The 56,460-nt window shown below is 71.7% G+C and carries 55 protein-coding genes, 4 tRNA genes and 2 pseudogenes (2 of these 61 cut by a window edge); 32 read left to right on the forward strand and 29 right to left on the reverse strand.

Features of this window, described 5'->3' with window-relative positions; translation table 11 throughout:
* The 4 genes from RND61_RS06155 to RND61_RS06170 all read right to left on the reverse strand — a co-directional run.
* Window positions 1-216: the 5' end (the start) of a 2-oxoacid:ferredoxin oxidoreductase subunit beta gene (locus RND61_RS06155; protein ID WP_315876752.1), read on the reverse strand. The gene continues 837 nt to the left of window position 1, outside the view; the window shows 216 of its 1,053 coding nt (coding positions 1-216); the start codon lies at window positions 214-216; its stop codon lies beyond the left edge, outside the window.
* Window positions 206-2,197 (reverse strand): 2-oxoacid:acceptor oxidoreductase subunit alpha, encoded by a 1,992-nt coding sequence (locus RND61_RS06160; protein WP_391652944.1) that lies wholly within the window; start codon window positions 2,195-2,197, stop codon window positions 206-208. Before RND61_RS06160 ends, RND61_RS06155 begins: the two co-directional genes overlap by 11 nt.
* A gap of 298 nt (window positions 2,198-2,495) precedes the next feature.
* The gene (locus RND61_RS06165) at window positions 2,496-3,155 is read right to left on the reverse strand and encodes a response regulator transcription factor (protein WP_315876879.1); all 660 of its coding nucleotides are present in this window, start codon (window positions 3,153-3,155) and stop codon (window positions 2,496-2,498) included.
* Between the two features lie 118 nt (window positions 3,156-3,273).
* The gene (locus RND61_RS06170) at window positions 3,274-4,437 is read right to left on the reverse strand and encodes a sensor histidine kinase (RefSeq protein WP_315876753.1); all 1,164 of its coding nucleotides are present in this window, start codon (window positions 4,435-4,437) and stop codon (window positions 3,274-3,276) included.
* Window positions 4,438-4,626: 189 nt separating this feature from the next.
* Between RND61_RS06170 and RND61_RS06175 the strand changes: the two genes are divergently transcribed.
* The 12 genes from RND61_RS06175 to RND61_RS06230 all read left to right on the forward strand — a co-directional run bounded on the left by RND61_RS06175 (window position 4,627) and on the right by RND61_RS06230 (window position 16,123).
* A complete protein-coding gene (locus tag RND61_RS06175; RefSeq protein WP_315876754.1) occupies window positions 4,627-5,043 on the forward strand; it encodes an NADH-quinone oxidoreductase subunit A in 417 nt (138 codons plus the stop codon).
* On the forward strand, window positions 5,034-5,663 hold the full coding sequence (locus RND61_RS06180; protein ID WP_315876755.1) for an NADH-quinone oxidoreductase subunit B: 630 nt from the start codon (window positions 5,034-5,036) through the stop codon (window positions 5,661-5,663). The genes RND61_RS06175 and RND61_RS06180 overlap by 10 nt, the downstream gene beginning before the upstream one ends.
* The gene (locus RND61_RS06185; RefSeq protein ID WP_315876756.1) at window positions 5,660-7,063 is read left to right on the forward strand and encodes an NADH-quinone oxidoreductase subunit C; all 1,404 of its coding nucleotides are present in this window, start codon (window positions 5,660-5,662) and stop codon (window positions 7,061-7,063) included. The genes RND61_RS06180 and RND61_RS06185 overlap by 4 nt, the downstream gene beginning before the upstream one ends.
* Window positions 7,060-8,028: a complex I subunit 1/NuoH family protein gene (locus RND61_RS06190; protein ID WP_315876757.1), complete on the forward strand. Its 969-nt coding sequence runs from the start codon at window positions 7,060-7,062 to the stop codon at window positions 8,026-8,028. Before RND61_RS06185 ends, RND61_RS06190 begins: the two co-directional genes overlap by 4 nt.
* Window positions 8,028-8,666 carry a NuoI/complex I 23 kDa subunit family protein gene (locus RND61_RS06195; RefSeq protein ID WP_315876758.1) on the forward strand — a complete coding sequence of 213 codons (639 nt, stop codon included), beginning with the start codon at window positions 8,028-8,030 and terminating at the stop codon, window positions 8,664-8,666. Before RND61_RS06190 ends, RND61_RS06195 begins: the two co-directional genes overlap by 1 nt.
* Entirely contained in the window at window positions 8,663-9,226 is a 564-nt protein-coding gene (locus RND61_RS06200; RefSeq protein WP_315876760.1) for an NADH-quinone oxidoreductase subunit J family protein, read from the forward strand. Before RND61_RS06195 ends, RND61_RS06200 begins: the two co-directional genes overlap by 4 nt.
* Window positions 9,226-9,591, forward strand: coding sequence for an NADH-quinone oxidoreductase subunit NuoK (nuoK, locus tag RND61_RS06205; RefSeq protein ID WP_315876761.1), 366 nt, complete (start codon window positions 9,226-9,228; stop codon window positions 9,589-9,591). Before RND61_RS06200 ends, nuoK begins: the two co-directional genes overlap by 1 nt.
* On the forward strand, window positions 9,588-11,579 hold the full coding sequence (locus RND61_RS06210) for an NADH-quinone oxidoreductase subunit 5 family protein (protein WP_315876762.1): 1,992 nt from the start codon (window positions 9,588-9,590) through the stop codon (window positions 11,577-11,579). Before nuoK ends, RND61_RS06210 begins: the two co-directional genes overlap by 4 nt.
* Before the next feature lie 27 nt (window positions 11,580-11,606).
* Window positions 11,607-13,160 carry an NADH-quinone oxidoreductase subunit M gene (locus RND61_RS06215; protein WP_315876880.1) on the forward strand — a complete coding sequence of 518 codons (1,554 nt, stop codon included), beginning with the start codon at window positions 11,607-11,609 and terminating at the stop codon, window positions 13,158-13,160.
* Window positions 13,157-14,707 (forward strand): NADH-quinone oxidoreductase subunit N, encoded by a 1,551-nt coding sequence (locus tag RND61_RS06220; protein ID WP_391652949.1) that lies wholly within the window; start codon window positions 13,157-13,159, stop codon window positions 14,705-14,707. The genes RND61_RS06215 and RND61_RS06220 overlap by 4 nt, the downstream gene beginning before the upstream one ends.
* Window positions 14,708-14,867: 160 nt before the next feature.
* Window positions 14,868-15,731, forward strand: a complete 864-nt coding sequence (gene htpX, locus RND61_RS06225; RefSeq protein WP_315876763.1) for a zinc metalloprotease HtpX — start codon at window positions 14,868-14,870, stop codon at window positions 15,729-15,731.
* Window positions 15,728-16,123, forward strand: coding sequence for a YccF domain-containing protein (locus RND61_RS06230; RefSeq protein WP_315876764.1), 396 nt, complete (start codon window positions 15,728-15,730; stop codon window positions 16,121-16,123). Before htpX ends, RND61_RS06230 begins: the two co-directional genes overlap by 4 nt.
* Window positions 16,124-16,339: 216 nt before the next feature.
* On the opposite strand, the gene RND61_RS06235 is transcribed toward RND61_RS06230, so the two are convergent.
* From RND61_RS06235 to RND61_RS06260, 6 genes and pseudogenes are all read right to left on the reverse strand, one after another.
* The gene (locus tag RND61_RS06235) at window positions 16,340-17,599 is read right to left on the reverse strand and encodes an APC family permease (RefSeq protein WP_315876765.1); all 1,260 of its coding nucleotides are present in this window, start codon (window positions 17,597-17,599) and stop codon (window positions 16,340-16,342) included.
* Between the two features lie 95 nt (window positions 17,600-17,694).
* A complete protein-coding gene (locus RND61_RS06240) occupies window positions 17,695-18,360 on the reverse strand; it encodes an alpha-ketoglutarate-dependent dioxygenase AlkB family protein (RefSeq protein WP_315876766.1) in 666 nt (221 codons plus the stop codon).
* Complete coding sequence (locus RND61_RS06245) at window positions 18,357-18,860, reverse strand: methylated-DNA--[protein]-cysteine S-methyltransferase (protein WP_315876767.1); 504 nt, start codon at window positions 18,858-18,860, stop codon at window positions 18,357-18,359. Before RND61_RS06245 ends, RND61_RS06240 begins: the two co-directional genes overlap by 4 nt.
* A gap of 621 nt (window positions 18,861-19,481) precedes the next feature.
* Window positions 19,482-20,237 carry an HNH endonuclease signature motif containing protein gene (locus RND61_RS06250; protein WP_315876768.1) on the reverse strand — a complete coding sequence of 252 codons (756 nt, stop codon included), beginning with the start codon at window positions 20,235-20,237 and terminating at the stop codon, window positions 19,482-19,484.
* Window positions 20,238-20,375: 138 nt separating this feature from the next.
* Window positions 20,376-21,189: pseudogene (locus RND61_RS32620) on the reverse strand (IS5 family transposase).
* A 113-nt stretch (window positions 21,190-21,302) separates the two neighbouring features.
* The gene (locus RND61_RS06260) at window positions 21,303-21,791 is read right to left on the reverse strand and encodes a YajQ family cyclic di-GMP-binding protein (RefSeq protein ID WP_315876769.1); all 489 of its coding nucleotides are present in this window, start codon (window positions 21,789-21,791) and stop codon (window positions 21,303-21,305) included.
* 191 nt (window positions 21,792-21,982) lie between these two features.
* On the opposite strand from RND61_RS06260, the gene RND61_RS06265 reads away from it, so the two are divergent.
* Window positions 21,983-22,064, forward strand: a tRNA-Tyr gene (locus RND61_RS06265).
* Between the two features lie 181 nt (window positions 22,065-22,245).
* Here the strand turns inward: RND61_RS06265 and RND61_RS06270 are convergent.
* From RND61_RS06270 to RND61_RS06285, 4 genes are all read right to left on the reverse strand, one after another.
* Window positions 22,246-22,371, reverse strand: a complete 126-nt coding sequence (locus tag RND61_RS06270; RefSeq protein ID WP_315876770.1) for a hypothetical protein — start codon at window positions 22,369-22,371, stop codon at window positions 22,246-22,248.
* A gap of 768 nt (window positions 22,372-23,139) precedes the next feature.
* Window positions 23,140-24,090, reverse strand: coding sequence for a phosphotransferase (locus RND61_RS06275; protein WP_315876772.1), 951 nt, complete (start codon window positions 24,088-24,090; stop codon window positions 23,140-23,142).
* Window positions 24,091-24,462: 372 nt separating this feature from the next.
* Window positions 24,463-25,119 carry an SDR family oxidoreductase gene (locus tag RND61_RS06280; protein WP_315876774.1) on the reverse strand — a complete coding sequence of 219 codons (657 nt, stop codon included), beginning with the start codon at window positions 25,117-25,119 and terminating at the stop codon, window positions 24,463-24,465.
* Between the two features lie 162 nt (window positions 25,120-25,281).
* On the reverse strand, window positions 25,282-26,511 hold the full coding sequence (locus tag RND61_RS06285) for an amidohydrolase family protein (RefSeq protein WP_315876776.1): 1,230 nt from the start codon (window positions 26,509-26,511) through the stop codon (window positions 25,282-25,284).
* Between the two features lie 293 nt (window positions 26,512-26,804).
* On the opposite strand from RND61_RS06285, the gene RND61_RS06290 reads away from it, so the two are divergent.
* The 8 genes from RND61_RS06290 (at window position 26,805) to RND61_RS06325 (ending at window position 31,032) form a co-directional block, all read left to right on the forward strand.
* Window positions 26,805-26,877, forward strand: a tRNA-Thr gene (locus RND61_RS06290).
* Between the two features lie 48 nt (window positions 26,878-26,925).
* Window positions 26,926-26,998 (forward strand) — tRNA-Met (locus RND61_RS06295).
* Window positions 26,999-27,087: 89 nt separating this feature from the next.
* Window positions 27,088-27,252 carry a 50S ribosomal protein L33 gene (gene rpmG, locus RND61_RS06300; RefSeq protein WP_003948671.1) on the forward strand — a complete coding sequence of 55 codons (165 nt, stop codon included), beginning with the start codon at window positions 27,088-27,090 and terminating at the stop codon, window positions 27,250-27,252.
* A 100-nt stretch (window positions 27,253-27,352) separates the two neighbouring features.
* Window positions 27,353-27,805 carry a MaoC family dehydratase N-terminal domain-containing protein gene (locus RND61_RS06305; protein ID WP_315876782.1) on the forward strand — a complete coding sequence of 151 codons (453 nt, stop codon included), beginning with the start codon at window positions 27,353-27,355 and terminating at the stop codon, window positions 27,803-27,805.
* 8 nt (window positions 27,806-27,813) lie between these two features.
* Window positions 27,814-28,242: a MaoC family dehydratase gene (locus RND61_RS06310; protein WP_315876783.1), complete on the forward strand. Its 429-nt coding sequence runs from the start codon at window positions 27,814-27,816 to the stop codon at window positions 28,240-28,242.
* Window positions 28,243-28,329: 87 nt separating this feature from the next.
* The gene (locus tag RND61_RS06315) at window positions 28,330-29,385 is read left to right on the forward strand and encodes a UDP-N-acetylmuramate dehydrogenase (protein ID WP_315876784.1); all 1,056 of its coding nucleotides are present in this window, start codon (window positions 28,330-28,332) and stop codon (window positions 29,383-29,385) included.
* A 112-nt stretch (window positions 29,386-29,497) separates the two neighbouring features.
* On the forward strand, window positions 29,498-30,031 hold the full coding sequence (locus tag RND61_RS06320) for a SigE family RNA polymerase sigma factor (RefSeq protein WP_315876785.1): 534 nt from the start codon (window positions 29,498-29,500) through the stop codon (window positions 30,029-30,031).
* Window positions 30,028-31,032 carry a hypothetical protein gene (locus RND61_RS06325; RefSeq protein WP_315876786.1) on the forward strand — a complete coding sequence of 335 codons (1,005 nt, stop codon included), beginning with the start codon at window positions 30,028-30,030 and terminating at the stop codon, window positions 31,030-31,032. The genes RND61_RS06320 and RND61_RS06325 overlap by 4 nt, the downstream gene beginning before the upstream one ends.
* 45 nt (window positions 31,033-31,077) lie before the next feature.
* Here RND61_RS06325 and RND61_RS06330 read toward each other — a convergent pair.
* The 3 genes and pseudogenes from RND61_RS06330 to RND61_RS06340 all read right to left on the reverse strand — a co-directional run.
* Window positions 31,078-31,254: pseudogene (locus RND61_RS06330) on the reverse strand (NAD(P)H-binding protein); the annotation flags it as partial.
* Window positions 31,255-31,299: 45 nt separating this feature from the next.
* Window positions 31,300-32,322, reverse strand: coding sequence for an adenosine deaminase (locus RND61_RS06335; protein ID WP_315876788.1), 1,023 nt, complete (start codon window positions 32,320-32,322; stop codon window positions 31,300-31,302).
* A 128-nt stretch (window positions 32,323-32,450) separates the two neighbouring features.
* Window positions 32,451-33,677, reverse strand: a complete 1,227-nt coding sequence (locus RND61_RS06340) for a pyridoxal phosphate-dependent aminotransferase (RefSeq protein ID WP_315876789.1) — start codon at window positions 33,675-33,677, stop codon at window positions 32,451-32,453.
* A 262-nt stretch (window positions 33,678-33,939) separates the two neighbouring features.
* Here RND61_RS06340 and RND61_RS06345 point away from each other — a divergent pair.
* The 10 genes from RND61_RS06345 to RND61_RS06390 all read left to right on the forward strand — a co-directional run bounded on the left by RND61_RS06345 (window position 33,940) and on the right by RND61_RS06390 (window position 47,180).
* Window positions 33,940-34,012, forward strand: a tRNA-Trp gene (locus tag RND61_RS06345).
* Window positions 34,013-34,114: 102 nt separating this feature from the next.
* The gene (gene secE, locus RND61_RS06350) at window positions 34,115-34,402 is read left to right on the forward strand and encodes a preprotein translocase subunit SecE (protein ID WP_315876790.1); all 288 of its coding nucleotides are present in this window, start codon (window positions 34,115-34,117) and stop codon (window positions 34,400-34,402) included.
* 77 nt (window positions 34,403-34,479) lie between these two features.
* Window positions 34,480-35,367: a transcription termination/antitermination protein NusG gene (nusG, locus tag RND61_RS06355; protein WP_391652957.1), complete on the forward strand. Its 888-nt coding sequence runs from the start codon at window positions 34,480-34,482 to the stop codon at window positions 35,365-35,367.
* 180 nt (window positions 35,368-35,547) lie between these two features.
* A complete protein-coding gene (gene rplK / locus RND61_RS06360) occupies window positions 35,548-35,982 on the forward strand; it encodes a 50S ribosomal protein L11 (RefSeq protein ID WP_315876792.1) in 435 nt (144 codons plus the stop codon).
* Between the two features lie 79 nt (window positions 35,983-36,061).
* Window positions 36,062-36,784 (forward strand): 50S ribosomal protein L1, encoded by a 723-nt coding sequence (gene rplA, locus RND61_RS06365; RefSeq protein ID WP_315876793.1) that lies wholly within the window; start codon window positions 36,062-36,064, stop codon window positions 36,782-36,784.
* 141 nt (window positions 36,785-36,925) lie between these two features.
* The gene (locus RND61_RS06370) at window positions 36,926-37,888 is read left to right on the forward strand and encodes a hypothetical protein (protein WP_315876882.1); all 963 of its coding nucleotides are present in this window, start codon (window positions 36,926-36,928) and stop codon (window positions 37,886-37,888) included.
* A 273-nt stretch (window positions 37,889-38,161) separates the two neighbouring features.
* On the forward strand, window positions 38,162-38,692 hold the full coding sequence (gene rplJ / locus RND61_RS06375) for a 50S ribosomal protein L10 (protein ID WP_315876794.1): 531 nt from the start codon (window positions 38,162-38,164) through the stop codon (window positions 38,690-38,692).
* Between the two features lie 112 nt (window positions 38,693-38,804).
* A complete protein-coding gene (gene rplL / locus RND61_RS06380) occupies window positions 38,805-39,188 on the forward strand; it encodes a 50S ribosomal protein L7/L12 (RefSeq protein WP_315876795.1) in 384 nt (127 codons plus the stop codon).
* Between the two features lie 511 nt (window positions 39,189-39,699).
* A complete protein-coding gene (gene rpoB / locus RND61_RS06385; RefSeq protein WP_315876796.1) occupies window positions 39,700-43,185 on the forward strand; it encodes a DNA-directed RNA polymerase subunit beta in 3,486 nt (1,161 codons plus the stop codon).
* A 95-nt stretch (window positions 43,186-43,280) separates the two neighbouring features.
* On the forward strand, window positions 43,281-47,180 hold the full coding sequence (locus tag RND61_RS06390; protein ID WP_315876797.1) for a DNA-directed RNA polymerase subunit beta': 3,900 nt from the start codon (window positions 43,281-43,283) through the stop codon (window positions 47,178-47,180).
* 69 nt (window positions 47,181-47,249) lie between these two features.
* On the opposite strand, the gene RND61_RS06395 is transcribed toward RND61_RS06390, so the two are convergent.
* From RND61_RS06395 to RND61_RS06435, 9 genes are all read right to left on the reverse strand, one after another.
* A complete protein-coding gene (locus RND61_RS06395; RefSeq protein ID WP_315876798.1) occupies window positions 47,250-47,516 on the reverse strand; it encodes a hypothetical protein in 267 nt (88 codons plus the stop codon).
* Complete coding sequence (locus tag RND61_RS06400) at window positions 47,503-47,736, reverse strand: hypothetical protein (RefSeq protein ID WP_315876799.1); 234 nt, start codon at window positions 47,734-47,736, stop codon at window positions 47,503-47,505. The genes RND61_RS06395 and RND61_RS06400 overlap by 14 nt, the downstream gene beginning before the upstream one ends.
* A gap of 11 nt (window positions 47,737-47,747) precedes the next feature.
* The gene (locus tag RND61_RS06405; protein WP_315876800.1) at window positions 47,748-48,659 is read right to left on the reverse strand and encodes a peptidoglycan-binding protein; all 912 of its coding nucleotides are present in this window, start codon (window positions 48,657-48,659) and stop codon (window positions 47,748-47,750) included.
* Window positions 48,660-48,776: 117 nt separating this feature from the next.
* A complete protein-coding gene (locus RND61_RS06410) occupies window positions 48,777-49,427 on the reverse strand; it encodes a hypothetical protein (RefSeq protein WP_315876801.1) in 651 nt (216 codons plus the stop codon).
* The gene (locus tag RND61_RS06415) at window positions 49,424-49,636 is read right to left on the reverse strand and encodes a hypothetical protein (protein ID WP_315876802.1); all 213 of its coding nucleotides are present in this window, start codon (window positions 49,634-49,636) and stop codon (window positions 49,424-49,426) included. Before RND61_RS06415 ends, RND61_RS06410 begins: the two co-directional genes overlap by 4 nt.
* Complete coding sequence (locus RND61_RS06420; RefSeq protein WP_315876803.1) at window positions 49,633-52,008, reverse strand: hypothetical protein; 2,376 nt, start codon at window positions 52,006-52,008, stop codon at window positions 49,633-49,635. The genes RND61_RS06415 and RND61_RS06420 overlap by 4 nt, the downstream gene beginning before the upstream one ends.
* Window positions 51,995-53,254: a hypothetical protein gene (locus tag RND61_RS06425; protein WP_315876804.1), complete on the reverse strand. Its 1,260-nt coding sequence runs from the start codon at window positions 53,252-53,254 to the stop codon at window positions 51,995-51,997. Before RND61_RS06425 ends, RND61_RS06420 begins: the two co-directional genes overlap by 14 nt.
* A gap of 25 nt (window positions 53,255-53,279) precedes the next feature.
* Window positions 53,280-54,350, reverse strand: a complete 1,071-nt coding sequence (locus tag RND61_RS06430) for a hypothetical protein (protein WP_315876805.1) — start codon at window positions 54,348-54,350, stop codon at window positions 53,280-53,282.
* 19 nt (window positions 54,351-54,369) lie between these two features.
* The gene (locus RND61_RS06435; protein WP_315876806.1) at window positions 54,370-55,056 is read right to left on the reverse strand and encodes a hypothetical protein; all 687 of its coding nucleotides are present in this window, start codon (window positions 55,054-55,056) and stop codon (window positions 54,370-54,372) included.
* Window positions 55,057-55,168: 112 nt separating this feature from the next.
* On the opposite strand from RND61_RS06435, the gene RND61_RS06440 reads away from it, so the two are divergent.
* Window positions 55,169-55,540 (forward strand): DUF3592 domain-containing protein, encoded by a 372-nt coding sequence (locus tag RND61_RS06440; RefSeq protein ID WP_315876807.1) that lies wholly within the window; start codon window positions 55,169-55,171, stop codon window positions 55,538-55,540.
* A 40-nt stretch (window positions 55,541-55,580) separates the two neighbouring features.
* On the opposite strand, the gene RND61_RS06445 is transcribed toward RND61_RS06440, so the two are convergent.
* The 3 genes from RND61_RS06445 to RND61_RS06455 form a co-directional block, all read right to left on the reverse strand.
* Window positions 55,581-55,925 (reverse strand): hypothetical protein, encoded by a 345-nt coding sequence (locus RND61_RS06445; protein WP_315876883.1) that lies wholly within the window; start codon window positions 55,923-55,925, stop codon window positions 55,581-55,583.
* A gap of 65 nt (window positions 55,926-55,990) precedes the next feature.
* On the reverse strand, window positions 55,991-56,281 hold the full coding sequence (locus RND61_RS06450) for a hypothetical protein (RefSeq protein WP_315876808.1): 291 nt from the start codon (window positions 56,279-56,281) through the stop codon (window positions 55,991-55,993).
* 145 nt (window positions 56,282-56,426) lie between these two features.
* Window positions 56,427-56,460, reverse strand: the end of a protein-coding gene (locus RND61_RS06455) for a phage tail tube protein (protein ID WP_315876809.1). 551 nt of this gene lie beyond the right edge of the window; 34 of the gene's 585 nt are visible here — the last part of the coding sequence; its start codon lies beyond the right edge, outside the window — the gene reads right to left on this strand; it ends in the stop codon at window positions 56,427-56,429.

Raw genomic sequence — 56,460 nt, forward strand, 5'->3', positions numbered from 1 at the left:
CATGTAGTACGGGAAGCGGGAGGAGCAGCCGATGCCGGAGACGAAGACGATGTTCTCCTTCGCCAGCCCCAGCTCGGGCATGAAGCCCTGCACGGCGGCGAGGATCGCGTAGTCGCCGCACCCCGGGCACCAGCGGACCTCCTGGTCCGACTTGAAGTCCTTCATGGACTGCTTGCCCTCGGCCTTGGGCACCAGGGTCAGGGCTTCACTGGGCATCGATGGCCTCCTTGAGGGCCGCGGCGAGCTGTTCGGCCTTGAACGGCATGCCGTTGACCTGCGTGTGGCTGCGCGCGTCGACCAGGTACTTCGCGCGGACGAGCGTGGCGAGCTGCCCGAGGTTCATCTCGGGGACGACGACGGTCTCGTACCGCTTCAGGACCTCGCCGAGGTTCGCCGGGAAGGGGTTGAGGTGGCGCAGGTGGGCCTGCGCGATCGTTTCGCCGGCCGTGCGCAGCCGGCGTACGGCGGCGGTGATCGGCCCGTACGTCGAGCCCCAGCCGAGGACGAGGGTGCGCGCGGCGCCGCTCGGGTCGTCGACCTCCAGCTCCGGGACCGCGATCCCGTCGACCTTGGCCTGGCGGGTGCGGACCATGAAGTCGTGGTTGGCCGGGTCGTACGAGATGTTGCCCGTGCCGTCCTGCTTCTCGATGCCGCCGATCCGGTGCTCCAGACCGGGCGTGCCGGGCAGCGCCCAGGGCCGCGCCAGGGTCTGCGGGTCGCGCTTGTACGGCCAGAAGACCTCGGTGCCGTCCTCCAGCGTGTGGTTCGGGCCCGTCGCGAAGGTGACACCCAGGTCCGGGAGGTCCTCCGGGTCCGGGATGCGCCACGGCTCGGAGCCGTTCGCCAGGTACCCGTCCGACAGGAGGAACACCGGCGTCCGGTACGCGAGCGCGATCCGCGCGGCCTCCAGGGCGGCGTCGAAGCAGTCCGCCGGCGTCCTCGGCGCCACCACCGGCACCGGGGCCTCGCCGTTCCGCCCGTACATCGCCTGGAGCAGGTCCGCCTGCTCGGTCTTGGTCGGCAGGCCCGTGGAGGGGCCGCCGCGCTGGATGTCGACGATCAGCAGCGGCAGCTCCAGCGACACCGCCAGGCCGATCGTCTCGGACTTCAGCGCCACACCGGGCCCGGACGTGGTCGTCACCGCCAGCGCGCCGCCGAACGCCGCGCCCAGCGCCGCGCCGATGCCGGCGATCTCGTCCTCCGCCTGGAAGGTCCGCACGCCGAAGTTCTTGTGCTTGCTCAGCTCGTGCAGGATGTCCGAGGCCGGCGTGATCGGGTACGACCCGAGGAACAGCGGCAGGTCCGCCTGGTGCGCGGCCGCGATCAGCCCGTACGACAGGGCCAGGTTCCCGGAGATGTTCCGGTACGTGCCCGCCGGGAACGCCGACGTGGCGGGGGCGACCTCGTACGAGACGGCGAAGTCCTCCGTCGTCTCGCCGAAGTTCCAGCCCGCGCGGAACGCGGCGACGTTCGCCTCCGCGATCTCCGGCTTCTTCGCGAACTTCTTCCGCAGGAACTGCTCGGTGCCCTCCGTCGGCCGGTGGTACATCCACGACAGCAGGCCCAGCGCGAACATGTTCTTCGACCGCTCCGCCTCCTTGCGGGACAGGCCGAAGTCCTTCAGCGCCTCGACCGTGAGGGTCGTCAGCGGTACGGGGTGGACGCGGTAGCCGTCCAGCGACCCGTCCTCCAGCGGCGAGGTCGCGTAGCCGACCTTCGCCATCGCCCGCTTCGCGAACTCGTCCGTGTTGACGATGATCTCGCTGCCGCGCGGCACGTCCCCGATGTTCGCCTTCAGCGCGGCCGGGTTCATCGCGACCAGCACGTTCGGCGCGTCGCCCGGCGTGAGGATGTCGTGGTCCGCGAAGTGAAGCTGGAACGACGACACGCCCGGCAGCGTCCCGGCGGGCGCCCGGATCTCGGCGGGGAAGTTCGGCAGCGTCGACAGGTCGTTGCCGAACGACGCCGTCTCCGACGTGAACCGGTCCCCCGTGAGCTGCATGCCGTCACCCGAGTCGCCCGCGAAGCGGATGATCACCCGGTCCAGACGGCGGATCTCCTTCGCGGGGACGCGCTGCACCGGGGTGCCGCGCTGTTCCCCGGCGCGCTGTTCCCCGGCGGCCGCCTCGTCGGCCGCTCGCGTCTCGCGCGCCGCCTCGCCTGTCTGCTCGGCCGGGCTACTGACCTGGCTGGTCACTGAACTGGACCTCCCTCGAGACAAGGGGTCTCCCCGCCGTCGGCGGGAGAACGCTCGGAAGACGGCCGGACGACCGGCCGTCCCGAGGCCCACCCTACGTCGGTAAGGGTTCCCTTCCCTGGACAGCTCGAATAGTGGACGTTCTGATAAGACGCCTGTTTGTCCTGGAACATCATGCTTCGTATCCCCCTGTGTTCCACCGGAACGGCGCTCCCGGCCCGGTCTTTGGTCCTAGGCCCTCCGGGGGGCCGGGGCCGGATCAGGAGTCGCCGGCGGTTCAGGAGCGGTCACCGGCGGTTCAGGAGTTCAGATAGGTCAGCACCGCGAGCACCCGGCGGTGATCCCCTTCGCTCGGGGAGAGCCCCAGCTTCAGGAAGATGTTGCCGACGTGCTTCTCGACCGCCCCGTCGCTCACCACCAGCTGCCGCGCGATCGCCGAGTTCGTCCGGCCCTCGGCCATCAGACCGAGGACCTCCCGCTCGCGCGGCGTCAGCCCCGCCAGCACGTCCTGCCGGCGGCTCCGCCCCAGTAGCTGCGCCACGACCTCCGGGTCGAGCGCCGTGCCGCCCCGGGCGACCCGCGCCACCGCGTCCACGAACTCGCGGACCTCGGCGACCCGGTCCTTCAGCAGGTAGCCCACCCCCCGGCTGCTGCCGGCCAGCAGCTCCGTCGCGTACCGCTCCTCGACGTACTGCGACAGCACCAACACCCCGACCCGCGGGTGGTCCCGGCGGAGCCGCACGGCGGCCCTGACCCCCTCGTCGGTGTGGGTCGGCGGCATCCGCACGTCCACGACGACCACGTCGGGCGCCGCCCCGCCGGCGGCCAGCGCGTCCACCGTCCCGATCAGGGCGTCCGCGTCCCCGACCCCCGCGACGACCTCGTGCCCGCGGTCGGTCAGCAGCCGGGTCAGGCCCTCCCTGAGCAGTACGGAATCCTCCGCGATGACCACCCGCACCCTGTCGTCCACGGCCGTGCAGCCCCCCACTCCCGATCGGCTCCGGACGGCGATGTCCACCGTCACCACCAGCATCGCAGCAACTTCGGCCGTGTGGGCGAACAGTGTTCAACTGCGTTCAACCGCGCCAGGGCAGCTCGGCGGTGACGGTCGTCGGACCGCCCCGGGGGGAGTGGACGACGAGGACCCCGTCGACGGCGTCGAGGCGTTCGGCGAGGCCGGCGAGGCCGGTGCCGCGGGAGGGGTCGGCGCCGCCGTGCCCGTCGTCGGCGACCTGGAGGAGGAGGCGGTCGCCGGTGCGCCGGACGTCGACGGTGGCGTGGCGGGCGCCGGCGTGCTTGGAGACGTTCTGGAGGAGCTCCGAGACCGTGAAGTACGCGATGCCCTCGACAGCGGCGGCGGGCCGCTCCGGCAGGTCCACGGCGACCGCGACGGGTACGGCGCAGCGTGAGGCGATGGCGGAGAGGGCGGCGTCCAGGCCGCGGTCGGTGAGGATCGCGGGGTGGATGCCGCGGGCGAGGTCGCGCAGTTCCTGGAGGGCGAGCTTCACCTCGCCGTGGGCCTCCTCGACCATCCGGGCGGCGGCCGCGGGGTCCTCGGCGGCCTTCTCCTTCGCCAGCCCCAGGTCCATGGCGAGGGCGACGAGGCGGGCCTGCGCGCCGTCGTGCAGGTCGCGCTCGATGCGGCGCAGGTCCGCCGCCGCCGCGTCCACCACGACCCCCCGGCCCGACTCCAGCTCCGCGACCCGCCGCTCCAGCTCGTCCGACGGCCCCAGCAGCCCCCGCACCATCGCCCGGTCGGCGTTGGCCATCACCCGAGCCAGGTACGGCAGCGCGGGCCACAGCGCCACCAGCGCCACCAGGGTCACCGCGCACGTCAGCACGCCCCACGGCAGCCGCACGAACCCGTACAGCACCGTCCGCCACGCCACCGCGTCCTGCAGCGCCGCCCAGGCCGCGTCCGCCACGCCCCCGCCCGGACGGCGCGGCGGACGGCTCGGCTCCTCGATCCGCACGCCGAGCAGCCCCCGGGCCCGGGCCCGCTCCGCCCGCCCGACCAACCGCGCCCCGGCCAGCCCGGCCGCCAGCAGCGGCAGCCCGACGACCGTCACGGACAGCGCCGCCCCCACCGCCACCGTCATCGTCACGTAGACGAACGCGACGAGGGATACTGGGAAGTTCGACAGGAGGTGGGCGATCTCCTTCCACGTGGCCGTCCCGAGACCGGCGCGTCCCGCGCGGGAGGGGAGAGCCGGGGCCGGGTGGTCGCTGCGCGTGGTCATGGCGTCCAGCCTGCCGGGCCGCAACCCGGCGGCGCCATGGGGTACATGGGCGGGGTCCGGTGGGGATAACCCCACCCCGGGTGCGGCACGGCTGACCCCCGGACTTCGCCAGGGCCTAGACTCCCGTGCGTACAGATCGCCGGATCGCCGGATCGGCGCCCGCGGGGGCAGGAAGAGGGAGGGACGGACGTGCCGGACCAGACCGGACTCGACGTGCCGGACCAGACCGGACTCGCGGCCGACTACTTCCAGAGCTACTCGGCCGTCGGACTCCTCGCCGTCATCGGAGTCCTCTTCGTGGCCGTCGCGTTCACGGCCGGGCGGCTGCTCCGCCCCGTCGTGCCGACACCGGAGAAGCTCCTGACGTACGAGTGCGGCGTCGACCCCGTGGGGGAGGGCTGGGCCCACACCCAGGTCCGCTACTACGTCTACGCCTTCCTCTACGTGATCTTCGCGGTCGACTCGATCTTCCTCTTCCCGTGGGCGACCGTCTTCGCCGAGGCGGGGTACGGCGCCACCACGCTCGTCGAGATGTTCGTCTTCCTCGGCTTCCTGGCCGTGGGACTGCTCTACGCGTACAAGAAGGGCGTCCTGACATGGACGTGACTCCCGGCGCCACCGGCGCCACCCGCGTGCCGTCCGAGCCGGTGCCGCTGCCCGAGCCGCAGAGGCTGGGCGTGCTGTCGCGGCTGGCGCCCGAGCCGATGAAGGTGGTCCTGAACTGGGGCCGCCGCTACAGCCTGTGGGTCTTCAACTTCGGGCTGGCCTGTTGCGCCATCGAGTTCATCGCGGCGTCGATGGCCCGCCACGACTTCATCCGGCTCGGTGTGATCCCCTTCGCGCCCGGCCCGCGCCAGGCCGACCTGATGGTCGTGTCCGGCACGGTCACCGACAAGATGGCGCCCGCCGTGAGGCGCCTGTACGAGCAGATGCCCGAGCCGAAGTACGTGATCTCCTTCGGTGCCTGCGCCAACTGCGGCGGCCCCTACTGGGACTCGTACTCCGTCACCAAGGGCGTCGACCAGATCATCCCGGTCGACGTGTACGTACCGGGCTGTCCGCCGCGTCCCGAGGCGCTCCTCCAGGGCATCCTGAAGCTTCAGGAGAAGATCGCCCGCGAGTCCCTCCACGAGCGGTACGGCCGGGGGGCGTCCCGCCCCTCCACCGCCGCCCTGCGCAGCGGCCTCGTCACCCCGCCGCCCGCGCCGGGAGGCGGGACGCGGTGAACGCGTACGACACGCTGCCCGACGCCGTCACCGACGTCTTCGGCGCGGAGGCCACCGCCGAGCGGGCGTACGACCTGCTGACGGTCGACGTGCCAGCCGGCGCGTGGATCGCCGCGCTGGAGACCGCCCGCGACAAGCTGGGCTGCACCTACTTCGACTGGCTGAGCGCCGTCGACGAGCCCGGCACGGGCTTCCGCGTCTGCGCCCACGTCGTCGCGCTGGAGGGCGGCCGGGTGCGCCGCCTGCTCCTGCGGACGACGGTCCCGCACGGCGCCCCCGCCCTGCCCACGGCCGTGGACGTGTACGCGGGCGCCGCCTGGCACGAGCGCGAGACGCACGAGATGTTCGGCGTGGTCTTCGAGGGCCACCCGAACCCGGCGCACCTCCTGCTCCCCGACAACTTCGAGGGCCACCCCCTCCGCAAGGACTTCGTCCTGGCCGCCCGCGTCGCCAAGGCGTGGCCGGGCGCCAAGGAGCCGGGCGAGTCCGAGCACGGCGGCCCCAAGCGGCGCCAGATGCTGCCGCCCGGCGTCCCCGACCCCAACGAGTGGGGCCCGCTGAAGGGCCAGCTCCCGCCGGCCCCGGCCCGTCCGGCCCGCGCCCCGCGCGCGGGCGCGGCCGACCGCCCGCCGCGCCGCACCCGTACGGCGGGCGAGGGCTCGGCCAGCCAGACGGCCGGGGCGCCGGCCGCGGGCCCGGGGCCGGAGGCCGCCACTCCAGGCTCTATCCCGGGCTCCGTCCCGGAGGTCGCCGCCCCGGGCTCCGCTCCGGAGGCGGCTGCCCCCCGACCCCGCCGTACCCGCTCGGTGGGCGAGGGCTCGGCCACGCAGCGCCGCAGCCGCTCGGCCACCGAGGGCTCGGCGAGCCAGCGCGGGAGCACCACCCCCCAGCCCGAGAACGCCACCCCACGGCCCGAGAGTGCCGCGCCGCAGGGCGGGGACGCCGTGCCCGGGAGCGGGGACGTCGCGCCGGAGCGCGACGGCTCGGCGCCCGAGCGCCCCACGCCCGCCCCGGCGGCGCCCCCGCGCACCCGCAGCGCGGACGCCCCGTGGAACAACCCGCGCCCCGCGTTCGACGACCCGGCGTCCGACCCGGCCCCCGCGCCATCCGCCCCGGACCCGTCCGACCCGGAGCCCCGTCCCGACGCCGCTCCTGCGTCCGACCCGGAGCCTCGCCCTGGTGCCGCCTCCGCGTCCGACCCGGAGCCCCGTCCCGCGTCCGACCCGGCCCCGGGCCCGTCCGGGCGGCCCGAGCCGCAGGCGACCCCGGAGCCCCGCCCCGGCACCGGCCCGGCGTCCGACCCGGCCCCCGCCCCGGACTCCGGTTCCGAGCCCGACTCCGCCCCCGCTCCCGAGCCCGCCCCCGCCCCCGACCGACGACGTTCCGAAGGAGACGCGTGAACGACGTACTCGACGTCGCCCTCCGCCTGGTCGTCGTCTTCGCCGTGTTCCTCGTCCTGCCCCTCGTCGTGGGGCAGACCGAGCACAAGGTGATGGCGCACATGCAGGGCCGCCTCGGCCCCATGTACGCGGGCGGCTTCCACGGTTGGGCACAGCTCGTCGCGGACGGCGTGAAGTTCGCGCAGAAGGAGGACGTGGTCCCGGCCGACGCCGACCGCCGCGTCTTCCAGCTCGCCCCCGCCGTCGCGCTCCTCCCGTACCTCCTCGTCCTCGTCGCCATCCCGATCGGCCCCGGCGAGGGCGCGGTCGGCGTGGCCGTCGACGCGGGCGTCTTCTTCGTCCTCGCCGTCATGGGCGTGGGCGTGCTCGGCTCGCTCATGGCGGGCTGGGCGTCCGCCAACAAGTTCTCCCTCCTCGGCGGCCTCCGCACCACCGCGCAGCTCCTCGCGTACGAACTGCCGATGCTGCTCGCCGCCGCGTCGGTCGCCATGGCGGCCGGCACGGTGTCGCTGCCGGGCATCCTCGACGCGTTCGAGTGGTGGTGGCTGCCCTGGCAGATCGTCGGCGCCCTGGTCTTCTTCGTCGCAGGCCTCGCCGAACTCCAACGCCCGCCGTTCGACATGCCGGTGGCCGACTCGGAGATCATCTTCGGCGCGTACACCGAGTACACCGGCCTCCGCTTCGCCCTGTTCCTGCTCGCCGAGTACGCGGGCATCGTCGTCCTGTGCGGTCTGACCACCGTCCTCTTCCTCGGCGGCTGGCACGGCCCGTTCGGCGCCGACGGCCTGGGCTGGGTGTGGACGCTCCTGAAGACGGCCGTGCTCGCCTTCGTCGTGATCTGGCTGCGCGTGAGCTACCCGAGGCTGCGCGAGGACCAGTTGCAGAAGCTCGCCTGGACCACGCTCGTGCCGCTCGCCCTCGCCCAGATCGCCCTCACCGGCATCGTCAAGGTGGTGATCCAGTAATGGCTCCGTTCCCCGGATCCGGTCTCGCCAAGGGCCTGGCCGTCACCCTCCGGACGATGACGAGGAAGAGCCACACCGCGCAGTACCCCGACGTCCAGCCCGAACTGCCGCCGCGCTCCCGCGGCGTCATCGGTCTGTTCGAGGAGAACTGCACGGTCTGCATGCTCTGCGCCCGCGAGTGCCCCGACTGGTGCATCTACATCGACTCCCACAAGGAGACGGTGCCGCCCGCCGCGCCCGGTGGACGCGAGCGCAGCCGCAACGTCCTCGACCGCTTCGCGATCGACTTCTCGCTCTGCATGTACTGCGGCATCTGTGTCGAGGTGTGTCCTTTCGACGCGCTGTTCTGGTCGCCGGAGTTCGAGTACGCGGAGGAGGACATCCGCGACCTCACCCACGAGCGGGACAAGCTCCGCGAGTGGATGTGGACGGTCCCGGAGCCGCCCGCCCTGGACCCGGGCGCGGAGGAGCCGAAGGAGCTGGCCGCCGCGCGCAGGACGGCCGACAAGCTCGCCGCCCAGCAGGCCGCCGAGCGGGAAGCCGCCGCCCAGGACGCCTCCCGGGCCCCCGGCGAGGCACCCGGCCGGAACGGCACCGGCGACACCCCCGGCACCACCGCCGAGGGAGGCACCGCGTGACCTCCGCCCTGCCCCTCGCCGCCCCCGGCTTCCTCTCGCCCACCGGCACGGAGATCGCGTTCCTCCTCGTCGGCGTCGTCACCCTCGCCGCCGCGGTCGTCGCGGTCACCACCCGCCAGCTGGTGCACGCCGCCCTGTGGCTGGTCGTCGCCCTCGGCGGGGTCGCCGTCGAGTACCTGCTCCTCACCGCCGAGTTCATCGCCTGGGTCCAGGTCCTCATCTACGTCGGTTCCGTCGTCGTCCTCCTCCTCTTCGGACTCATGCTCACCAAGGCACCCATCGGCCGCTCCCCGGACGCCGACTCGGGCAACCGACCCGCCGCCCTCGTCGTGGCCGCCGCCGCGGCGACCGCCCTCGTCTGGGTCGTCGTCGACGCCTTCCGCACCACCTGGATCGACCTCGACGGCCCCGCCCAGGGCACCACCCGCGTCTCCGGCGAGATGCTGTTCCGGAACTGGGTCCTCCCCTTCGAGGCGCTGTCCGTCCTGCTGCTCGCCGCGCTCGTCGGCGCGATCGTCCTCTCCCGCAAGGGCGACAAGGACACGGAGGGGAAGCGCTGATGCACCTCGCCTACCCGGCCGTCCTCGCCGTGCTCCTCTTCTGCACCGGCCTGTACGGCGTCCTCGCCCGCCGCAACGCGATCCTCGTCCTGATGTCCGTCGAGCTGATGCTCAACGCCGTCAACCTCAACCTCGTCGCCTTCGACGTCTGGCTCCGCGACGCCCTCCACGCCGGTCAGGCGCTGACCCTGTTCACCATCGCCATCGCCGCCGCCGAGATCGGCATCGGCCTCGCGATCGTGCTGATGGTCCACCGCAACCGCGGCACCGCCGACATCGACCGGCTCCGTGACAACACCGAGCCCCCGGGCGGCGCCGAGGCCGACCACGAGCAGACCGGCAAGAAGGCCGAGGCCACCGCGTGACCACCACGACCCTCGCCGTCCTCGTCCCCCTCCTCCCGTTCCTGGGCGCCGCCGCCGGCCTCCTCCTGGGCCGCGCCGCGCCCGGCTTCGTGCGCCCCCTGGCCGTCCTGCCGACCGTCGCCGCGCTCGTCCTCGCCGTCCTCGTCGCCGTACGGCAGGGCGGCGGCCGGGCCGTCGACGCGGCCACCCAGCTCACCCCGACCGGCTCCGTCCCGATCGAGCTGGCCCTCCACCTCGACGGGTTCGCCGCCCTCACGGCCGTCCTCGTCGGCGTCGTCGCGTCCTGCGTGCAGATCTACTCCACCGGCTACCTGCGCGACGACCCCCGCTACCCCTCGTACGCGGCGCTCGTCTCCCTCTTCACCTCCGCGATGCTGCTCGTCGTCTACTCCGGCGACCTGATGGTGCTGCTGGTCGGTTGGGAGATCATGGGCATCTGCTCGTACTTCCTCGTCGGCCACTACTGGGAGACCCCCGAGGCGCGGGCCGCCTCCCTCAAGGCGTTCCTCGTCACCAAGCTCGGCGACGTCCCGTTCCTCATCGGCCTGCTCGCCCTGGCCGCCGACGCCGGCACGTTCCGGATCACCGGCGTCCTCGGCTCCGTCGCCGCGGGCGGCATCGACCACCCCACCCTCGTGGCGCTGCTGCTCCTCGCCGGTGTCGCGGGCAAGTCCGCCCAGTTCCCGCTGCACACCTGGCTCCCCGACGCGATGGCCGGCCCCACACCGGTCTCCGCGCTCATCCACGCCGCGACGATGGTCGCCGCCGGTGTCTACTTCGTCGCGCGCCTCCTCCCCCTCTTCGCGGCCTCCGCCGCGGCCATGACCGTCCTCGCCGTGATGGCCGCGCTCACCATGGTCGGCTCGGCCCTCGCCGCGCTCGCCCAGGACGACATCAAGCGCGTCCTCGCCTACTCCACCATCGGCCAGCTCGGCTACATGTCGGGCGCCCTGGCCGTCGGCGACCGCGGCGCCGCCGTCTTCCACCTCCTGTCGCACGGCGCGTTCAAGGCGCTGCTGTTCCTGGCCGCCGGTGTGGTCATCCACGCGGCGGGCACCAACTCGCTCGCCGCCATGTCCCGCATGAGCGGCCTCGCCCGGCGCGTCCCCGACGCGTACTGGACGATGACGGTCGCCCTCCTGGCGCTCGCCGCCATCCCACCGTTCGCGGGCTTCTTCTCCAAGGAGGCCGTCCTCGTCGCCGCCGAGCACACCGCCCTCGGCGACCGGAACGTCGCCCCGGCCGGCGCCGGCTGGACCGTCTTCGCCGCCGGACTGCTCACCGCCCTCCTCACCGCCGCCTACGCGGCCCGCCTGTGGCTGCTCGCCTTCCGCGGAAGGGGCACCGAGGCCCCCGACCACGGCCGGCAGCCCATCGCCATGAGCACCGTCCTGTGGGTGCTCGCGGTCCCCTCCCTCGCCTTCGGACTGGCCGTCACCTTCCTCGACGACTGGTTCGACGGCAACGCCCTCACCCCGACCACCACCACCGCGGTCCTGGGCACGGGCCTCGCCCTCGTCGGCGGCCTGGTCACCTACGCCGCCTGGCGCCGCGCCACCGCCCGCGCCGCGCACGTACCGATCGGCGCGGTGGCCGCCCACCCCGAAGCCGACCCCGCCGTCTCCGAGGCCGAGGCCATCGCGACCCACGTCCCGGCCTACGGGTCGATCGCCTCCGCCCCCGACCCGGGCGACCCCGGACGCCTCCTCCTCGGCCCGCTCCACCGGCACGCCGCCACCGGCTTCCACCTCGACGCCGTGTACACCGCCCTGTTCGTACGCCCCGTCCGCGCGGCGGCCTCCCTGGTCCGCTTCCTCGACCGCGAGGTCGTCGACACCTACGTACGCGGAGCGGGCGCCACGACCGGCCTGCTCGGGGCGGCCGTGCGCCGCGCCCAGACCGGCAACGTGCAGACATACCTCAGCGTCCTGCTCGCCGGTTCCGTCGTCCTGGCGGTCGCCGCCGTCCTCGTCGCCGCCGGAGCGTGAGCCGTGATCGATATCAGCGAATCCGTGATGCAGTTCCTCCTCGCGTTCCTCGTCGCCGGCCCGCTCGTCGGCGCCGTCGCGGCCCTCCTGCCCGCCCCGCCCGGACTGAGGGGGAAGTCACCGGACCAGGCCGTGCTCCGCCACGGCGTGACCGTCACCGGCGCGATCCTCGCCGCCGCCCTCGTCCTCACGCTCGGCTTCGACCACGACCAGCCCTCGAAGATGCAGGCCACGACGGACATCAGCTGGATCCCCGCGCTCGACGTGCGGATCCACCTCGGTGTCGACGGCATCTCGCTCCCCCTCCTGGTCCTGACCGCGCTGCTGACCTTCCTCTGCGCGCTGTACGGCTACTTCAAGCAGCCCGCCGGCCCCTCCCCGAAGGCGTTCGTCGCGCTGCTCCTGGTCCTCGAGTCCGGTACGCTCGCGGCCTTCGCCGTCCTCGACCTGCTGCTGTTCTTCCTCGCCTTCGAGATGGTGCTCATCCCGATGTACTTCCTCATCGCCCGCTGGGGCGGCGAGGGGCGGCAGCCCGCCGCCTGGAAGTTCATCCTCTTCACCCTCCTCGGCTCGGTCGTCATGCTGCTCGGCCTGCTCCTCATCGGGCTGAAGGCCGGCACCTTCGACATGGTGGCACTCGCCACTGACAACGGCCGTGACCTCAGCACGTCGCTTCAGGTCATCGCCGTCCTGGCGATCGGGATCGGGCTCGCGGTGAAGACCCCGATGTGGCCGCTGCACAGTTGGCTCCCCGACGCGCACACCGCCGCGCCCACCGTCGGCTCCGTCCTCCTCGCCGGCGTCCTCCTCAAGATGGGTACGTACGGGTTCGTCCGGATCGTCCTTCCGATCGCCCCCGAGGGCATGCACGTCTTCGCCCCGTACCTCGCCGCCTTCGCTGTCGCCGGGATCATCTACGGGTCGCTGGCCTGCCTCGCCCTCGCCCGGACCGGCGCCCGGGGCGACCTGAAGCGGCTCATCGCCTACTCCTCCGTGGGCCACATGGGCTTCGTCCTCCTCGGCATCGCCACCATGACCCCCACCGGCGTCAACGGCGCGCTGTTCGCCAACATCGCCCACGGCCTGATCACCGGCCTCCTCTTCTTCCTCGTCGGCGCGATCAAGGACCGCTGCGGCACGGCGGACCTCGACACCCTCGCCGGCGCGACCGGCGCCGCCCTGTACGGCCGCGCGCCCCGCCTCGGCGGGTTGCTCGCCTTCGCCGCCGCCGCCTCCCTCGGCCTGCCCGGACTCGCCGGGTTCTGGGGCGAGATGCTCGCCATGTTCGGAGCGTTCCGGCCCGCCGAGGGCCTCAGCCGGCCCGCGTTCCTCACCTACATGGCCGTCGCCGGCTTCGGCACGCTGCTCACCGCCGCGTACTTCCTCGTCGTCGTACGCCGCGTCTGCATGGGCGCCGGACCCGCCGCCGACCGGCCGCCGCTCGCCGACGTCCAGCCGTACGAGTTCGCCGCCTGGACCCCGCTGGCGGCCCTCACCGTCCTCGCCGGACTCTGGCCCGCGGTCCTCCTCGGCCTCACCGACCCGGCCGTGCAGCAGCTTCTCGCAGGAGGCAAGTCGTGACCGCCGCAGCCGTGACCGCCGCCCCCGCCACCCTGGCCGCGGCGCCCGCGAGCGGCGACCTCGTGCAGACCGTCGACTGGGCCGCCATCGCCCCGCCGACCATCGCCGCGGTCGTCGCCCTGGCCGTCCTCGTCGCCGACCTGTTCCTCCCGCAGGCCCGCAAGCAGCTCCTCGCCCAGGTGGCCACGGCCAGCCTCGCCGCCGCGCTCCTCGCGCTCGTACCGCTCCGCTCCGGCGACCGCTCGACGTTCTGCCTGACCGGGAACCCCGGCGCGTGCAGCTACACCGCCGACCACTTCACCCTCGCCATCCAGCTCCTCGTCCTCGGCGGGGCCCTCCTCACCGCCCTGCTGTCCGTCACGAACACCAGGGAGGAGCTCCCCGCCGGCGAGTTCTGGTTCCTGCTGCTGTCCTCCGCGGCCGGCGCCGCCCTGCTGCCCGCCTCCCGCGACCTCGCCACCCTCGTGGTCGCCCTGGAGGTCGCCTCCCTCCCCGCCTTCGCGCTCGTGGGCCTCAAGCGCGGCGACCGCATGTCCGGCGAGGCGGCGCTGAAGTTCTTCCTCTCCTCCGTCACCGCGACCGCCGTCACCCTCCTCGGCGTCAGCTTCGTGTACGCCTCGACGGGCACCCTCCACCTCACGGAGATCGCCCGGCAGCTCGACGACGTCCCCGCGCAGCTCGGCACCCTCGCCGAGGCGGGCGTCGCCCTCACCCTGGTCGGTTTCGCCTTCAAGACGGCCGCCGCGCCCTTCCACTTCTGGGTGCCCGACACGTACGTCGGCGCGCCGCTGCCCGTCGCCGCGTACCTGTCCGTCGTCGGCAAGGCCGTCGGCTTCACCGGCCTCGTCCTCGTGACCGTCGTCGCCTTCCCGTCGTACGCGGACGTGTGGGGCCCGGCCCTCGCCGTGCTCGCCGCGCTCACCATGACCGTGGGCAACGTCGCCGCGCTGCGGCAGGTCCCCACGCGCGCGCGGAGCGCGGTCCGCCTCCTCGCCTGGTCGTCCGTGGGCCAGGCCGGCTACCTCCTGGTGCCGATCGCCGCCGCCGCGTACTCCAGCGACGACCGGATCGGCGCCACCGTCGCGTACGCCCTGATGTACGCCGTCGTGAACCTGGGCGCCTTCGCGGTCGCCGCCCTCGTCGCCCGTACGCACCCGGCGAACCGGATCGCCGACTACCGGGGCCTGTACGCCACCCGGCCGGTCACCGCCCTCGCCATGGGCTTCTTCCTGCTGTGCCTGGCCGGGCTGCCGCCCGGCGTCATCGGCCTGTTCGCCAAGGTCGTCGTCTTCTCCGCCGCCGTCGACGCGGGGCTCGGCTGGCTGGCCGTGGTCATGGGCGTGAACGTGGTGGCCGCCCTGTACTACTACCTGCGCTGGACGGCCGTCCTGTTCCGCGCCCCGGAGGGCGCCGCCGGCGAGGCCCCCGTACGGCACCGCGCGCCCGCCCCCCTGGCCGCGGCGATCGCACTGACCGCCGTCGCCGGCGTGCTGCTGTCCGGCTACCCCCAGGGGGTCCTCCGCTTCGCGGCGACCACCCTCTTCTGACGGCACGCCCACCGCATCACCCGAACGGCCCAGCGCCCGCCCGGCGCGCGGCAGGGAACCCACCACTCCCGCCTGGCGTTGACCAGTACGGGAGCGTCCACTGGAGAGTGGAGAGACATCAGCGAAGGGTTCCCCTGCCGCACCACTTGGAGGGCGTACCGTGCACCGCCGGCACAACGGGCTCAGGACCGCCGTACTCCTCGGAGGACTGTCCGCGCTGATCATCCTGATCGGCGGTTTCTTCGGGCGCACGGGCCTGGTCGTCGCCGTCCTCGTCGCCCTCGGGACGAACGCCTACGCGTACTGGAACAGCGACAAGCTGGCCCTGCGCGCGATGCGGGCCCGCCCGGTCAGCGAGTTCGAAGCACCGCAGCTCTACCGGATGGTCCGCGAGCTGTCCACGCAGGCCCGGCAGCCGATGCCCCGGCTGTACATCTCGCCGACGCAGGCCCCCAACGCCTTCGCGACCGGCCGCAACCCGCGCAACGCCGCGGTGTGCTGCACGGAGGGCATCCTGCGGCTCCTCGACGAGCGTGAGCTGCGCGGCGTCATCGGGCACGAGCTCAGCCACGTCTACAACCGGGACATCCTGATCTCGTCGGTCGCCGGCGCCCTCGCCTCCGTGATCGTGTTCCTGGTGAACTTCGCGTGGCTCATCCCGATCGGCCGCTCCGACGACGACGAGGGCCCCGGCCTCCTCGGCATGCTCCTGATCATGATTCTCGGCCCGGTCGCCGCCTCGGTCATCCAGTTGGCGATCAGCCGCTCCCGGGAGTACGAGGCGGACGACTCCGGAGCCCGGCTCACCGGCGACCCGCTGGCCCTCGCGAGCGCCCTGCGCAAGCTGGAAGCGGGGACGCAGCGGTTGCCGCTGCCGCCCGAGCCGCGCATCGAGACCGCGAGCCACATGATGATCGCCAACCCGTTCCGGCCCGGCCAGGGCATGGCCCGGATGTTCTCCACCCACCCGCCGATGGCGGAACGCATCGCCCGGCTCGAACGGATGGCGGGGCACCGCCCATGAAGACGATCCTCAACATCATCTGGCTGCTCCTCGCCGGCCTGTGGCTGTTCCTCGGCTACGTGCTCGCCGGACTCCTGCTGTGCGTCACCGTCATCGGCATCCCGTTCGGCGTGGCCGCCTTCCGCATCGGCGGGTACGCGCTCTGGCCGTTCGGCCGCACGGTCGTCGACCGCCGGAGCTCGGGAGCCCCGTCCTTCGTCGGCAACGTGCTGTGGCTGCTCCTCGCCGGCTGGTGGCTCGCCCTCGGCCACGTCGTCACGGGCATCGCCCAGTGCGTCACGATCATCGGCATCCCGCTCGGCATCGCCAACTTCAAGCTGATCCCCGTGTCCCTGCTGCCCCTGGGCAAGGAGATCGTCCCCAGCGACCGGCCCTTCACGAGCCGCTGGTAGCCGGTTGTCCACAGGCTGAGCCGAATGTCGGTGGCGTGAGTCACCATGGACGCATGAACGACTACGAAGAGTTACTTTCCTGGGGTGTGGCCGTCGCGGCCGACGACGTGCTCTCCCGGGCTGGCAGGCCCCGGCGCCCACCGGCCCGGCCATCCCCGGCCCCGCCCCTGGTGTCGAGGCCGCCGGCGCCACCCCCGGCCGCCCGCCGCCCGCCCGCTAACGTCCGCGCACCCGTCCCCGCCCCTGCCCCGACCGGGCGCGCACGGCGTAGAGGGCCGCTCCCGCCGCCAGCACCCCCGCGCCCGCCAGGACCGACGACGGCGGCAGGGAGAAGGCCAGCACCAGACACCCGGCCAGGCCGCAGCCCGCCAGGAGCCGGACCGGCGACAGCCGGGTGCCGAGCGTCCACGCGGAGGCGTTGGCGACCGCGTAGTAGACCAGCACGCCGAACGACGAGAACCCGATCGCGCCCCGCAGGTCCGCGGTCGCCGCCACCACCGCGACGACCAGACCCACCACCGGCTCGGCATGGTGCGGCACCCCGAACCGCGGGTGGACGGCGGCGAGCGTACGGGGCAGGTGGCCGTCCCGCGCCATCGCCAGCGTCGTCCGGGACACCCCGAGGATCAGCGCCAGCAGCGAGCCGAGCGCCGCCACCGCGGCGCCCACCCGCACCACCGGAACCATCCAGTCGACGCCCGCCGCCCGCACCGCGTCCGCGACCGGCGCCGTCGACCCACCCAGCCGGTCCGCGCCCAGCACCGACAGGACGGAGAGCGCCACGCACGCGTACACCACCAGCGCGATACCCAGCGCCAGCGGGATCGCCCGCGGGATCGTCCTCTCCGGGTCCCTGACCTCCTCCCCGAGCGTCGCGATCCGCGCGTACCCGGCGAACGCGAAGAACAGCAGCCCCGCCGCCTGCAGCACGCCGCCCGGCGAGGCGCCGCCGCCCAGTTCCAGCCGTCCCGCGTCCGCCACGCCCGACCCGAGGGAGGAGACCACCACGGCCGCCAGCACCGTCAGGACGACCACCACGATCGACCGCGTCACCAGCGCCGACTTCCGCACACCCCCGTAGTTCACGGCCGTCAGCGCCACCACGGCGGCCACCGCCACCGCGTGCGCCTGCCCCGGCCAGACGTACGCCCCCACCGTCAGCGCCATCGCCGCACACGACGCCGTCTTGCCGACGACGAACGCCCAGCCCGCCAGGTACCCCCAGAAAGGACCCAGCCGCTCACGCCCGTACACATACGTGCCGCCCGACGCCGGGTAGCGCGCGGCCAACCGCGCCGACGCCATCGCGTTGCAGTACGCGACGGCCCCCGCCAGCGCCAGACCGACGAGGAGCCACGTCCCGGCGGACGCGGCGGCAGGCCCGAGTGCCGCGAAGACGCCGGCGCCCACCATCGACCCCAATCCGATGACAACCGCGTCGAACACCCCGAGCGACCGCCGCAACGCCTCAGCCATGAGCGGCACCCTACTGAGGCCCGCCCCCCGCCCCACCGGCGGCGGCCGGCCGCACGGCACCGGAAGGGAGGACGGACGCCGGCACCCGAAGGGACCTACCCGCCACCGGCGAGCCCGGTCTCCCGCAGGGTGATGTTCAACCGTCCGGTACGCGGGCCCACCGCGGGGTCGCCCGTGCCCGGATACACCTTCGGCACGCCGTGGTACGCGAACCGCGACGGTCCGCCGAAGACGAACAGGTCCCCCGATTCCAGCCGCACATCGGTGTACGGCCGCCCCCGCCCCTCCGCGTTGCCGAACCGGAAGAGGCAGCCGTCGCCGATGCTCAGTGACACGACGGGAGCCGCCGACCGCTCCTCGCGGTCCTGGTGCATGCCCATGCGCGCGTCCCCGTCATAGAAGTTGATCAGCGCCGCGTCGGGCCGGTACCCGTCGTCCTCCCCGTACGCCGCGGCGACGGCCTCCCGCCCGAGGTCCCCGAGCCAGCCGGGGAAGGCCGCGACGGGCGCCCCGTTCACGTCGTCGGCGGTCCGCGAGTACCGGTACGGCAGCCAGTGCCAGCCCAGGCACACGGTCCGCACCGACATCACCCCACCGCCCGGCAGCACGGTGTGCCGGATCGGCACCGGCCCGCGCGCCCACGCCCGGCACGCCTCGACCAGTTCCCGCTGCCGCTGCGGGGACAGCCACCCCGGCACGTGCACCGCGCCGGGCGCGACCTCCACCCGCCCGCGCCCCAGCGGGAACAGCGCGCCCGTCACCGTACGAGCGCACCCTCCAGGCCGAGCAGCCGCTCCTTGCGCTCCGGCCCCGCCGCGTACCCCCGCAGCGAACCGTCCGCCCCGATCACCCGGTGACAGGGCCGTACGACCAGCAGCGGATTGCGCCCGATGGCCGTCCCCACGGCCCGCACCCCGGCACCGGAGACGCCCACGCGCGCCGCGATCTCCCCGTACGTGGTGGTCATGCCGTACGGGATGTCGTCCAGCACCCGCCAGACCCGCCGCTGGAACGGCGTCCCCACACCCTCCGGGGCCAACGGGAGGTCGAACGCCTTGGTCCTCCCCGCGAAGTACTCCTCCAACTGCTCGGCGACGCGTGTGAACGCCTCCGGTGCGTGCCGCCACCCCTCCCGCACGGTGACGGCGCCCTTCTGCTCCGGCAGGGACAACGACGCCAGCGCCACGGCCCCGTCCGGGGTCTCCTCGCCCGTCAACAACATGCTGCCCAGAGGCCCGTCGACCCGCGCGTACACAGTCATGTCCCCAGTCTGACCCGGCCGCACACCCGCCGCTGGCGGAATTCCGACACGAGGCCCCACGAGTCGGGGGCGGACCGGCCACCGGGCCGCGTCCGCTCCCGCCCCGCCCACCGACAGGGCCAGCGGTGGTGCACGTACCGCCCGCACTCGTTTCTGGCCCGCACTGAACCCGGAAAGGGAAGGTGACGTGCGGGTACCACGATCAGTGATTGCCGCCGTCTGACGGCGTTGCTCGTGGTCGTGCGCCCGCGCGTACGCCCTCTCGCGTCCGCTCCTCGGAAGTGGTCCACGGCCTGTGACGCGAGCGGCGCCGCCCGGCGAAGTACTCACCGTGTCGCCCGGCGATCTCGGTGAAGGCCCCGGCGCCAAGGCTCCCTTCCTCGACCTCGTCGGCACCCTCCTGCTCGGCAGGGACAGTGAGCACCGCCCGGCACGGCCCCCTTCGGTGAGCCGCCCGACAAGCAGCGTCTCGCCCGGGGCCGTCGACGTACGCCCGGGGCCGTCGACGTACGCGTTCGCGGCGATGTCGCCCATGACTCCAGTGCGTGACCCCCGCCGCCCACCGACCGGAGACTTTCGGACACGGCCCTGAAGGCCCCGGGAGCGACACGCCGCGCGCGGTCACTCATCCGTCTCCCACAAGCCGCGGGTGCCGAGGGAGACCTGGGGGAGCTCCTGGCCGTCTCTCTCGGCCTCGAAGAAGTCCAGCTCCGTGGGGTCCAGGTCCAGAGCCGCGCAGACCTCCTCGTGGAGCACGACGAAGGCCATGAACCTCTCCTGTTTCCACTCCTCGTAGTCGTCCCCGCTCCTGCTGAAGACGGAAGGTTTGAGGTCGAACACGTCGTCCGCCCAGTGTCGGAACCAGTCGAAGACGTGGTTCGCCGCCTCGGCGACGCCCTCATCCCCCAGCTCGCCCAGCTTGTCGGTGGCCGCGCGGGCGACGGACGCCGCGCTGCGGCACCTCCTCAGGTTTTCGATCGGAAAGCCGGTGGAGGAGAGCACCACCGCCGCGACCAGATCGGAGATGGACTTGTGCCACCTGGTCATCTCGTTCTGGAACAGCCGGTACGCCCGGATGAGACCCGCTCTCGGGGAAGGATCTTCGGGTGCCACGCGGTTGGGGTCCGAGAGCCGCAGCAGCTCCTTGTAGCGGAACATGGCCTGGCGGTCGATGTCTCCGCGATCGAAGCGGGTGTGGCAGTTCGGGCACAGGACGATCATGTTGTGGAAATCGTGCCTCTGGACGCGGTGCCAGGGCACGATGTGTGCGATCTCCAGAGGGGTCGCGCGGCACGTCGGTATCGCGCACCGGTGGCCGGCTTCGACCAAGAGCTGTCGGGCTAACGGGCGAGGCACCTTGGTGCGGTTCGTGGCCATGCGGAAAGCGTAGGAGGCACCACCGACAGGGCAGCCGGGCGCGGCGGGATCACCCCTCCGGTCGAAGGGGAGGGATGGTTTGCGGCTCACGCGCACGCGGCTCGGGTGTGCCCGGTGGCGCTCTCCCAGGAGCGGCCGTCAAAGTGTCAGGCCTACATCAGGAGCGATGCGAGGGTGGCGGCTGCCTGGCAGGAGTGGGGCGGTCCTGTCGTACCGGGTGGCGGTGCCGCGCCACTGCTTGGGGCGGTCGAAGCACCGTTCCACGACGTTGCGGTGTTTGTGGACGTCACGGTCGAAGGCCGCCCGCCGAGGCTGCCCTTCCGGGCCCGGTTGCGGACCTGGTCGGCCCGCTCGCGGATCGTGTGGGCGACGCCCCGCCGGGCGGGGCCAGGTGCGGATCGCCTTCGAGCCGCAGCCCCTTGTCGCCGATGACGTGATCGGGTCGTCTCCAGGGCCGTCCCGGTACGGGACACGCGGATGGCGCCCATCAGGGTGGTGAACTGGGGGCAGTCGCCTGTGTTCCCGCCGGTCAGGGCGAACGGGAGCGGGCGTCCGAACCCGTCGCAGACCAGATGAATCGTGCAGGTCGGGCCGCCCTTGGACCGGCCGGGCGCCGGGGCGTGGAGCCCCCTTTTCGGCCCTGGCGGCGTGCTGGTGGGCGCGGACGAGGGTGGAGTCGATCGACCGGCCAGTCGATGTCGCCCGCGGCGTACGCCTTCGCCTGCGCGGCCCGCAGCATCCGTTCGAACGTGCCGTCCGCCGCCCACCTGCGGAAACGGGTGTGGAGCGTGGTCCACGACCCGTACCGTTCGGGTACGTCCCGCCGGGCGACCCCGGTGCGGACCTTCCACGCGACCCCGGTGCGTACCTTCCACGGGATCCCGTTGAGGACCATCCGGTCGTCCAGCCGTGGCCGCCCCAGCGCGGGCCGGGGCAGCAACGGTCGTATCAGACCTCAACTCTGCGCCGGACGGTTCACGGCGGCGTGTCACCCCGCCACGATCCACACCCCACAAACCCTTCAACGACAGGGTCCAGCAGGGTCTCAGCAGGGCAGAGGCTTGCTCAGCGGTAGTTCACGAACTGCAACGCGAAGTCGAAGTCCTTGCCCTTCAGCAGCGCGATCACGGCCTGCAGGTCGTCCCGGCTCTTGGAGCTGACCCGCAGCTCGTCGCCCTGCACCTGGGCCTTGACGCCCTTGGGCCCCTCATCGCGGATGATCTTGGCGACCTTCTTGGCGTTCTCCTGGGAGATGCCCTCCTGGATCGTCGCGAAGATCTTGTACTCCTTGCCGGACAGCTGCGGCTCGCCGGCCTCCAGCGACTTCAGCGAGATCCCCCGCTTCACCAGCTTGGTCTCGAACACGTCGAGGATCGCCTTGACCCGGTCCTCGGAGTTCGCCTGCATCAGGATCTTGTCGCCGGACCAGGAGATCGACGCCCCGACGTTCTTGAAGTCGTAGCGCTGGGAGATCTCCTTCGCCGCCTGGTTGAGGGCGTTGTCGACCTCCTGCCGCTCGACCTTCGAGACGATGTCGAAACTGGAGTCGGCCATGTCCTGTGGCTCCTTGCATCGGGTGGTGGGAGAGCGGCGGCCCAGCGCCGACCGCCACCCCAAGCCTAGTCACCCCACCCACCCCGGGCGCTGATCAAATCCGGTGGCGGACCACCCCTGGGGATCGGGTATTGTTTACGTCGTTGCCAGGGAGCACCCCCGCGAGGAGGAGCTTCAAGGCGGCATCCCATGGCGGTGTGCCCGAGTGGCCAATGGGAGCGGACTGTAAATCCGTCGGCTTAGCCTACCCAGGTTCGAATCCTGGCGCCGCCACTGGAAGTGATCGGCCCCCGACCAGCAGAAACGTTGGTCGGGGGCCGTTCGTTTTGGTTGGGGCGGCCGGCTGGGCGTCCCGGACTGTCTCGCTGCATCCCGCCTCGTACCGGCGTGTCTGGACGGGGCGTGGACGGGTCCAGCCGCCGCCTGCTTTCGGCCTACGGGCAGACCGCCTCGGCTACGCCGTGCCGCCTTCGCGGTGCGGGTTGAGCCGGGCGGAGACCTTGGCGTTGGCTGCCTCGTCGCCGCCCTTCAGGAACTCCGCGCACACCCGGAAGGGACGGCCGTGCTGCGGCCGGCGCACTGGGCGATGAGCCGGAGCCCCACGCCGGAGCTGAGCCACGTGGACACGGAGGCGTGACGAAGATCATATGACTGCTCGGTCGGCTTGGTTTCCCGCTCGGGCAAGAGGGAGGGCGTCTTCCCGGGCGCGGGCCCGGACCGCCCCGTATCCGCTCTCCTGGACCATGCCGCCGCGCGCCGCGCGTCGTGCGGAAGAGGCGGCCGTCGCCGGCGGGGCCGTACAGGGTGACGTGCCGGCGGAGCAGGGCCACCGGTTCCGGCGGCATCGGAACGTGGCGGACCGTCCTGCGGGCGCGGTCGGTGCTTGAGGCCCGGCGGTCGTGGGACTCGCCGGTGTCCGTCCAGGAACTCCCGGAGCGCGCCCGGCTCTCCCGTAGCCGGGTCACGCCCCACCCGCGGCGGGGGAGCTCGCAGCCCTGGAGCCGGAGCCCCGCAGTTCGCCGGGGTGCGCGGCCGAGTAGGAGACGCAGCCGAAGAACGCCTCCGGGCGCCTGCCGCGATTGCCCTGCTTCCGTACGGCGGTGAGGGGCGCGGCGGCCTGGACGGGTTCCGGTACGACCTGTGGGTCCTCCTCCTCCGCGCCTCCTACGTGCCTTCTCCGTGCCTTCCAGCGCACGGACGGGGAGCGGGTTCTCCACGAGCAGCTCGGCGTCCATGGCGAAGCCGAGGGCCTGGTGGAAGACGGCCCGCTCCCGGGCGGTGACCGAACCGGAGGGGGCCGTGCCGTCCAGCCGCCGGGGTGGGGAGGCCGGCGGCTGCCGCGTACTGGTCAGCCGGCCACGCCGCCGGCGAACGGCATCGTCCGCCATCGGTCGATCGACGGCTTCACGTACTCCGCCAACGGGGGAAGCTGCGGCGCGAGTGCGAGGCAGGCGATGACCCGCAACATCCCCACGGCGTTCACGAAGCCGAGAACGTCCTCGTCCAGCGGCCTCATGCCGTTGCGCCGCGCACCGCGGTTGTAGGCCGATTCGGAGTCGGGTCCGAGGGCGGCCAGGTCCCACTCGACGGGGCCCAACGTGACCAGCTCGAAGTCGGAGTAGAGGTCCCCGTCCACTCCGGAGAAGATGTTCACGGGCGGACAGTCGCCGTGGACGGGCTGGAGGTCGATCCCCGGGAACGCTTCCTCGAACACGGCGCGTGAACGCACCAGGGGCTCCAGGACCTGCCACTCGCGACGTGCACGGTCCAGATCGCCCGGGCCGATGAGATCGGGGCGCTCTGCGAGCAGAGCGAGGCTTTCCTCGACGAACCGCGGCTCGGCCGCGGACAGGAACGCCAGCCGGCCCGGGTACGCGCGCATCGCGGCGTGCAGATCGGCGACGCTCTCGGAGTTCGCCGCGTAGTCGGGCTCCTTGTTCCGGTCCTCCTCGACGAACTGCCAGAACGTCATCGAGAACCCGTCGCGCTGAACGGGTTCCCGTGGCACGAGGGGACTGGGCGGGATCACGGGGGTCCCCCGGTCCGCGAGCCACCGTGTCACGTCCAGTTCCGTCTGCTGGCGGCGCGTCAGGGAATCGAGATCCGTGCAGGGCGGCAGGACGGTGGGAACCCGGGCCACGACCGGGGAGGGCGCAAGGTGGACCACGACGGAGAACAGGTCGTGGAGCACCGTGGCATCGGTCACGGTGAGACCGAGCCCGCGCCCCGCTCCGACAGCCGCGTCGACCGCAGCCGAGGTGCGTCGGGTGAGCTGCTGGGATGTCAGGAAGTCGGCCATGGCCCGATCCTTCCACGTCGCGCAGCGGGTGGGGCGACGGTTCACAGCCGGTGCCGTTCGCCGAATTCCCTGCTCCGGAAGTCACGGTGGGCCGGCTTTCACCCCCACGCGTTCCGGAGCCCCAGGCGTTCCGGAGCCCCACGCGTTCCGGAGCCGCCCGGGAGCCGGATCCGCCGGGAGACGGCTGAAGAGCAGGCTGGTTCTGGAGGGACGGCTCCCTGAAAACCGCTGCTGCCCAGGGCTCTTGGCGCGTACGTCAACAGTGGCCGGACGTGCGGCGCACACCCGGGGCGGACGAAGGCCCCCGACCCGGAACCGGCGTCGCCGCCCGGCGCTCGGGGCGGTGAGCGCCGGGGGACGAGGGCGGTCGGGTCAGTTGCCGGTCACGGCTCTCACCGCCACCGGGATCGGGGTCCGGCCCGAGACGAGTTCCAGGGTCAGGCCCGCCGTCGCCGGGGTCTCCAGCAGTTCGGCCAGGACCGCCGCCACGTCGTCGCGGGGGACCGGGCCGCGGCCCGTCGTCGCCTCCAGGCGGACCAGGCCCGTGCCCGCGTCGTCCGTCAGCGCGCCCGGGCGCAGGATCGTCCAGTCCAGGGCGTCCTTGGCGCGTACGTACGCGTCCGCCGCGCCCTTCGCGCGCAGGTACGCGTCGAACACCTCGTCGCCCTCGTGCGCCGGGTCCGCGCCCATCGACGACACCACCACGTGCCGCCGCACCCCCGCCCGCTCCGCCGCGTCGGCGAACAGGATCGCCGCGTCCCGGTCCACCGTCTCCTTGCGGGCCGCTCCGCTGCCCGGCCCCGCGCCCGCCGCGAAGACCGCCGCGTCCGCCCCCTGCAGGACCGCCGCGACCATTTCCAGGGACGCCGACTCCATGTCCAGGAGCACCGGTTCGGCGCCCGCCTCGCGCAGGGCGTCCGTCTGCTCCGGCTTCCGGATGATGCCCGCGACCTCGTGCCCGGCCGCCGCCAGCAGGCGCTCCAGGCGCCGCGCGATCTGGCCGTGTCCTCCAGCGATGACAATGCGCATGCTCACGACCGTACGGCCCACGCGCGCGTAGCGCTCACCATCGGGGGGCCAGGGGTGCCGCAGAGGGACAGATACGGCCCACGCGCGTAGCGCTCATCCAGCAGGATCTCTCCGGCCGGAGCAAGCCGTGGTACGGCCCAACGGCCCACGCGCGCGTAGCGCTCACGGACGCACGTCCGGCCGGGCCTGCCGGGGCAGCTCCGGCGCCGCCGAGTCGCAGTACTCCCGCACCGCGCTCGTGCGCGCCACCACCCGTCCCCGGTGCACCACGATCCGGCTGTACGCCAGCGACAGCACCCCGGCCAGCCGCTCCCCGCGCACCGCCAGCAGCTCCGCCGGGAACCCCGCCTCCACCCGCACGGGCGGCAGCCCCATCGCCTCCCGCGCGGCCTCGCTCACCGCCCCGTACGCCTCCGTCGGCCGCAGCCCGCACTGCGACACCAGCAGGTACGCCGCCTCCAGCGGATCACCGCGCCCCACCGGGTTCGCCAGGTCCCGCAGCGCACCGCTGCCCGCCGCGATCCGCACGCCCGCCGAACGCAGCAGCCGCACCGGCGCCACGCCCCGCACCTCCGTACCCGCGCATCCGCCCTGCGGCAGGCACGTCACCGTCACCCCGGCCGCCGCCAGTCGGTCCGCCACCCGCGTCCGCGCGTCCACCGGCAGCCGCGCCAGCGCCCCGCACGGACCGATCACCACCCCCGGCCGCAGCCCGCCCGCCATCGCCGCCAGCCGCGCCAGCCGCGCCGGGTCGTCACCGTCCGTGTGCAGGTCCACCGGGCAGCCGTGCTCCGCCGCCACCTCCAGCACCGCCTCCGCGTACCCCGCCGGGTCCGGGTCGAGGTCCGGGCAGCCGCCCACCACCGACGCGCCCATCCTCACCGCGTCCCGCAGCATCGCCAGCCCGTCCGCCCCCGCCACGCCCGTCAGCAGCCGGGGCACCGCCACCGTCGCCAGGTCGGCCAGCCCGCGCAGCGAACGACGCGCCTGCAGTACGGCCTCCAGCGGTGCCAGCCCCTGCACGTCCCCGATCCGCACGTGCGCGCGCAGCGCCGTCGCCCCGTGGCCCAGCTGGAGCAGCGCCGCCTCCGTGGCGCGCCGCTGGACGTCCTCGGCGGCGTACGAGACGGGGCCGGCCGCGTCACCGCCGAGCGCCGTGTCGGCGTGGGCGTGCGGCTCGGCGGGAGCCGGCAGCAGGAGGTACCCGGCGAGGTCGACGCGGGCGCCGTGGGAGCCGAGGCTGCCGGGCGTGCCGACGGCCTCGATCCGCCCCCCGCTGAGCCGTACGTCGACGGTCCTCCCGTCGGTGAGGCGGGCGCCGCACAGCAGCAGCGTGGTCGTGTCGGTGGTGGCGCCCTCGGGCGGCCACGGCTGCTGGCTGTCAGAGGACATCGGGCTCCTGGGGAGGTCACGGGGGGTGCCGGGCGTCTGCGGGGCAAGATCGCGCGGCGTGAGCCGAGCCTAGGGCGCCGCCGTCCGGGCTTCGAGGAGGAGCGCAATAGTCGTACCGGGCGTGGGCCGCGGGCGCCGCGCGGGGCGCCGGCCCCGGTGTCGTCCGGGGCGTCCCCGCCGCCCTCCGGGTGCCGTTCGCGGGGTCTCCGGGGCGCCGGCAACGGCGCGGCCGGCGAGCCCGGCCAAACGGATTTGGGTGAACGGCCGCGGACCGTGTAATGTCTTCATCGCTCGCCCCAATAGCTCAGTCGGCAGAGCGTCTCCATGGTAAGGAGAAGGTCTACGGTTCGATTCCGTATTGGGGCTCTGGTGTGGGGAGATCCTCACCTTCGGGTGAGGTGATCCATACATCAAAGCGGTGTAGCTCAGTCGGTAGAGCAAGCGGCTCATAATCGCTGTGTCACCGGTTCAAGTCCGGTCACCGCTACTCCCAGTAGCCGATTGTGGGGTCGGTCCTTCGATCGGCTACTCTTTTCTGCGTTCCATCCGTCCATCCGTCCGTCAAGGAGCACTCACGTGGCTGCCACCGACGTCCGCCCGAAGATCACGCTGGCCTGCGTGGAGTGCAAGGAGCGGAACTACATCACCAAGAAGAACCGGCGTAACAACCCGGACCGTCTTGAGATGAAGAAGCACTGCCCGCGCTGCAACGCGCACACTGCGCACCGCGAAACGCGCTAAAAACAGGCTCGTACACGAGGCCGTCCCCACCGGGGGCGGCCTCGTGTCGTTTCCCCAGCAAGCCCACCACAGAGCAAGGACACCAGGAGGTACCGGGCACATGGCGCTCGACCAGTCCTTCGTCGGGCGGAGCTATCCGCCCACCGCGCCGTACGAGGTCGGCCGGGAAAAGATCCGCGAGTTCGCCGAGGCCATCGGGGACGCGAACCCGGTCTTCACCGACATGGAGGCCGCGAAAGCGCTCGGGTACCCCGATGTGATCGCCCCGCCGACTTTCGTGTTCGCCATCACCTTCAAGGCGGCGGGCCAGGTGATCTCCGACCCGCAGCTCGGGCTCGACTACAGCCGGGTCGTGCACGGCGACCAGAAATTCGCGTACAGCCGGCCCGTACGGGCGGGGGACCGGTTGACGGTCACCTCCACCATCGAGGCGATCAAGTCGCTCGCCGGCAACGACATCCTCGACATCCGGGGCGAGGTCCGCGACGAGACGGGCGAGCACGTCGTGACGGCGTGGACGAAGCTCGTGGCGCGCGCGGCAGAGGAGGCGTGAGGAACACCATGACCGCGAAGGTCTCTTTCGACGAGGTCGAGGTCGGCACGGAACTGCCGCCGCGGGAATTCCCCGTGACGCGCGCCACGCTGGTGCGGTACGCGGGCGCGTCCGGCGACTTCAACCCCATCCACTGGAACGAGAGGTTCGCCCGCGAGGTCGGCCTGCCGGACGTCATCGCGCACGGCATGTTCACGATGGCCGAGGCCGCGCGCGTCGTCACGGACTGGGCGGGCGACCCGGGCGCGGTCGTCGAGTACGGCGTCCGCTTCACGAAGCCCGTCGTCGTCCCGGACGACGACCGGGGCGCGGTGATCCAGGTCACCGCCAAGGTCGCGGCCAAGCTCGACGACCGCCGCGTCCGCGTCGACCTGACGGCCACGAGCGAGGGCCAGAAGGTCCTGGGCATGTCCCGCGCGGTGGTCCGGCTCGCCTGAGCCCCCGCCGCCGGCCGGTGCGGGCCCGGCGCGCACCGCCGCCGCGGTGGTCCCGGGCCCGTGCCGGGCGCACCGTAGGCTGGGCGGGTGCAGGTTACCCATGACGCTCCGCTCGCCCCGCTGACCACGTTCCGGCTCGGGGGGCCCGCCAGGCGGCTGATCACCGCCCGTACCGACGACGAGGTCGTCGCCGCCGTGCGCGAGGCCGACCGGGCCGGCACGCCGCTGCTCGTCATCGGCGGCGGGTCCAACCTGGTCATCGGCGACAAGGGCTTCGACGGCACCGCCCTGCGCATCGCCACCCGCGGCTTCGCCCTCGACGGCACGCGGCTGGAGCTGGCCGCCGGCGAGGTGTGGTCCGACGCCGTCGCCCGCACCGTCGAGGCCGGGCTCGCCGGCATCGAGTGCCTGGCCGGCATCCCCGGCTCGGCCGGCGCCACCCCGATCCAGAACGTCGGCGCGTACGGCCAAGAGGTCGCCGCCACGCTCACCGAGGTCGTGGCGTACGACCGCCGAGCCGAGGAGGTCGTCACCCTCTCCGGCGCCGACTGCGCCTTCTCCTACCGGCACAGCCGCTTCAAGGCGGACCCCGACCGGTTCGTCGTCCTGCGCGTCCGGTTCGGGCTGGAGGACGCCGGGGGGATGAGCGCCCCCGTCCGGTACGCGGAGACCGCCCGCGCCCTCGGCGTCGAGCCCGGCGACCGCGTCCCCGTGGCCGCCGCCCGCGAGGCCGTCCTCGCCCTGCGCGCCGGCAAGGGCATGGTCCTCGACCCCGACGACCACGACACCTGGTCCGCCGGGTCGTTCTTCACCAACCCGATCCTGAGCGACGCCGAGTACGCCGCGTTCCTCGACCGCGTGCGCGACCGCCTCGGCCCCGACACGACCCCGCCCGCCTACCCCGCGGGCGACGGCCGGACCAAGACGTCGGCGGCCTGGCTGATCGACAGGGCCGGGTTCACCAAGGGGTACGGCGCCGGGCCCGCCCGCATCTCCACCAAGCACACCCTCGCCCTCACCAACCGCGGCGACGCCACCACCGAGGACCTCCTCGCCCTCGCGCGCGAAGTCGTCGCCGGTGTGCGGGACGCGTTCGGCGTCACGCTGGTCAACGAGCCGGTGACGGTCGGCGTCAGCCTCTGACCCGGCCCGGAAACGGGAGGGAACCCGCCGGGTCCCCCAGGTTGTCGAGTGGGTGACAGGGTCCCTCGGAGCACGAACCGGGACCGCCATCCGCTGATCGAGGGGATCATCGGTGAGGACGGGTTCGCCCACGGCGCACGATCAGGACTTCACGCGGTTCACCGAGGCGTCGTACGCGTCGCTGCTGCGCACCGCCCGTCTCCTGACGGGCGACCGGCACGCCGCCGAGGACCTCGTGCAGGCCGCGCTGGTGAAGGTGTACCTGCACTGGGGGAGGTCCGGGAGCTGGGCGTCCCCGCAGGCGTACGCGCGCAAGGTCGTCGTCAACCTGTACGCGACCTGGCGCCGTCGCCGCTGGCACACCGAGACCGCCCACCCCGACGGCGAGGGCGCCGCCGTGACGGACGGCCGGGACATGGCGGGCGGCGCCGAGACGCGGCTGGAACTGGCCCGCGCCCTCGGCGCCCTGCCCCGCGCCCAGCGCGCCGTGGTGGTGCTCCGCTTCTACGAGGACCTGTCGGTGGAGGAGACGGCCGAACTGCTCGGCTGTTCGCCCGGGACGGTCAAGAGCCGGACCAACAGGGCCTTGGAGCGGCTGCGCGCCGCGGGCGCGCTCGCCGGTTACGCGGGAAGGGGCACGCGATGACCCACATCGACGAGGACGAGCTGCGGCGGGGGCTGAGGGAGCTCGCCGACACGGACGGAACGGCCGGCGCGGTGCCGCCGGCCGGCGCGGTGGTGGCCCTCGGCCGCCGCACCCGCCACCGGCGGCGCGCGCTGGCCGCCGGGGCGGCCACGGCGCTGGTGGCGGCGGGGTCGGTGCTGGGGGTGCGCTGGACGGGCGGCCCCGCCCCCTCCCCGGACTCCGTGGCGGCCGTCACGGGGTCCGGTGACACAGCGGCCTCCTCCCGGGGCGGCGATCCGTCCCGTCCACGTCCGGTCGGCTGGGAGGTCTACCCGCCGCAGCCGCGGTCTAAGGAGGGCGAACCCCTGGACACCGGACCGCGCTCTCCCGTCGAGAACGTCCGATACCGCTACGACCTGTCGCCGATCTGCGGCCTGCGGTACGCCGTCTTCGGCGGGCGCGTGTGGGAGGCGGAGAAGGTCCCCTCCTTCTCCTCGTGGGTCTCGGACCGCGCCCACGGGTTCATGCGCCTGGTGGACGACCCGGGGGTCAAGACGCCCGTCGCCGTCTTCGAGTTCGACGCCCCGAACCCGCGGACGATCGTCTTCCGGCCCCTGGCCGACGAGACGCGGGCCGGCTGCCTCGCCGAGGAGCCCCCGCGCGGGTACTCCGACGCGCCCGCCGCCACGGTCGGCCCGGCGAAGCCCGTGGACGACGCCCAGTACCCGTACGACTGGCCCACGGGCTGCGACAAGCGGTACCTCGTGTTCGGCGGACGGCTGTGGGAGGCCGAGGGGTTCCCGCCGGGGACGCTCGAGGACCTGGTCCACGACCTGCCGACGGCCGCCCAGGCCCGCCTCATGGGCGGGCGGGTCCTGATGACGGTCGAGAGTCCGCTGATCGAGGCCACGCCCATGACCTGGACGTACCTCCCCGCGGACCGGATCGACGACGAGGACCGCGCCCGGTGCCCGGACGTGCTCGACCAGCTCGAGCGCATCGCCCGGGAGACGGCCTCCTAGTACGCCGCCCCCGCCCGCCCGTCGCACCGCCGCCGGGTCGGTCGTCAGCGCCGGCGTCGCGCGGGCCACGTCGGCCCGCGCGATCCTGGCGCCGCCGCGCGGGTTGGCGTCGACCGCCGTGCGGTACCGCCCCGTCAGCGGGGCGTCCACGAGCCGCGGCGGCCGGAGCGACGTCCAGTCCGCGGCACTGTCCCGCAGGGCGGCCTCCACGGCCCGCAGGTCGGCGTTTGCCGGCCTGGCCTGAGCGGGCGGGCACCCGGCGCGGCCTCACCCGTCCGCCAGCCACGCGTCGATCCCCGACAGCAGCTTCGCGCGCGTGTCCTCCGGGGCCACCGACGCCCGCACCGACTGCCGCGCCAGCTCCGCCAGCTCGGCGTCCGTGAAGCCGTGGTGGTGCCGGGCGATCTCGTACTGGTCCGCCAGCCGCGCCCCGAACAGCAGCGGGTCGTCCGCGCCCAGCGCCATCGGCACACCCGCCTCGAAGAACGTCCGCAGCGGTACGTGTTCGGGCTTCTCGTACACCCCCAGCGCCACGTTCGACGCCGGGCACACCTCGCACGTCACGCCCTTCTCGGCCAGCTTCCGCAGCAGCCGCGGGTCCTCCACGGCCCGTACGCCGTGGCCGATGCGCGACGCCCGCAGGTCGTCCAGGCAGTGCCGGACCGACGCCGGACCCGTCAGCTCGCCGCCGTGCGGCGCCGCCAGCAGCCCGCCCTCCCGCGCGATCGCGAACGCCCGGTCGAAGTCCCGCGCCATCCCGCGCCGCTCGTCGTTCGACAGCCCGAACCCGACGACGCCCCGGTCCGCGTACCGCACCGCCAGCCGGGCCAGCGTGCGCGCGTCCAGCGGGTGCTTCATCCGGTTCGCCGCCACCACGACGCGGATCTCCAGGCCCGTGTCCCGCGAGGCCGCCGCCACCGCGTCCAGGATGACCTCCAGCGCCGGGATCAGGCCCCCCAGCCGCGGCGCGTACGACGTGGGGTCCACCTGGATCTCCAGCCAGCCCGACCCGTCCCGCACGTCCTCCTCGGCGGCCTCCAGCACCAGCCGCCGGATGTCCTCCGGCTCCCGCAGGCACGACCGGGCGATGTCGTACAGCCGCTGGAACCGGAACCAGCCGCGCTCGTCGGTGGCCCGCAGTCTCGGCGGCTCCCCGCCGGTCAGCGCCTCGGGCAGGTGGACGCCGTACTTGTCGGCCAGCTCCAGCAGGGTGGAGGGCCGCATCGAGCCCGTGAAGTGCAGGTGCAGATGGGCCTTCGGCAACAGTTTCAGATCGCGGACGTGCTCCATCAGGGGATCCTGCCGCAGACCCGCGCCCCGAAACAGCCCCTTTCTCCGAACGGGTACCCGCGGGAACGGAAAAACGGGCCCCGGCCGGGAAGCCCGGCCGGGGCCCGTCCACCGGAACCGGCGTGCGCCTAGTCGCGCGCCTCCGCCAGCAGCTTCTGGATCCGCGACACGCCCTCGGCCAGGTCCTCGTCGCCCAGCGCGTACGACAGGCGCAGGTAGCCCGGCGTGCCGAAGGCCTCGCCCGGGACCACGGCGACCTCGACCTCGTCCAGGATCAGCGCCGCCAGCTCGATGGACGACTGGGGGCGCTTCCCCCGGATCTCCTTGCCCAGGAGCCCCTTCACCGAGGGGTACGCGTAGAAGGCGCCCTCCGGCGTCGGGCAGACCACGCCGTCGATCTCGTTCAGCATCCGCACGATCGTCTGGCGGCGCCGGTCGAACGCCGTGCGCATCTCCGCGACCGCGGAGAGGTCGCCGGAGACGGCGGCGAGCGCGGCCACCTGGGCGACGTTCGAGACGTTCGACGTGGCGTGCGACTGGAGGTTCGTCGCGGCCTTCACGACGTCCTTCGGGCCGAGGATCCACCCGACGCGCCAGCCCGTCATGGCGTACGTCTTGGCCACGCCGTTGACCACGAGGCACTTCTCGCGCAGCTCGGGGACGAGCGCCGGCAGCGAGGTGAAGGTCGCGTCGCCGTACACGAGGTGCTCGTAGATCTCGTCCGTCAGGACCCACAGGCCGTGCTCGACGGCCCAGCGGCCGATCGCCTCGGCGTCCTCGCGCGCGTAGACGGCGCCGGTCGGGTTGGACGGGGACACGAACAGGACGACCTTGGTCCGCTCGGTGCGGGCCGCCTCCAGCTGCTCGACGGAGACGCGGTAGCCGGTCGTCTCGTCGGCGACGACCTCCACGGGGACGCCGCCGGCCAGCCGGATCGACTCCGGGTACGTCGTCCAGTACGGGGCGGGGACGATGACCTCGTCGCCCGGGTCCAGGATCGCGGCGAACGCCTCGTAGATCGCCTGCTTGCCGCCGTTGGTGACCAGGATCTGGGAGGGGTCCACCTCGTACCCGGAGTCCCGCAGCGTCTTGGCGGCGATCGCGGCCTTCAGCTCGGGGAGGCCGCCGGCCGGCGTGTAGCGGTGGTACTTCGGGTTGCGGCAGGCTTCCACGGCCGCCTCGACGATGTAGTCGGGGGTCGGGAAGTCGGGCTCGCCCGCGCCGAAGCCGATCACCGGGCGCCCGGCGGCCTTGAGGGCCTTGGCCTTGGCGTCGACGGCGAGGGTCGCGGACTCGGAGATCGCGCCGATGCGGGCGGAGACCCGGCGTTCGGTCGGAGGAGTTGCAGCGCTCATACGGCCCATCGTCCCAGACCCCGCCGGGGCCGGGCACACAGGTTTCGCCCAGCGGACGACGGCGTCGACCACCTGTTCGCGCGGGGCCCGGAAGGCCCCCGCGGAGGGCGGGGAGCGGCGGGTGCGGGAGGGCGGCACGAAGTCCGCCGGGGCTATCTGTTCGACGCGGGGGCGCCGAGCACGTACACTCTCTGCTCGTTGGCCCCCGCCGACCACACCGTGAGCACCGCTCGGGATGCGGTAGGTTGGGGGAGAACGACAAAGGGTCGTAGCTCAATTGGTAGAGCACTGGTCTCCAAAACCAGCGGTTGGGGGTTCAAGTCCCTCCGGCCCTGCTACACACACCGCCAGGTTGTGTGCGCAGGTATGTACTTCATTGCACCGCCGTGCGGCTCCACCCGGGCGCGGCACGGCCGACCCGGAATCAGGTGAGATACGTGACGGACGCCGTAGGCTCCATCGACATGCCTGATGCTGAGGACGAAGCGCCGGAGTCCAAGAAGAAGAACCGCAAGGGTGGCAAGCGGGCCAAGAAGGGCCCGCTGGGCCGTCTCGCGTTGTTCTACCGTCAGATCGTCGCCGAGCTGCGCAAGGTCGTCTGGCCCACTCGTAACCAGCTGACCACGTACACGACGGTCGTGATCATCTTCGTCGTCATCATGATCGGCATGGTGACCGGCATCGACTTCGGCTTCCAGGAAGCAGTCAAGTACGTCTTCGGCTGATTCCCGCGGAGGGCGCCCACCCCGGCGCCCCTTTTCGCATGTTCCACCCCATCTGTATCCAGGAAGAAGCAGCCACCGTGTCTGACCCGAACCTGAACGAGTCCGCCCAGGACGAGCTCGACGTCGTCGAGGCGGCCGACGAGGACCAGGCGGAAGCTGCGGACGCCGCTGTCGGCGAGGCCGCCGAGGACGTCGAGACCGTCCAGGACGAGGACGACGAGACCGCCGAGGACGCGGACACCGAGGGCGACGTCCAGGACGCCGAGGTCGAGGTCGAGGGCGACGAGACCGCCGAGGTCGAGGACGAGACCGAGGGTGACGAGGAGGAGGCCGAGCCGGCCGCTCCCGTCGACCCGGTCGCCGCGCTCCGCGAGGAGCTGCGCGGCCTCCCCGGCGAGTGGTACGTGATCCACACCTACGCGGGCTACGAGAAGCGCGTGAAGGCCAACCTGGAGCAGCGCGCCGTCTCGTTGAACGTCGAGGACTTCATCTACCAGGCCGAGGTCCCCGAGGAAGAGATCGTCCAGATCAAGAACGGCGAGCGCAAGAACGTCCGGCAGAACAAGCTGCCCGGCTACGTGCTCGTCCGCATGGACCTGACGAACGAGTCCTGGGGCGTCGTGCGCAACACGCCCGGTGTCACCGGCTTCGTGGGCAACGCCTACGACCCGTACCCGCTGACGCTGGACGAGATCGTCAAGATGCTCGCCCCGGAGGCCGAGGAGAAGGCCGCCCGCGAGGCCGCCGAGGCCGAGGGCAGGCCCGCGCCCGCCCGCAAGGTCGAGGTGCAGGTCCTGGACTTCGAAGTCGGCGACTCCGTCACCGTCACCGACGGCCCGTTCGCGACGCTGCAGGCCACGATCAACGAGATCAACGCCGACTCGAAGAAGGTCAAGGGCCTCGTCGAGATCTTCGGCCGCGAGACCCCGGTCGAGCTCAGCTTCGACCAGATCCAGAAGAACTGACCCCGGTCGGTTCCCCGTCAGTCATCGAGCAGGTCAGAGTGGCGTCTCCCGCCCTCTGACCTGCTCGGTTTTTGGACGCACCGCTATACCCGTTATCGTTGTGCGGTATGCCTCCATCCGGATGGTGTCGTACGACACCGGATGGTGGCCGAACACTCTCACTAGGACCCGGAGAGAGCTATGCCTCCCAAGAAGAAGAAGGTCACGGGGCTTATCAAGCTCCAGATCCAGGCCGGTGCCGCCAACCCGGCCCCGCCGGTCGGCCCCGCGCTGGGTCAGCACGGCGTCAACATCATGGAGTTCTGCAAGGCCTACAACGCCGCGACCGAGTCGCAGCGCGGTTGGGTCATCCCGGTGGAGATCACGGTCTACGAGGACCGTTCCTTCACCTTCATCACCAAGACCCCGCCGGCGTCGAGGATGATCCTCAAGGCCGCGGGTGTGGAGAAGGGCTCCGGCGAGCCGCACAAGACCAAGGTCGCCAAGCTGACGAGCGCCCAGGTCCGCGAGATCGCCACGACCAAGCTGCCCGACCTCAACGCGAACGACCTGGACGCCGCCGAGAAGATCATCGCCGGCACCGCCCGTTCCATGGGCATCACGATCGAGGGCTGAACAGCCCCCGTCTGAACCTCTGTGGAAGGGCCACGCGCTGGCCCGGACCACGACTCCATACCTGAAAGCAGGAGAAGAAGTGAAGCGCAGCAAGGCTCTCCGCGGCGCGGACGCCAAGGTCGACCAGGAGCGCATCTACGCCCCCCTCGAGGCCGTCCGTCTCGCCAAGGACACCGCCACCACCAAGTTCGACGGCACCGTCGAGGTCGCCTTCCGCCTGGGTGTCGACCCGCGCAAGGCCGACCAGATGGTCCGTGGCACCGTGAACCTTCCGCACGGCACCGGTAAGACCGCCCGGGTCCTGGTCTTCGCGACCGGTGACCGTGCTGCGGCCGCGGAGGCCGCGGGCGCCGACATCGTCGGCTCCGACGAACTGATCGACGAGGTCGCGAAGGGCCGTCTGGACTTCGACGCCGTCGTCGCCACCCCGGACCTCATGGGCAAGGTCGGCCGCCTCGGCCGCTTCCTCGGCCCCCGTGGTCTGATGCCGAACCCGAAGACCGGCACGGTCACGATGGACGTCGCCAAGGCCGTGACGGACATCAAGGGCGGCAAGATCGAGTTCCGTGTCGACAAGCACGCGAACCTGCACTTCATCATCGGCAAGGTGTCGTTCGACGAGACCAAGCTGGTCGAGAACTACGCCGCGGCGCTGGAGGAGATCCTCCGTCTGAAGCCGTCCGCCGCGAAGGGCCGCTACATCAAGAAGGCGACCCTGTCCACCACCATGGGCCCCGGCATCCCGCTGGACGCCAACCGCACTCGGAACCTCCTCGCCGAGGAGGACCCGGCCGCGGTCTGAGCCTGACGGCTCGCACGGTCGACGCGAACCGGTCCCCGCGCCTCTCCGGAGGGGCGGGGACCGGTTTTTCGTACGCGTCTGTCAGTGGCGTGCGTTAGCGTTTCGAAGAGATTGAAGATCGCACATCTGTGGGGGTGGGGCATGAAGGTCTCCGTACGCAAGCGCCTGGGGGTCCCGGCGGTGGCCGTGGCGGTGCTCGCCGGCGCGGCCGGCTGCCAGGGCGGTGACGGGAAGAAGGCCGCGGACGCGCCGGCCGGCCAGCCGCAGTGGTCCTCGGCGGCGCAGGTCATCCAGACGGCGTACGAGAAGACCGCCGCCGCGAAGTCCGCCAAGGTGCGGATGACGATGACCCTGCCCGAAGGCATGGGGGGCGCCGCGGCGGGTGCCGGCAAGATGGAGATGACCGGTGTCCTGGGCTGGGACCCCGGCACGATGGACATCGCCGTCACCGGCGGCGGCCCGTTGGGCGGCGGTGAGGGGGCGGCCGACTCGGGCGACTTCCGCATGGTCATGGTCGATGACGTCATGTACATGGACATGGGGGACAAGGCCCCCGCCGAGCTGGGCGGCAAGCGCTGGATGAAGCTCGACTTCAAGGCGCTCGGCGAGAAGACCGGTGACGCGGCCCTCCAGAAGCAGCTCACCGGCAGCCTGGAGAACATGAACCAGGACCCGGCCGCGCAGCTCGCCCTGCTGCTCGACTCGCCCAACCTGAAGCACGTCGGCCCGGAGAAGGTCGACGGCGTCGACACGCAGCACTACAAGGGCACGCTCACGGTCGACGAGATGGTCGCCTCCAACAAGTCGCTGTCCGTGCTCTCCGAGAAGGAGCGCGAGGAACTGGTCGCCAAGATGAAGGAGGGCGGCCTGAAGGCGTACGACACGGAGGTCTGGGTCAACGGGGACGGCTACCCCGTCAGGATGGACGTCGGCATGGAGACCCCCGGCGGCCAGGTCGAGGTGTCCGCGACCTACTCGGACTACGGCACCAAGGCCGCCGTCCAGGCCCCGCCGGCCGGGCAGACCTTCGACTTCATGGAGATGATGGAGAAGCTCGCCGGCGCGCTGGAGGGCGCCGACGGCCCCGGGGGCGCGACCGCCTGATCCGGACTTCCCGGCCGATTTGCTTGACGGCCGCCCGGTCCCGTACTCTTCCACAGAAGCCAAAGACCGCTGGTCGTAGCTGTGCCCGTAGGGGTGCAGCCGCCGAAGGATCCGCTAGCTACGGACGGCCTGCGCAGGTGACAGTGGATGTACTCCCGGGCATGTCGTCCGGTCGAGTCACGCCCCGTGCGCCTGCGCCGGGGCGTTTCGTTTTGCCCAGTCTCCTTCCTTCAGCCATCGCGGTCCGAATCACCCGGAAGGAGGCCGAGGCTCATGGCGAGGCCCGACAAGTCTGCTGCGGTTGCCGAGCTGACGGACAAGTTCCGCAGCTCGAACGCCGCCGTGCTGACCGAGTACCGCGGTCTCACCGTGGCACAGCTCAAGCAGCTGCGCCGTTCGCTCGGTGAGAACGCCCAGTACGCCGTGGTGAAGAACACGCTGACCAAGATTGCGGCCAACGAGGCCGGGATCACGTCGCTGGACGACCAGTTCACTGGTCCGACGGCGGTCGCCTTCATCACCGGTGACCCGGTGGAGTCGGCGAAGGGTCTTCGTGACTTCGCCAAGGACAACCCGAACCTGATCATCAAGGGCGGTGTCCTTGACGGCAAGGCGCTGTCCGCCGATGAGATCAAGAAGCTTGCGGACCTCGAGTCCCGCGAGGTTCTGCTCGCCAAGCTGGCGGGTGCCATGAAGGGCAAGCAGTCCCAGACTGCCGCGCTCTTCCAGGCGCTCCCGTCGAAGCTCGTCCGCACCGTGGACGCGCTGCGCGCCAAGCAGGCCGAGCAGGGCGGTGCCGAGTAATTCGGCTCGCACATTGACCGCCGCCTGACGGGCGACGGTCACCGCGGGCCCAACGTACGCCCGCCACACATGTACATCCGGCACCAGCCGAATTAGTGGAAGGACCGCCATCATGGCGAAGCTGTCTCAGGAAGACCTGCTCGCGCAGTTCGAGGAGATGACCCTCATCGAGCTCGCCGAGTTCGTGAAGGCGTTCGAGGAGAAGTTCGACGTCACCGCCGCCGCTCCGGTCGCCGTCGCCGCCGGTGTCCCGGGTGCCCCGGCCGCCGAGGCCGTCGAGGAGAAGGACGAGTTCGACGTCATCCTCACCGGCGCCGGTGACAAGAAGATCCAGGTCATCAAGGTCGTCCGTGAGCTGACCTCCCTGGGCCTGAAGGAGGCCAAGGACCTCGTCGACGGCACCCCGAAGCCGGTCCTCGAGAAGGTCAACAAGGAGACCGCCGACAAGGCTGCCGAGGCCCTCAAGGGCGCCGGCGCGGCCGTCGAGGTCAAGTGACCTCCTTGCGGGTCTCCTGACTCGCGCTGACGCCCTCTGAGGGCGTTTCCAAGGGCGATCACCCAACCGGGTGGTCGCCCTTCGGCGTTCCCGCGGCGCCTGTCGTACGCCCGGACGCGGACGGAGTAAGGTGATCTTCGCCGTGCGCCCGCGGGGCCGGGGGCCTTGACGAACCGCACGCCGCGCGCAATTCTCAGGACGCGTCGTCACAACGATCCGGAACCGAGGCATGGATCGACGACCGAACGGGCAGTATCGATGTGCGTCGAGGCGCGGGGTACCGCGGAGATGAGAAGAACGAGGGTTGCGAATTACTCGCCCTGGACATCAGTGGGCCAAGTGGCTACACTGACCCTTTGCGCTGCCTGTTAACTGCTCCCTGCCCGTCACCAGGGGCATCCCCTCGCAAGAGCACCGTTGACCGAATGCCCTGACCTGGGATTTCGAGTCTCCTGCTCGGCTTGGGACCGGTACGCGCGTAGTGAGTCCGAGCCCTCGGAAGGACCCCCTCTTGGCCGCCTCGCGCAACGCCTCGACCGCGAATACGAACAACGGCGCAAGCACCGCCCCGCTGCGCATCTCCTTTGCAAAGATCAAGGAGCCCCTCGAGGTTCCGAACCTTCTCGCGCTGCAGACCGAGAGCTTTGACTGGCTGCTCGGCAACGCCGCGTGGAAGGCTCGTGTCGAGGCGGCTCTCGAGAACGGACAGGACGTCCCCACCAAGTCCGGTCTGGAAGAGATCTTCGAGGAGATCTCGCCGATCGAGGACTTCTCCGGGTCGATGTCGCTGACCTTCCGCGACCACCGCTTCGAGCCCCCGAAGAACTCCATCGACGAGTGCAAGGAGCGCGACTTCACCTACGCCGCGCCGCTCTTCGTCACGGCCGAGTTCACCAACAACGAGACCGGCGAGATCAAGTCCCAGACCGTCTTCATGGGCGACTTCCCGCTCATGACGAACAAGGGCACCTTCGTCATCAACGGCACCGAGCGTGTCGTGGTGTCGCAGCTCGTCCGCTCGCCGGGTGTGTACTTCGACTCCTCCATCGACAAGACGTCCGACAAGGACATCTTCTCCGCCAAGATCATCCCCTCCCGGGGCGCCTGGCTGGAGATGGAGATCGACAAGCGCGACATGGTCGGTGTCCGCATCGACCGCAAGCGCAAGCAGTCCGTGACCGTCCTCCTCAAGGCGCTCGGCTGGACCACCGAGCAGATCCTGCAGGAGTTCGGCGAGTACGAGTCCATGCGCGCCACCCTGGAGAAGGACCACACCCAGGGCCAGGACGACGCGCTGCTCGACATCTACCGCAAGCTCCGTCCGGGCGAGCCCCCGACGCGTGAGGCCGCCCAGACGCTGCTGGAGAACCTCTACTTCAACCCGAAGCGCTACGACCTGGCCAAGGTCGGCCGCTACAAGGTCAACAAGAAGCTCGGCGCCGACGAGCCGCTCGACGCCGGGGTCCTGACCGTCGACGACATCATCGCGACGATCAAGTACCTGGTGAAGCTCCACGCGGGCGAGACCGAGACCGTCGGTGAGAACGGCTCGACGATCGTCGTCGAGACCGACGACATCGACCACTTCGGCAACCGCCGCCTGCGCAACGTCGGCGAGCTCATCCAGAACCAGGTCCGCACGGGTCTGGCCCGGATGGAGCGCGTCGTGCGCGAGCGCATGACCACCCAGGACGTCGAGGCGATCACGCCGCAGACCCTGATCAACATCCGGCCGGTCGTCGCCTCCATCAAGGAGTTCTTCGGCACCAGCCAGCTCTCGCAGTTCATGGACCAGAACAACCCGCTGTCCGGGCTGACGCACAAGCGTCGTCTGTCCGCGCTCGGCCCGGGTGGTCTCTCCCGTGAGCGGGCCGGCTTCGAGGTCCGAGACGTGCACCCGTCCCACTACGGACGCATGTGCCCGATCGAGACGCCCGAAGGCCCGAACATCGGTCTGATCGGCTCGCTCGCCTCGTACGGCCGCGTCAACGCGTTCGGCTTCGTCGAGACGCCGTACCGCAAGGTCGTCGACGGCCAGGTCACCGACGAGGTGGACTACCTGACCGCCGACGAGGAGGACCGCTTCGTCATCGCCCAGGCCAACGCGCCGCTGACCGAGGAGCTCCGGTTCGCCGAGAACCGCGTCCTGGTCCGCCGCCGCGGCGGCGAGGTCGACTACGTCGGTCCGGACGACGTGGACTACATGGACGTCTCGCCGCGCCAGATGGTGTCGGTCGCGACCGCCATGATCCCGTTCCTCGAGCACGACGACGCCAACCGCGCCCTCATGGGCGCGAACATGATGCGCCAGGCCGTGCCGCTGATCAAGTCGGAGTCCCCGCTCGTCGGCACCGGCATGGAGTACCGCTCCGCCGTCGACGCCGGCGACGTGGTCAAGGCCGAGAAGGACGGTGTGGTCCAGGAGCTCTCCGCGGACTACATCACCGTGGCCAACGACGACGGCACGTACATCACGTACCGCCTGGCCAAGTTCGCCCGCTCCAACCAGGGCACCTCGGTCAACCAGAAGGTCATCGTCGCCGAGGGCGACCGCGTCATCGAGGGCCAGGTCCTGGCCGACGGCCCGGCCACCCAGAACGGCGAGATGGCGCTCGGCAAGAACCTCCTCGTGGCGTTCATGCCGTGGGAGGGCCACAACTACGAGGACGCGATCATCCTGTCGCAGCGCCTCGTCCAGGACGACGTCCTCTCCTCGATCCACATCGAGGAGCACGAGGTCGACGCCCGTGACACCAAGCTGGGCCCCGAGGAGATCACCCGGGACATCCCGAACGTCTCCGAGGAGGTCCTCGCCGACCTCGACGACCGCGGCATCATCCGCATCGGTGCCGAGGTCGTCGCCGGCGACATCCTGGTCGGCAAGGTCACCCCGAAGGGCGAGACCGAGCTGACCCCGGAGGAGCGCCTGCTCCGCGCGATCTTCGGCGAGAAGGCCCGTGAGGTCCGCGACACCTCGCTGAAGGTGCCGCACGGCGAGACCGGCAAGGTCATCGGCGTGCGCGTCTTCGACCGCGAGGAGGGCGACGAGCTGCCGCCGGGCGTGAACCAGCTGGTCCGCGTCTACGTGGCGCAGAAGCGCAAGATCACCGACGGTGACAAGCTCGCCGGCCGCCACGGCAACAAGGGTGTCATCTCCAAGATCCTCCCGATCGAGGACATGCCGTTCCTTGAGGACGGCACCCCGGTCGACATCATCCTCAACCCGCTCGGCGTGCCGTCCCGAATGAACCCGGGACAGGTCCTGGAGATCCACCTCGGCTGGCTCGCCAGCCAGGGCTGGGACGTCTCCGGACTCGCCGACGACTGGGCCAAGCGGCTCCAGACCATCGGCGCCGACCAGGTCGAGCCCCGCACCAACGTCGCGACCCCGGTCTTCGACGGTGCCCGCGAGGACGAGCTGGCCGGTCTGCTGGAGCACACCCTCCCCAACCGCGACGGCGACCGCCTGATGCTGCCGTCCGGCAAGGCGCGCCTGTTCGACGGCCGCTCCGGCGAGCCGTTCCCGGACCCGATCTCGGTCGGGTACATGTACATCCTCAAGCTCCACCACCTGGTCGACGACAAGCTGCACGCCCGTTCGACCGGTCCGTACTCGATGATCACCCAGCAGCCGCTGGGTGGTAAGGCTCAGTTCGGTGGCCAGCGCTTCGGTGAGATGGAGGTGTGGGCGCTGGAGGCTTATGGCGCCGCGTACGCCCTCCAGGAGCTGCTGACCATCAAGTCCGACGATGTCACCGGCCGCGTGAAGGTCTACGAGGCCATCGTCAAGGGCGAGAACATCCCCGAGCCCGGCATCCCGGAGTCCTTCAAGGTGCTCATCAAGGAGATGCAGTCCCTGTGCCTCAACGTGGAGGTGCTGTCCTCGGACGGCATGTCCATCGAGATGCGCGACACCGACGAGGACGTCTTCCGCGCGGCGGAGGAGCTCGGCATCGACCTGTCCCGGCGCGAGCCGAGCAGCGTCGAAGAGGTCTGACGGGTCGGCCGGCCGGATGCCCCATCCGGCCGGCCCCGCCCAGCGACCCGTACAGACCATTGATTGACACGAACCCTGAGAGGGATTGACGCATAGTGCTCGACGTCAACTTCTTCGACGAGCTGCGGATCGGCCTGGCCACCGCGGACGACATCCGGCAGTGGTCCCACGGCGAGGTCAAGAAGCCGGAGACCATCAACTACCGCACCCTGAAGCCCGAGAAGGACGGCCTCTTCTGCGAGAAGATCTTCGGCCCGACCCGGGACTGGGAGTGCTACTGCGGCAAGTACAAGCGCGTCCGCTTCAAGGGCATCATCTGTGAGCGGTGTGGCGTCGAGGTCACCCGCGCCAAGGTGCGCCGCGAGCGGATGGGCCACATCGAGCTCGCCGCCCCCGTCACCCACATCTGGTACTTCAAGGGCGTCCCGTCCCGGCTGGGCTACCTGCTGGACCTCGCCCCGAAGGACCTGGAGAAGGTCATCTACTTCGCGGCGTACATGATCACGTACGTCGACGAGGAGCGCCGCCAGCGCGACCTGCCGTCGCTGGAGGCCCACGTCTCCGTCGAGCGCCAGCAGATCGAGCAGCGCCGCGACGCCGACCTGGAGGCCCGCGCCAAGAAGCTCGAGACCGACCTGGCCGAGCTGGAGTCCGAGGGCGCCAAGGCCGACGTGCGCCGCAAGGTGCGCGAGGGCGCCGAGCGCGAGATGAAGCAGCTCCGCGACCGCGCCCAGCGCGAGATCGACCGCCTCGACGAGGTGTGGAACCGCTTCAAGAACCTCAAGGTCCAGGACCTGGAGGGCGACGAGCTGCTCTACCGCGAGCTGCGCGACCGCTTCGGCACCTACTTCGACGGCTCGATGGGCGCCGCCGCGCTGCAGAAGCGCCTGGAGTCCTTCGACCTGGAGGAGGAGGCCGAGAAGCTCCGCGAGATCATCCGCACCGGCAAGGGCCAGAAGAAGACCCGCGCGCTCAAGCGCCTCAAGGTCGTCTCCGCCTTCCTGCAGACCAGCAACAGCCCCAAGGGCATGGTGCTGGACTGCGTCCCGGTGATCCCGCCGGACCTGCGCCCGATGGTGCAGCTGGACGGTGGCCGCTTCGCGACCTCCGACCTGAACGACCTGTACCGCCGCGTCATCAACCGCAACAACCGCCTGAAGCGGCTTCTCGACCTCGGCGCGCCCGAGATCATCGTGAACAACGAGAAGCGCATGCTCCAGGAGGCCGTCGACGCGCTCTTCGACAACGGCCGCCGCGGCCGCCCGGTCACGGGCCCCGGCAACCGTCCGCTGAAGTCGCTGTCCGACATGCTCAAGGGCAAGCAGGGCCGGTTCCGCCAGAACCTGCTCGGCAAGCGAGTCGACTACTCGGCGCGTTCCGTCATCGTCGTCGGCCCGCAGCTCAAGCTGCACCAGTGCGGTCTGCCCAAGGCCATGGCGCTGGAGCTCTTCAAGCCGTTCGTGATGAAGCGCCTGGTCGACCTGAACCACGCGCAGAACATCAAGTCGGCCAAGCGCATGGTCGAGCGCGGCCGCACGGTCGTGTACGACGTGCTCGAAGAGGTCATCGCCGAGCACCCGGTGCTGCTGAACCGTGCGCCCACGCTGCACCGCCTCGGCATCCAGGCCTTCGAACCGCAGCTGGTCGAGGGCAAGGCCATCCAGATCCACCCGCTCGTCTGCACCGCGTTCAACGCGGACTTCGACGGTGACCAGATGGCCGTCCACCTGCCGCTCTCCGCGGAGGCGCAGGCCGAGGCGCGCATCCTGATGCTGTCCTCGAACAACATCCTCAAGCCGGCCGACGGCCGTCCGGTCACCATGCCGACCCAGGACATGGTGCTGGGCCTCTTCTTCCTCACCACGGACGAGGAGGAGCGCGAGGTCAGGGGCGAGGGCCGCGCCTTCAACTCCACCGCCGAGGCGATCATGGCCTTCGACGCCCGGGAGCTGTCGCTCCAGGCGAAGGTCGACATCCGCTTCCCGATCGGTTCCGTCCCGCCCCGCGGCTGGACGCCCCCGGTCAACGAGGACGGCGAGACGGAGTGGCAGCAGGGCGACAGCTTCCGCCTGCGCACCACCCTGGGCCGCGCGCTCTTCAACGAGCTGCTGCCCGAGGACTACCCGTTCGTCGACTACACGGTCGGCAAGAAGCAGCTCTCCGAGATCGTCAACGACCTCGCCGAGCGCTACCCGAAGGTCATCGTGGCGGCGACGCTCGACAACCTGAAGGCGGCGGGCTTCTACTGGGCCACCCGCTCCGGCGTCACCGTCGCCATCTCGGACGTCGTCGTCCCGGAGGCGAAGAAGGAGATCGTCCGCGGCTACGAGGCGCAGGACGAGAAGGTCCAGAAGCAGTACGAGCGCGGTCTGATCACCAAGGACGAGCGCACGCAGGAACTCATCGCGATTTGGACCAAGGCGACCAACGAGGTCGCCGAGGCCATGAACGAGAACTTCCCGAAGACGAACCCGATCTTCATGATGGTGAACTCGGGTGCGCGAGGAAACATGATGCAGATGCGCCAGATCGCGGGTATGCGCGGTCTGGTGTCGAACGCCAAGAACGAGACGATCCCGCGTCCGATCAAGGCGTCCTTCCGCGAGGGCCTGTCCGTGCTGGAGTACTTCATCTCCACGCACGGTGCCCGTAAGGGTCTCGCCGACACGGCCCTGCGCACCGCCGACTCGGGTTACCTGACCCGTCGTCTGGTGGACGTCTCGCAGGACGTGATCATCCGCGAGGAGGACTGCGGCACCGACCGCGGTCTGAAGCTGCGGATCGGCGTGCGCGGCGAGGACGGCGTCCTGCGCAAGGCGGACGACGTCGAGACGTCCGTGTACGCGCGGATGCTCGCCGAGGACGTCGTCGTGGACGGCAAGGTCATCGCGCCGGCCAACGTCGACCTGGGCGACGTGCTCATCGACCAGCTCATCGCGGCGGGTGTCGAGCAGGTCAAGACCCGCTCGGTCCTCACCTGCGAGTCCGCGGTCGGCACGTGCGCGTACTGCTACGGCCGTTCGCTCGCGACCGGCAAGCTGGTCGACATCGGCGAGGCGGTCGGCATCATCGCCGCCCAGTCCATCGGTGAGCCCGGTACCCAGCTCACGATGCGTACCTTCCACACCGGTGGTGTGGCCGGTGACGACATCACGCAGGGTCTGCCGCGTGTCGTCGAGCTCTTCGAGGCCCGTTCCCCCAAGGGCATGGCGCCGATCGCCGAGGCCTCCGGCCGCGTGCGGATCGAGGAGACCGAGAAGACCAAGAAGATCGTCATCACGCCGGACGACGGCAGCGACGAGACGGCGTACCCGATCTCGAAGCGCGCCCGTGTCCTGGTCGGCGAGGGCGACCACGTCGAGGTGGGCCAGAAGCTCACCGTGGGTACCGAGAACCCGCACGACGTGCTGCGCATCCTCGGTCAGCGGGCCGTTCAGGTCCACCTGGTCGGCGAGGTGCAGAAGGTCTACAACTCGCAGGGCGTGTCGATCCACGACAAGCACATCGAGATCATCATCCGGCAGATGCTGCGCCGTGTGACGATCATCGAGTCCGGCGACGCGGAGCTGCTGCCGGGCGAGCTCGTGGAGCGCTCGCGCTTCGAGCAGGAGAACCGTCGCGTGGTCCAGGAAGGCGGCCACCCGGCCTCCGGCCGTCCGCAGCTGATGGGTATCACCAAGGCGTCGCTGGCGACGGAGTCGTGGCTGTCCGCGGCCTCCTTCCAGGAGACGACCAGGGTCCTGACGGACGCGGCGATCAACGCCAAGTCCGACTCCCTGATCGGCCTCAAGGAGAACGTCATCATCGGTAAGCTCATCCCGGCCGGTACGGGCCTGTCCCGCTACCGCAACATCCGGGTCGAGCCGACCGAGGAGGCGAAGGCCGCGATGTACTCGGCCGTCGGCTACGACGACATCGACTACTCGCCGTTCGGCACGGGCTCCGGCCAGGCCGTTCCGCTGGAGGACTACGACTACGGTCCGTACAACCAGTAAGCGAGTCGCCTGACCGAAGGGCGGTCACCCCGCGAGGGGTGGCCGCCCTTCGGCGTGCGGCGGCTCCGGTCAGCGCCCGGCCAGCTCCCACAGGGCGAGCACGAGGCCGGCGCTCGCCGTCAGCGCGGCGATGCTGGCCAGCGGCCAGCGGGCGCGTTCGAGGGCGTCGAGCCGGGTCTCCATGTCGGCGAGCTGCTTGTCGGTCTGGTCGCTGCGCTGGACGAGCAGCGCGAGCGAGCCGTCGACGCGGGCGAACCCGGCCTCCAGCGTGCCCCGCAGCCGTTCCAGCTCGACGGCGACGGTCACGGGGTCGCTCGTCTGGTCAGACTCGGGCATCGGCGCCCCCCGGGGTGGTGCGCAGCCAGGCCGGTAGCAGGCGCTGGACCGCGTCGAGGGCCATGACCCGGGTGAGCGCGCCCGCGACCGCCAGTGCTCCGGCGACCCAGGGCAGGGTCGCCGGGACGCCGGAGGCGTCGACGATCGCGGGAAGCACGACGGCGATGCCGACGGCGGACTGGAGGACGGTGCGGGCCGTGCGCTTGGCGGCATCGGACACGGGGTGCTCCTTTACGGGGTGTACGGGACCTTCAGCACGTTCCAGGAGGCGGCGCCCGGCCAGCCGTCGGCGTCGGAGCCGCGGAAGCCGAGCTTGCGCTGCCAGGCGGCGTACGACCGGCGGTCGGCCTCCAACCAGCGGGGGCCGGGGCCGACGCGGTAGTGGCCGCAGCCTTCGGCGACGAGCCGGCGGCCCATCGCGGTGACGATGGGCGAGCTGGGGTTCGACCGGAAGAACGAGGTGCCGGGGAACGGTTGGTAGCGGGGGGCGGCGGGCTTGGGCGCGGTCGGCTCCTGGGCCGAGGGGGCCGCTTCGAGCCGCTGGTGGATCCGCTCGCGCATCCCGGCCATGGCGAAGCCGCGCGGGTCGACCTTCTGGTCGGACCACTCCAGGTGGCCGATGACGGACTTGGCGCCCCAGCCGTGCGCCCGGCACAGCGCGGCGCCCACCCGCTCGACGGCGTCGAGCTGGGCGGCCGGCCACGGGTCGGCGCCGTTGCCGAGGTTGACGCACTCGAAGCCGTAGAAGCGGGCGTTGCCGTCGACGGCGTTCGCGCTGCCCTGGTGGGCGCGGGGGGCGGGCGGCCGGTCCCGGTACGTCTCGGTGATCACGGCCTGGAGGACCGACGGGTCGCCGCCGCCGGCGTGGTTGGCGCGGCCGTTGCCGACGAGGTGGACGGTGCCGTCCTTGGCGATGACGCCGTGGCACAGCGGGCCCGGCAGGCCGGCGTGGCCCCGGGCGCACAGCTCGACGGAGGAGGCGGTGCCGCTGGTGACGGTGTGGTGGATCATCACACCGGCGACGGGACCCCAGGCTCCGGTGTGGTTGCGGTTGCGGGTGCGCCAGCCGGGGTGCTCGACGACGGTGACGCCCTCGGCGCGCAGGGCGGCGAGGAGCCGGTCGGGGGAGAGGGGGGCTGCCATCGGTGGGCCTCCTCGTCAAGGGTACGGAAACGCCCGGCCCGCCGCGCGACGGCGGGTCGCGGGCGGGCCGGGCGTACGGGACGGGTCACCCCGCGGGGGCGGGGCGGGGGGACCGGGTCACATCACGGGGTCGATGCGGATGAACCGGGTGTCGAAGTGGCCGGCGCTGGTGGTGGCGGCGGTGCGGTAGGCGGGGGTGGCGGTGTGGGTGGTGCCCACGGCGAGGCCGCCGACCAGGAACTGCGTCGACACGGAGGACCGGTTCGGGGTGTTGACCAGCGCGGCCCGGTCGTCGGAGGCGGCGAGGACGACGGCCCCGGCGGAGTTGCGGACGTTCGCCGACATGTACGAGCCGACGTTCGCGGCGGAGGAGTGCATGTAGCAGCCGACGGTGATGATGACCTGGCCGGAGGCGGGCACGGTGAACACGGCGTTCATCGGGTCCCCCACCGCGTCGGTCAGGGTCTCCGCCCACGCGGTGCTGGTGGTGCTGCCGCCGTCGAGGTTGACCCGGAAGACCGGCACGGGTCCGACCGGGGCCCAGGCCGAGCCGGTGTAGAACATCAGGCGCCCCGGCGAGGCGATCCACGCGAGCATGCCGGCCACCGGCGTGGGGATCTTGGTGTCGCGGTCCGAGGCGGTGCCGAAGCGCAGTACGGTCCGCCCGTCCAGGGTCTGGGCCAGGGACTGGAGGTGCGCCGGCAGGTCGGCCGGGTCGCTCGGCTGCGGGTAGGGCAGGCCGCTGAGGGGGGTGTACTGGATGGTCATGCGATCTCCTCCTGTTCGCCGCCGGAGACGGGTACGACGGGGGCGGTGTCGGGGGTCTGGGTGCCGGGAACGGGCGGTTCGGGGACGGGGGCCGGTGGGACGGGCGCGGCGGGGTGCTCCTCCAGGAGCACCTCGACCGGGTACGCGGGGGCTCCCGGCGGCTCGGTGGTGACCTCCACCGGGTCCGGTGCGGACGGGGTGTCGCTCACAGGCCGCTCTCCTTGATCTGCCGCCAGGTCAGACCGCTGCCCGAGAGGCTCCCGAGGGTGGGGTGGGCGGCGGCGACGGCCGCGTAGGTGGTGCCGACCGGCAGCGGGGCGCGGTCGGAGGGGGTGTCGGGGGTCAGGTCGCTGTCGGCGGGGAACCCGTTGGTCCGGGTGCCGCGCAGCGTCAGGGTCTGCTGGACGGTGCCGGGGGACGTCGACGCGGTCTTGATGCCGACGACCCAGGCGAGGGTGTCCAGCGCGGCGCCGCTGGAGTCCACGACCCGGACGACGTCCCCGAGCTGGATGCGCGGGTCGTACAGCACCTCCACCTCGCCGAGGACGGGCACGGGGTACTGGCCCGCCGCCCGCATGGCGTGGGCGAGGTCCTGGGCCGCCCGGTAGTCCTGCACCCAGTCGCCGGCCTCGGCGCAGTACTCCTGGCGGCCGTAGTACTTCTCGCTCGTGCTGCCGGGGGCCCAGGAGGTCGCCTGCCGTTCGACCGGCTCGGTGGACGGCTTCAGGGTCTGGATGTGCACCGAGGGCTTGCCGTCCTCCGTGACCGTGTAGAGCCGCCGGGAGGTGCGGTTGGTGAACCGCAGGACCAGGTGGCCCTCCTCCCGCCGGGCGAAGATGTCCACGGCGCCCTTGACGGCGTCCGCGCCGGCCGCGTTGGCGGCCGCGAAGCGCACCGAGAAGCCGGGCGCGACGCTCTGGTCGTCGTCGACGTTGGGCGGGCCGATGTCGAACTCCTCGTCGGCGAGGACGTACTTGAGCGTCACCGACGAGTCGCCGGGTATCTCGCGCACCACGGTGTCGTTGTAGGAGGTGCCGTTGGCGACCTTCACCGACGACCAGTCCTTGTACGGCTGCACGCAGTAGTTGCGGCAGGCGTCGATCTCCTCGGTGACGGTGAGCGCGGCGATGTCGCGCAGGGACGTCAGGGTCAGGTCGGCGGCCGTGGGCTGCTTCGCGAAGCGCGTGTAGTTGCGCCAGTGGAAGACGCCCCGCTCGTCGAACTCGGCGGTGGACATGCTCGCCTTGGCGATCTGGGTGATCACCTCCCACTGCGAGCCGGACACGCGCGGGATCGTGTGGAGCGGCAGGATCGCCTCGTCGAGTTCCACCTCCTTCGTCCAGGCGCCCGTCTGGGCGAACTCGGCGTTCGTGGGGAAGGCGGTCAGCCCGCTGGAGAGCTGCACGGCCTCGGTGGCGAGCTGGGTCACCAGCCGTAGCTGGTACAGCTCGGCGGCGGGCTGCGCCGCGGAGGGGTTGGTGAAGGTGGCCGCGCCGAAGGCGTAGTGCCTCCCGTCCGGCCCGGTGAGGACGGGCTGGACGGTCGGCAGGACGGAGCCGCCGGCCGGCGTCGTGTCGAACAGGCCGCCGATGTGCCAGACGCCCCGCTGCTCCTTGAGCGCCGAGAGGTTCCAGTAGAAGTACGTGCCGCCGCCCTCGCGGGTGCCGGAGTGCATGAAGATCTGGCCGAGCGAGAAGTCGACCGCCAGGCGCAGCCGCCCGGTCTGGGTGCCGGTGCGGTTGAGGTCCACTTCCAGGGCGACGGTGGAGCCGAAGCCGACCGCGCTGTTCACCCACGCCTCGGCGAACAGCCGGCTGCCCGGCACGGTGACCCGGCTGCGCGGGAACCACGTGGCCGTCATCGCGTGTGTGTCGGGTGCCGCGGCGTGCGGTACCAGGGCCATCTCGTGCGGGGCGCCCTCCCGGCTCCAGCCGTAGTGCCGGGCGTCGGGGACGATCTCGGGCTGCCCGTAGGTGGCGGCGAACCCGCCGTGCAGGGAGGCGTACACGAGGGTGAGCGGCGCGCCGGCGCTGTACTCCGGGTAGCGCGGCGGCGGGGAGGAGTGCAGCCCCGCCTGGCGCAGCAACTCGTCGACGCACCAGGTGGCGGTGGCCACCGGTCGCCGCCAGTAGAACCCGGCGTACGGCTTGGGCAGCTCCGCCGGCCCGTGCAGCCGCTCGGCCCCGTCCAGGGCGGTGAGCTGCACGGTGTCGGTGCCGGAGGCGGCGGAGCGGTTGCGCACGGTGCCGCGGAAGGCGGGCAGGGTGCCGGCGTCGGTGCCGTACGTGTGGACCACGGACTGGCCGGGGCGGGCGATGTCGCCGGTGGCGCGCGGCGCCCACGGCGAGTACAGGGCGGGTGCCGAGGCGCCCGCGGTGCCGGAGACCTGGAGCTGGAGCTGGGCCGCGGAGCTGCCGGAGAACGCGCGCATGGCGTCCGGCAGGTCGGTGCTGTAGCTGCGTTCGAGCTGCCAGGACTGGACCTGCTCGGTCACGTCCCGGCCGCCGAGGCGGGTGGTGTGGGCGGTGGTGCGCGACCCGGACTCCAGCGTCCGGGTCAGCTCCTCGTCAGAGGCTCGCACTGGTCACCTCCACCAGGTCGATCGAGATGTTCCGGTACGGCAGGGGCCGGGCCGGGGAGTCGGTGTAGCCGGTCACGGCCATGACCGGGCACCCGTCACCGGGCAGTTCGGTCACCGTGGGGTCCACGTGCAGCAGCTTCGCCGGGCCGATCCGCGACTGGAACGCGCTGGTGGCGGAGGCGAAGGTCACGGTGGCGGACACGTGGGTGGCGCCGGCCGGCACGGTGGCCGGGGCCCAGCCGGTCGTCGCGGCGAGCTGTGCGCCGGCGGCGTCGTGGAACGCGAGCACGCAGTTCTCCGCCCTCGTCCGCACGGCGGCGGGCAGCACCAGGCCGACCAGGCCGGAGCCGGGCGGCAGCGCGTGGCCCTTCTGGGCGCCGTTCACGAAGGTCAGCGTTCCGGTCGTGGACGCGGCCAGGGACGCCACCGCGTAGCCGGACGCGTCGGTGGACAGGGTGACGCCGGTCGCCGACCACTGGGTGAGCGCCCCCCTGCCCGCGGCCTGCTCGGCGGGGAGCAGGTTCGCCGGGGCGGTGGGCACGTGGTCGTCGTCGATGGTCAGGACGGCGCCGTCGAGCCCGTACGTCCCGATCTCACCGGTGACGCCCGACGGGGTGACCAGCGCGGCGCCCTCGGGGACGGTCGCGACGAGGGTGTGCCCGGTGTCGGCGGCGGACGTCAGGTAGGTGCCGTTCGCGTCCCGCCAGTGCAGCCGGGTCGCGCACGGCCCCGCCCGCCAGGACGTGGGCAGGGTGAAGCGCACCCGCATGCCCGGGACGACGGGGAAGCCGGCGCGGGGCCTGCGGTGCCAGCTGAGCTGGGCGGTCGTCGTCAGCGCCTTCCAGACGTACGTCTGGGGCTGCGCGCCCGGGGCGGTCGACACCTCCAGCTTGCCGCTGCCGCTGACGGAGGTGTACCAGGAGTTGTACGGGCTGCCGGCCGCGACGCGTCCCTGCGCCTGCAGCGGGTCGAGCAGGTTGCGGGCCACCGGGTCGAGGACCTCGACGGGGCCGGGCCCGTCGACGCGCCGGGCCAGCCGGTCGAGGTGCGCGGCGTCGTCCTGGCCGAGCCGGTCGAAGGTGAGCTTGATCCTGCGGGGGGCGCGCCGGGGCGCGATCGTGGTGACCTGGCCGCCCAGTGAGGTGAACTGGGAGACGCCGAGTTCCGCACCGCGTTCGAAGCCGGTGGCGGCCTGGCTGATCTCGCGGAGCTGTCCGGGCAGGCCGACCCAGAGGTTTCGTGCCATGGGGAGCCTCCTTCCTTGGTGCTGGCTATCGGCGGGCGAGCTGCCGGTGCCCGGCGATCACGGCGCGGGCGATGGTCTGGCCGTCGACCTGGACGTGCACGGGCCGGTCGGCGAGGCGCTCGACCGCTTCGGCGAGCCGGGCGATCTGGGCGCGGCCGCCGCCCTGGCCGATCATGCGTTCCAGCTTGCTGAGCGGGATGACGGCCTCGTGCTCGCCGGCCTCGCCGATGAGGGCGAGGGTGCCGCCGTTGCGGGGCTGGACGATGCCGCCCTTGGCGAGGTGGGGGATGGGGATCTTCGGCAGGTTGATGGAGAAGCTCTTGCCGCCGAAGACCGGGACCCAGCCGGGGATCGAGACCTTGAAGCCGTTGAGGGCGCCGATGATGGTGTTGACGGCGGTGGCGAAGGCCCGGAACGGGGCCAGCATCACGTTGCCGATGCCCTTGAGGATCGGGGTGATGACCCTGGTCGCCGTCGACACGGCGTTCTGGATCGCCTTCATGCCCGACTTGAAGCCCCTGGTCACCACGGACACGATCTTGTCGACGTTGACGAACTTGGCGATGAGCGGCGCCAGCAGCGTCATGATCAGGCCGAACGGGCTGGCCGCCATGGCCAGGTTGAGGCCCTTCTGCGCGAGGCTCGCCCCCTTGAGGCCCTTGGACAGCCCGCCGCCCATGGTCCTGCCGGTCTTGTCGGCGCCCTTGCCGGCCTTCCCGACCGACTTCTCGACGGCGTCCGCCTGGCGCTTCACGTCGCGCAGGGCGTTCTTGGCCTTGTCGGCGGAGCCCTTGAGCTTGTCGAGCGAGGTCTTGAACTTGTCGGTGCCGCCCTTGGCCTTGCCGAACGAGGTGTTGGCGTTGTTGAGGCCGGTCCGCAACCGGCCCAGGGCGCTGTTGCCGTTGGTGGCGGAGGTGCGCAGCTTGCCGACGGCGGAGCCGGCCTTGTCGGCGCCGCCGCGCAGTTTCGCCACGGCGGCGGTGCCCTGGTCGGCGGCCGTCTTCATGCCGGAGACGGCGCGGCCGCCCTGCCCGAGGACCTGCGACAACCGCTGGGTCGCCGAAGCCGCGCTCCGGAGCTTGGTCGTCAATGACACGGGGGTGCCACCTTTCGTATCAGAGGGCGTTGGAGAAGCTGCGCAGGCCGCTTTGCACCGAGCGCATCTCGCGCAGGAGCGCGTTCATCTCCGCCCGGGTCTTCCGGGCATCTTCAGCCACCTTCTTGCGGGACTTTTCCGCCTCCTTTTCGCTCTCCTTGATCCTGTCCAGCTTGACCTGCAAGGAATTCGACCTGCTGAGCTTGGAAACCTTTTCGCGGATGCGCTTCTCGATGCGCTCCGCGTCTCTCATCAGCTTGCTCAGCTCGGCTCGGGTCTCGTAGACGAAGGTCTTGTCCTTCGAGTTCTTCGCCGCTTGGCTCTTCTCGGCGACGAGTTTCTTGACCCTCTCCAGTTCCTTGACGTCGTCGGCCAGTTTCTTGCGGTCCTTCTCCCCCTTCCTCTCCGCGCGTTCGATGCGGTTCTCCAGGTGCTTCTTCTGGTCGGCCCACCGGAAGGTCGCGATCTGCTTGCCGCGGAGGGTCACCCCCTTCTCGTCCACCTTGAGGAGGGTGAAATCCGCCTTCACCAGGGTGAGGCCGAGGGCGATGGCCGTGATGTCGAACTTGAGCCCGGTCAGGCTGGTGGCGATGGCGTTGACGCTGTGGCTGAGGTCGCGGTACATCTCCTTGTAGCGCAGCGCCTCTTTTGGATCGATCCACGGCGGGGCGCCGATCAAGGGTTCATTCGCTGCTGTTTGCGACATTTTTCCTCTACTTCCATTGCAGGGTGCCAAGCCCGGCCCGCTACTTCCCGGAGGGACCGTGTCCGTCGGACCGTGGATCGCGTGGTTTCTGCTGCTCTCGCCTGCTCTGGTCGTGAGCCCCGTGGCCGCGGCCTCGCTCCACGTGCATCTGCGCCTGCGCCGCGCGGGGGTGCCCGTGGAGGCCGTCTGCGACCACGCCTATCGGAAGAACGGGCGATGGGTGTGCGCCTATCGATATGTCGACAGTGCGGGCGAATCGCACTACGACTTCTCCCAGAAGCCCTATCCGCTGCCGATCCGCGAGCCGGGCCAGCCGGTGTCCGTGGTCTACGACCCCAGGCGCCCGGAGCGGTCGCGCACCCGGTACGAGCTGAGGCGCCCGGTCCCCTGGGCGGGGGTGAACATCGGCACCTACCTCTTCGTGCAACTGGTGCTCGGCATCCTCGGAGGCGCCTATCTGGCCGTCGGGATGTTCGAGCGGTGACCCGCGGAGGGCGCCGGGCCGCGGCGGGCTTCCGGCCGGTTCACGCGAAGAAGCGGCCGAGCTCCTCGGGGCCGGGACCGTCGCTCCCGCTCTCGTCCGTGTCGTCGTCGGCGTCGGCGTCGCTCCCGGTGGGCTCCGACGGCCGCGGTACGGGGGTCGGGTACTCCAGCGGCTCGGCGTCCTCGTCCTGGTTGACGGTGGCGAACATCCAGTTGGCCTCGGCCAGGTGGTCCACCGCGGCGGCCAGGAGGTGGTCCGTCACCGCCCACTCCGCCGCCTCGCCGTGCACCGCGCGGGCGAGCGCGCTGTCGCGGGGCATGTGCCGGACCAGCACCGCGAGCCGGCGGGAGGAGAGCCGGCCGCGGTGCCAGTCGAGCAGGTCCACGCCGTAGTGGCGCAGCAGGTCGGCCTCCAGGGCCTCGGCGTGCTCCTCGACGAGCACGCCGAGGCTCAGCCTTCCCCCAGGCCGAGCCCCGTCTCCTTGCCGTACGCCTCCAGGATCGCCGCGACGTCCTGCATCGTGACCTCCAGGTGGTCGAAGCGCGCGTACTGCTGCTCGCCCAGGAGGAGCCGCAGCAGCCCGTCGACGTCGTTGTCGTCGAGGTCGCGCAGCTTGCGGGCGGTGGCCCGGGACAGCTCGGTCGGGAGCTGGAAGGTCTGGTCGTCGAGCTCGAACGACCAGGCCCGGCCGAGCGCTTCCAGGCGCTGGGCGCGGGCCGCGTTGACGTTGAAGGAGGACATGCGCGGGCTCCTTTGCGCGGGAGGGAACAGGGGGAACGGGAGGGGACAGGGGGAGACGAAGACGCCGGTGCCCGGCGCGCGACCACGAGGGGCCGCGCGCCGGACACCGGCGGGGGAGGGGCGGGGCGCCGGGGGCGCCGAGCCCTTACGCGTACGACTTGTCCTTCATGATCCAGGTC

It is taken from the genome of Streptomyces tamarix (genome assembly GCF_032423885.1).
Classification (GTDB): Bacteria; Actinomycetota; Actinomycetes; order Streptomycetales; family Streptomycetaceae; genus Streptomyces; species Streptomyces tamarix.

Coding starts and splice junctions, on each gene's coding strand:
- RND61_RS06170 (WP_315876753.1), bottom strand. CDS start 4,437: ATGACCACGCGCAGCGACCACCCGGCCCCGGCTCTCCCCTCCCGCGCG.
- RND61_RS06180 (WP_315876755.1), top strand. CDS start 5,034: ATGGACGTGACTCCCGGCGCCACCGGCGCCACCCGCGTGCCGTCCGAG.
- RND61_RS06195 (WP_315876758.1), top strand. CDS start 8,028: ATGGCTCCGTTCCCCGGATCCGGTCTCGCCAAGGGCCTGGCCGTCACC.
- nuoK (WP_315876761.1), top strand. CDS start 9,226: ATGCACCTCGCCTACCCGGCCGTCCTCGCCGTGCTCCTCTTCTGCACC.
- RND61_RS06215 (WP_315876880.1), top strand. CDS start 11,607: ATGCAGTTCCTCCTCGCGTTCCTCGTCGCCGGCCCGCTCGTCGGCGCC.
- RND61_RS06230 (WP_315876764.1), top strand. CDS start 15,728: ATGAAGACGATCCTCAACATCATCTGGCTGCTCCTCGCCGGCCTGTGG.
- RND61_RS06235 (WP_315876765.1), bottom strand. CDS start 17,599: ATGGCTGAGGCGTTGCGGCGGTCGCTCGGGGTGTTCGACGCGGTTGTC.
- RND61_RS06245 (WP_315876767.1), bottom strand. CDS start 18,860: ATGACTGTGTACGCGCGGGTCGACGGGCCTCTGGGCAGCATGTTGTTG.
- RND61_RS06250 (WP_315876768.1), bottom strand. CDS start 20,237: ATGGCCACGAACCGCACCAAGGTGCCTCGCCCGTTAGCCCGACAGCTC.
- RND61_RS06260 (WP_315876769.1), bottom strand. CDS start 21,791: ATGGCCGACTCCAGTTTCGACATCGTCTCGAAGGTCGAGCGGCAGGAG.
- RND61_RS06275 (WP_315876772.1), bottom strand. CDS start 24,090: ATGGCCGACTTCCTGACATCCCAGCAGCTCACCCGACGCACCTCGGCT.
- RND61_RS06280 (WP_315876774.1), bottom strand. CDS start 25,119: ATGCGCATTGTCATCGCTGGAGGACACGGCCAGATCGCGCGGCGCCTG.
- RND61_RS06285 (WP_315876776.1), bottom strand. CDS start 26,511: ATGTCCTCTGACAGCCAGCAGCCGTGGCCGCCCGAGGGCGCCACCACC.
- RND61_RS06305 (WP_315876782.1), top strand. CDS start 27,353: ATGGCGCTCGACCAGTCCTTCGTCGGGCGGAGCTATCCGCCCACCGCG.
- RND61_RS06310 (WP_315876783.1), top strand. CDS start 27,814: ATGACCGCGAAGGTCTCTTTCGACGAGGTCGAGGTCGGCACGGAACTG.
- RND61_RS06325 (WP_315876786.1), top strand. CDS start 30,028: ATGACCCACATCGACGAGGACGAGCTGCGGCGGGGGCTGAGGGAGCTC.
- RND61_RS06335 (WP_315876788.1), bottom strand. CDS start 32,322: ATGGAGCACGTCCGCGATCTGAAACTGTTGCCGAAGGCCCATCTGCAC.
- RND61_RS06340 (WP_315876789.1), bottom strand. CDS start 33,677: ATGAGCGCTGCAACTCCTCCGACCGAACGCCGGGTCTCCGCCCGCATC.
- rplK (WP_315876792.1), top strand. CDS start 35,548: ATGCCTCCCAAGAAGAAGAAGGTCACGGGGCTTATCAAGCTCCAGATC.
- RND61_RS06370 (WP_315876882.1), top strand. CDS start 36,926: ATGAAGGTCTCCGTACGCAAGCGCCTGGGGGTCCCGGCGGTGGCCGTG.
- rplJ (WP_315876794.1), top strand. CDS start 38,162: ATGGCGAGGCCCGACAAGTCTGCTGCGGTTGCCGAGCTGACGGACAAG.
- rplL (WP_315876795.1), top strand. CDS start 38,805: ATGGCGAAGCTGTCTCAGGAAGACCTGCTCGCGCAGTTCGAGGAGATG.
- RND61_RS06395 (WP_315876798.1), bottom strand. CDS start 47,516: ATGCCCGAGTCTGACCAGACGAGCGACCCCGTGACCGTCGCCGTCGAG.
- RND61_RS06405 (WP_315876800.1), bottom strand. CDS start 48,659: ATGGCAGCCCCCCTCTCCCCCGACCGGCTCCTCGCCGCCCTGCGCGCC.
- RND61_RS06410 (WP_315876801.1), bottom strand. CDS start 49,427: ATGACCATCCAGTACACCCCCCTCAGCGGCCTGCCCTACCCGCAGCCG.
- RND61_RS06425 (WP_315876804.1), bottom strand. CDS start 53,254: ATGGCACGAAACCTCTGGGTCGGCCTGCCCGGACAGCTCCGCGAGATC.
- RND61_RS06435 (WP_315876806.1), bottom strand. CDS start 55,056: ATGTCGCAAACAGCAGCGAATGAACCCTTGATCGGCGCCCCGCCGTGG.
- RND61_RS06450 (WP_315876808.1), bottom strand. CDS start 56,281: ATGTCCTCCTTCAACGTCAACGCGGCCCGCGCCCAGCGCCTGGAAGCG.